Consider the following 57,368-nt stretch of genomic DNA (forward strand, 5'->3'; position numbering starts at 1 on the left):
CGGCATAGCCGAGGTCGGCCGCGATGAGGGCGATCTCGGCCCGCGGGTCGTCGCGCATCCGCTGTGCGGCCTCCTGCAGCCGGCGTCGGCGGATCATCGCCGCCGGCGGCAGCCCGACATGCCGGTGCGCGAGACGTTGCAGTGTGCGCAGCGAGAGATGCAGACGCGCCGCGGCATCCTCGGCCCGCAGGATCGAGGCATCCGTCATCAGGAGATCCGACAGCGCGTTCGCCTGCTGCGCCGCCGGTGAGACGTCTCCGACCCGTGCGACGAGCCAGCGCGCGAATACGGACACGGCGTCCGAACGACGATCGTCGCCGGCTCCCGTCATGGCTGCGGTGACGTCGGCGAGAAGCTCCGGGGCATCGAACGGCATCGCCGCGTCGAGGAGGGCGGCCGGGTCTTCGACGAGGGCGGCGACCGATGCCGGGCGAAGGAGCGCGCCCACTGCCCAGCCGCGGCCCCGGAGATCGCGGAAGGATGCCGCTGTCGTCGCCCCGACGAGCTGCACCTCGGCCGGTTCGCCCTCGTGCTGCTCGACCACGAGGTTCAGCGCCGGGTAGGCCACGACATCCTGGCGGGAGGAGCGACCCGGTTCGATGCGCCACTGCGGGATCCAGAACCACACGGCGAGGTCCGCGGCCTCGGGAGGCGCCGGCAGCCGATGGAACTCCGGCATCCGGGCCGGGTACAGCACTCCTCGGCGCGCGTCGATCACGCTCCCGACGATAGCCGCCGCATCCGACATCGTGTCGCGAATCTTCAAGCGCAGCGCACCTGCTGCTTCCTAGCGTGGAGGCATGAACACATCAGCTGCCGGCCTCACCGGCGTCCACACCACCAACGGCCGTCCGAACAACGCAACATCGCTCACCCCGTTCCTCGCCATCCCCGGCGCCGCCGACGCCGTCGCGTTCTACCGCGACGTGTTCGGAGCCAGGGTCATCGACGTCACCGAGATGGGCGGCGTCGTGGTTCACGCCGACCTCGACTTCGGTCTCGGACTCCTGCAGATCGGCGAACCGACTCCGGAGTACCACCTCATCGCCCCTCCTGGGGGCGAGGACGACTGCTACTCGCTCGGGGTGTTCGTCCCGGACACCGACGCCGTCGTGGAGAAGGCGGTGGCTGCCGGAGCCGTCGTGCGCGAGCCCGCGTCGACCTTCGTCTCCGGAGACCGCTTCGCCAGCATCCGCGACCCGTTCGGCGTGCGATGGTCGATCATGAGCCGCGTTGAGGATCTCTCCGAAGAGGAGAGCACGCGGCGCGTGCAGGAATGGGCCGCCTCGTTCAGCTCCGAGAGCGCGTAGCCGCAGCCACCGCCGGCAGCAGCGCCTCGGCGGTTCGGCGGTAGCCGAGGGCACTCGGGTGGAACCGGTCCAGGCTGAACATGCCGTCCGGATCGTCGAGGAACATCGGGCCGACGGCGCGTCGCAGATCGACGCTGGCCGCGCCCGCACGTTCGGCGGCCGCGGCCTGCGCGATCGCGAGTTGCCGGGAGACGCGGCCGCCGAGCGTCCGCAGAGGCTGCGGCACGGCCCGCAGCGCGCCGAGATCCGGGCATGTGCCGACCACGACCGCCGCGCCGCGCCGACGCAGATCGGCGATGGCGGACTCGAGGTGGGCGACGGATTCCGCGACCGGCACCCGATGCGTGACGTCGTTGCCGCCGACCACGATCACGGCGACGTCCGGTCGATAGGCGTCCGGAATGGCCTCGAGCTGACCGGCGAGGGCCGACGACTCGGACCCGACGATCGCCGCCGTGTGCAGGCGCACGGGCCGATGAAGCTGCCTGGCCAGCCCCTTGGCGAGCCGTCCGCCCAGGGTGTCCTTGCGGCGCTCGGCCCCGAGGCCTGCGGCGAGCGAGTCTCCCAGCAGGAGCAGCTCGACGGGAGGGCCGGCGAGCGCCGAACGCCAGACGCGATCGGCGTCGAGCGATTCCTCACCCAGCGGCTTCCCGATCCGGCGGCGGGCGATCGCCGCCTGCCTCGTCAACAGTGCCCGCCCGCCCCAGACCAGCGCCGACACGGAGGCGAGGGCAAGACCTCCCCCCAGCACGATGCGAGAACGCGACATGCACCGATTGGACCGTGCGGGCGTGAACGCCGCGTGAACGGCATCCGTCCCGTACGACCTGCAGGACCGGATCACGGATGCATGACGAGACGCCGTGGAGTGGCCCGAGATCCGTGCCTCGGCCCTGCAGGTGGACCCGGAACGGGTCAGGAGAGCGGCTTGAGCTCCAGGGCCCCCGGCTGCGCGCCTGCCGAGACGGTCGCGAACGACATGTACCCGTCGGCTGCCGAGCGCTCCAGCAGCGCCTTGAGGTTCTTGGTCCGGCGTTCCAGGCGAACCCGCGCTCCGGTTCCGATCAGCGCCGACTTGTGCGCGGTGAGCTCGGCGATCGGGACATCCGCATCGTGGATCAGCACGATCGACGTCGCCGTCGCACCCGTTTCCACGGTGACGAGATCGACGAGGCGCTCGAAGCCGAGCGAGAAGCCGACCGCCGGCACCTGCTGACCGAGGAAGCGGCCGATCATGCCGTCGTAGCGCCCGCCACCACCAAGCGAGTAGTCGACCGACGGGTGTGCGAGCTCGAAGATGGTGCCCGTGTAGTACCCCATGCCGCGCACCAGGAACGGATCGAAGACGAGCGGGATGTCGCTCTGCCCTGTTCCCGCCGCCACCGCATCGCCGATGCCGACCAGGTGCGCGACGATCTCGTCGGGCGCGTTCTCCGGCAGCGCCTTGCGGATCTGCCGCTCCCCGAACGGGTTGTACTCCATGGTCTGCGGACGATTCAGGAACGTCTCGAACGCGTCGACGGCGGATGCCTCAGCCCCGCGCTCCCGCAGCTCGGCCGCGACGCCGCCGGGACCGATCTTGTCGAGCTTGTCGATCGTGATCAGCACGCCGGGGCGCTCTCCCTCCGGGAATCCGAAGGAGTCCAGCATCCAGTCCAGCACCCGGCGGTCGTTGATGCGCACGCTCGCGCCCTCGAGCCCGAGCGCGTCCACCGCGTCGAGCGAGGCGACCATGAGCTCGGCTTCGGCACGCGCCGAGTCGTCGCCGATGACATCGATGTCGCACTGCACGAACTGCCGGTAGCGGCCCTTCTGCGGTCGCTCGGCACGCCAGACGGAGCCGATCTGGATCGAGCGGAACACGCCGGGCAACTGCGCGCGGTTGCTCGCGTAGAAGCGGGCGAGCGGCACGGTGAGGTCGTAGCGCAGCCCCAGGTCCGACAACGCGGCCGGGTCATCAGCGGCATCCCGGATCGCATCGGCGTCGAGGCCGCGCCGCAGCACGTTGTAGGCGAGCTTCTCGTTGTCGCCGCCGATGCCCGCGTGCAGCCGCGAGTACTCCTCCACCACCGGGGTCTCGATCTCGTCGAAGCCGTGCGCGCGATAGCGGTCACGGATGACGGAGAGCACGCCCTCACGGCGGGCCTTGTCTGCGGGGAGGATGTCGCGCATTCCGCGCGGCGGGTTCACGGTAGCCACGCGTCCATCCTTCCAGGTCCGCCGGGCATCCCCTCGCCCAATGCGACGGGGCGGAACCGCCCGTGCGTCGGAGAGTCGCACGTTCGGCGGACGAATTCGCAGGAATCATCCGCAGAAGCCGCGATTCTCCGAAGAACTGCGGAGCGGAAACGCTCCGTGCGCGGTCAGCCTTCGACGCCGCGCACTTCGTCCTCCAGCATCCGGAGCCGTTCGCGGAGCGCCCGCTCGGCGTCCCAGCCATTGGCACGCGCAGTCGCGACGAGTGACAGCAGCGCATCGCCGAGCTCGGCTTCGGATGCCGGCGTGTCGGCGAGCTCGGGAATCGCCACGCCGACGCCGACGGCGCGGCCGGCGAGCTTCTGCGCGAGCGCGAGCGCCGGCATCCCGCGCGGCACGCCGTCGAGCACGCTGGTCCGCGCACGCTTCTCCGCAGCCTTCGCGGCATTCCAGTGCACGAGCACCTCCTCGGGGGTGCGTGCGATCTCACCGGCGAAGACATGCGGGTGCCGTCGCACCATCTTCGCGGTCAAGGTGCGCGCGACATCGTCGATGTCGAAGGGATCCTCCGGATCCTGTGCCGCGATCGCGGCATGGAACAGCACCTGCCACAGCAGGTCGCCGAGCTCCTCGCGGAGGTCGGCACGCGTGCCGCTCTCGACCGCCTCGATCACCTCATGCGACTCCTCGATGAGGTACGGGACCAGGTCTCGATGGGTGATGCGCTCCGACCACACGCACTTCTCGCGCACCTCGCGCATCGTCTCGGCGGCGACCCGCAGCGGGTCAGCTCCCGGTATGCCGTCACGGCGGTCGGAGTGCGGAGACACGGTTCTCCCTTCGGCCGGGGCAGTCGCCCCGGGTTTCACGATGTCGCCGCGGCGACCTGTCGATACCACCTGGCTCGCAGCGACACGATCACGCCGGAGAGCGCGAGCGCGGCGAACGATCCCACGATCACACCGAGGATGGCCTGGTCACGGACGAGGGCATCATCGGCGAATGCGAGGTTGGCGAGCAGCAGCGACACCGTGAAGCCGATGCCGCCGAGTGCGCCGGCGGCGAGGATGTCGGCGAACGGAAGAGCGGGGGCTGTGCCCTTCGGGCGGATGCGCATGGCCGCCCAGCCGAACAGGCTGATCCCGATGATCTTGCCGATCGGCAGTGCGACGGCGATGCCCCAGAACGCCGGAGAGAGCTCGCTCGGTGAGAGCGCCGGGATGACCACGAACGCGGCCGCGAAGGCGAACAGCGGCAGGATGACGCCGTTCACGGCGGGTTCGAGCGCATGTCGCACCCGTTCGGCCGGCACCGGCGACATCACGAGCCCGAGCAGCACGCCCGCGATCGTCGCGTGGATCCCGGATGCCGCGACGAGCCCCCAGGTCACGACGCCCAGCACGCCCATCGCCACGGCAACGCCGGTATGACCCGTCTTGTGGAGCAGGCGGCTCAGCAGCGCGAACGCGACGACCGAAACCAGAGCGAGTCCGAGCAGGACCCACTGCACGTCACGGGCGAACAGCACGGCGATGAAGATGATGCCGATGATGTCGTCGAGGATCGCGAGAGCGAGCAGGAACACCCGCACACCGGCGGGCAGGCCCTTGCCGAACATCGCCAGCACCCCGAGCGCGAACGCGATGTCGGTCGCCGTCGGGATCGGCCATCCCGACGCCGTGTCGCCGCCTCCCGCGAACAGCAGGTAGACCGCGATGGGGACGAGCACGCCACCGGCTGCGGCGATCGCCGGCTGCATCGCCTTGTGCAGGGAGTCGAGCTCACCGTGCGTGAGCTCGTGCCGCAGTTCGACCGCCACCACGAGGAAGAAGACCGCGAGCAGTCCGTCGGAGATCCAATGCGCGATCGAGAGATCGAGGCCGGTGCCGGGCACCGCGATGTGGAAGTCGAGCACGGCCGCGAGAGCGTCATGCGTGGGGAGGTTGGCCAGCAGAAGACCGAGTCCCGCCGCCAGGAGCAGGAGAACGGCCGGGAACTGCTGTCCGCGGAGGGGATTCGCCGAGATACGCATTCCGTCCATCGTAGAGCGCGGGGTTCGCCGCGTATGTTACGCCCCCGCAACACGTGTGGTCACGTGTGTGCGCGAGAGGCGGATACGCTCGAAAAGTGACCCCCGAACACACTTTCTCCGAACCCACGAACACCGAGGCCATCCGCGTCATCGGACGCTTCGAAGCGGGCCGTGGCATTCCGGACCAGATGCGCTCCGACGTCCGGATGCTCGGCGGCCTGCTCGGCCAGGTCCTGCGCGAATCCGGCGGGGATGGCCTCTTCGAGGACGTCGAGCGGCTGCGACTCGCCACCATCCAGGCCTACGACCAGGAGACGCCCGCCGCCTTCGAGCGCGCCGCCGCGATCGCGGAGTCGTTCTCGGTCGCTCGCGCCGATGAGGTCGCCCGCGCCTTCACCTGCTACTTCCACCTGGTGAACCTCGCGGAGGAGCACCAGCGGGTGAGGGTGCTGCGCGAACGCGCGGGACAGCCGGGGCGGGAGGACGCCGCCGACACCGTCGCCACCGCATACGCGCGGCTCAAGTCCGAGGTCGGCGATGACGAGGCTCGCCGCCGGCTGGAGGAACTGCGCTTCCACCCCGTGTTCACGGCGCACCCCACCGAGGCCCGACGGCGCGCGGTGTCCTCGAGCATCCGGCGCCTCTCCGAACTGCTCACCCAGCACGATGCGGCGAGCGTCGACGGCGCCGAGGAACAGCGCGCCGAGCGACGGATGCTGGAGGAGATCGACACGCTCTGGCGCACCGCTCCCCTGCGTGCACAGAAACCGTCGCCCACCGACGAGGTGCGCACCGTGATGGGTGTGTTCGACGAGACGCTCTTCACCACCGTTCCGCATGTGTACCGGCGGATCGACGACGCACTGCGTGGCGCCGACTCCGGAGCGAGCGCACCTGTCGTGCCCGCCTTCGTGCGCGTCGGCTCCTGGGTCGGCGGTGACCGCGACGGCAACCCGTTCGTGACGGCATCCGTCACCAGGGAAGCCGCGCAGATCGCCTCCGACCATGTGCTCCGCGGGCTCGAGCGGGCGCTCGAGCGCATCGGCCGCACCCTCACCCTCGATGCGGAGGGCACGCCGCCCAGCGCCGCCGTCGTCGCGTTGTGGGATGCGTTCGCGGCCGCGGAGCCGTCGGTCGCCGCCGATCTCGCCAAGCGCTCCCCCGGTGAGCCGCACCGGCGAGTGCTCCTCGCCCTCGGCCGGCGCGTCGCAGCGACGCGGGACCGTACCGAGGCCCTGCGCTACCGCGTCCCCGAGGAGCTGCTCGAGGACCTGCGCGTCATCCAGGCCTCACTGGCCGATGCCGGAGCGAAGCGCCACGCCTTCGGCGGCATCCAGCATCTGATCTGGCAGGTCGAGACCTACGGCTTCCATCTCACCGAGCTGGAGGTCCGCCAGCACTCCCAGGTGCACGCGAAGGCTCTCGCCGAACTCGACGGCGGCGGCGCTGTCAGCGACCAGACCGAAGAGGTGCTCGAGGTCTTCCGCGCGATCGCCGACATCCAGCGCGAATACGGCCTGCGCGCCGCCGGGCGCTACGTCGTGTCGTTCACGCAGTCGGCGTCCGATCTCGCCGCCGTGCACCGTCTCGCCCACCACGCACTCGGCGACGACGCGCCCGTGCTCGATGTGGTGCCCCTGTTCGAGACCTTCGCCGATCTGCAGGCCGCACCCGACATCCTCGCCGAGGTCGTCACCTTCCCCGAGTTCCGGGCGCGGATGGCCGCGACCGGCAACCGCCTGGAGGTCATGCTCGGCTACTCGGACTCGTCGAAGGACGTCGGCCCGGTCGCCGCCAACCTCGCGCTGTACGAGGCACAGGAGAAGATCGCCCTGTGGGCGCAGGAATCGGGCATCACGCTCACCCTGTTCCACGGTCGCGGCGGGGCGCTCGGGCGCGGCGGCGGGCCGGCGAACTCCGCGATCCTCGCGCAGCCGCCGCACTCCGTGGACGGCCGCTTCAAGCTCACAGAGCAGGGCGAGGTCATCTTCGCGCGCTACGGCGAGCCGGCCATCGCGATGCGTCACATCGACCAGGTCGCCGCGGCGACCCTGCTCGCGTCGTCGCCCACCGTGGAGGCGCGCACCAGCAGCGCGGCGACCCGCTATGCCGGCATCGCCTCGGTCATGGATGTCGCCTCGCGGGAGCGCTTCTTCTCGCTGGTCAAGGCCGAGGGCTTCGCGCCCTGGTTCGCGACGGTGACCCCGATGGAGGAGATCGGCCTGCTCGCCCTCGGCTCGCGCCCCGCGCGCCGCGGCCTCTCGGTCGAGTCCCTCGAAGATCTCCGCGCCATCCCGTGGGTGTTCGCCTGGACGCAGGCCCGCATCAACCTCGCCGGCTGGTTCGGCCTGGGCACCGCACTCGAGGCCGTCGGCGACGAGGCGCTGCTCGTCGAGGCGTACCGGGAGTGGCCGCTGCTGCGCACGATGGTCGACAACGTCGCGATGAGCCTGGCAAAGACAGACGAGCGCATCGCGCGTCAGTACCTCGCCCTCGGCGACCGGGACGACCTCGCCGCCCTCGTGCTGGATGAGCTCGCCCTCACCCGCGAATGGGTCATCCGGCTCACCGGCGGGGACCGTCTGCTCGAGAACAAGCCCATCCTGCAGCGCGCCGTGCAGTTGCGCAGCCCGTACGTCGATGCGCTGTCGCTGCTGCAGCTGCGTGCGCTGCGCGCGCTGCGCTCCTCGGCGGCCTCGTCCCCGGAAGGTTCAGGGGCGGACGCCGAGCAGCAACGGCTCCTTCTGCTGTCCGTCAGCGGCGTCGCGGCCGGCCTGCAGAACACGGGCTGACCGGCATCCGGCCGTAGGCGCCGAAGGATCTGGCGCCGCACGGTCGCGCGATAGGGTGAGAATTCGTGCCTGATCCGGCGATGCATCATGCGACACGATCGCTCGCACCCATCCCCCATTTCAGAATGGCTTCCCCGCGTGACCGCCACCACCTCCTCTGTTCTCCACCCGCTCGCAGCATCCGTCCAGCCCGTCTTCGACACGGTCCTCTCGCGCAGCCCGCACGAGCCCGAGTTCCATCAGGCCGTGCACGAGGTGCTGAACTCCATCGCGCCGGTTCTCGAACAGCATCCGGAATACATCGACGGCGGCATCCTCGACCGCCTGGTCGAGCCGGAGCGCCAGATCATGTTCCGGGTGCCGTGGGTCGACGATGCCGGGCGTCTGCACGTGAACCGCGGATACCGCATCCAGTTCTCCTCGGTGCTCGGCCCGTACAAGGGCGGGCTGCGTTTCCATCCGTCGGTGAACCTGTCGATCATCAAGTTCCTCGGCTTCGAGCAGATCTTCAAGAACGCCCTCACCGGCCAGGGCATCGGCGGCGGCAAGGGCGGCTCCGACTTCGATCCGCACGGCCGGTCGGACGCAGAGGTGATGCGGTTCTGCCAGTCGTTCATGAACGAGCTGTACCGCCACCTCGGAGAGCACACCGATGTGCCCGCCGGCGACATCGGCGTCGGAGGCCGCGAGATCGGATACCTGTTCGGTCAGTACCGCAAGGTCACCAACCGCCACGAGTCGGGGATGTTCACCGGCAAGGGCAAGGGCTGGGGCGGCGCGGAGGTCCGCACCGAGGCGACCGGCTACGGCGCCGCGTTCTTCGCGCAGGAGATGCTCGCGGTGCACAACGAGTCCTTCGAGGGGAAGCGCGTCGGCATCTCCGGTTCCGGCAACGTCGCGATCTACGCGATCGAGAAGGCCACCCAGCTTGGCGCCACCGCCGTCACCGCATCCGACTCCTCCGGCTACGTCGTCGACGACGCCGGAATCGACCTGGCACTGCTGCGTCAGCTCAAGGAGGTCGAGCGCGCCCGGATCGTCGAATACGCGAACCGCCGCCCGAGCGCCCGTTTCGTCGAAGGCGGCAGCGTCTGGGAAGTGCCCGTCGACATCGCCATCCCCTCCGCCACGCAGAACGAGGTGAGCGCGGCGGATGCCGAGGCGCTGATCGCGAACGGCGTCCGCGCCGTCTCCGAGGGCGCGAACATGCCGTGCGTGCCCGATGCGGTCGATGCCTTCCAGAGGGCAGGAGTGCTGTTCGCACCGGGCAAGGCCGCGAACGCCGGCGGCGTCGCCACCTCGGCGCTGGAGATGAGCCAGAACGCGTCCCGCCAGCGTTGGAGCTTCGCCGACAGCGAGAACCGGCTGCGCGAGATCATGGGCGACATCCACGGTGCCGCCTTCGAAGCGGCGGAGAGCTACGGCAGGCCCGGCGACTACGTCGCGGGCGCGAACATCGCCGGCTTCGAGCGGGTCGCGAACGCGATGCTCGCTCAGGGCGTCATCTGAGGCCGGTCGGCGCCTGAGGGCTCTCGGCCTCTCGGCACGAGGCACCGTTTCCCGCACGACACATCACGTTCCGCACGAGACATCACGCGTAGCGTGTCGCTTCGTTCGGGATGCGGTGTTTCGGAGCGGCGGAATGCTGCTAATCGGAGATCTCCCGATCATCGGCATGCCGCGCGAGCGATCGCCCGTACCGCTCGGTGAGCTGCACCATCACGTCCGGCGTGTCGCGGTCGACGCCGAACACGTAGCCGGGGAAGTCGAGCTCGCGCTGCGCCGCCGCGATCTCCTCGTGCCGGTCCGGCGAGAGCACCTGCACCGGGTCGCCGACCGCCACCCAGCCGATCGGCACGACGGCGTCCTCGGGCAGCACCGTCCGCAGGTGCACGACCGCGTTGATCCGCACCTCCGCGCGATCCCCGATATGCGCCCCGTTGAACACCCGCGTTCCGGTGGCGAGGAACACCTCGTCGCCGATGACCGCCCCGGAGACCGATGCCCCCGGGCCGATGAGCACGTGGTCGCCGATGTGCACGGGATTCGCCGAACTCGCGCGCACGATCGCGTTCTCCATCACGATGACGTTGTCGCCGAGCGTGATCGGCCCGCCCTCCGCGGTGATCACGGCGCCGTGCAGCACCTGGCAGTCGGCGCCCATCCGCACGTCGCCGGAGACCACGGCGGTGGGAGCGATGACGGCGGTGGCATGGATCCGGGGCCGAGCCCCGAGATGCTCGTACAACATGACGTCAGACTAGCCGCCCGGATGCGGGCGCGCGCAGCATCCGGTTCGCTGACGTCGGCATTTCCGGATGCCGCGACGATCCCCGAGCTACTCGGCCTTGACCGGTTCGGGGAAGATCGCCGTGAACAGCTGGCCGACCCAGGTCAGCAGCTCCGCATCGGCGAGGGGCTCGACACCGACCCCGATCGGCGAGGCGATCGTGGGCATCGGCACGACCAGGGCCTCTCCCCCGGCGACCAGCTTCGCCTTCGGGTAGAGGCGTTGCAGCCGCACCTTCATCGAGTCCTCGAGGTGAGCGGGGGCGATGCGCAGGTTCGAGCCCATCACCACGACGTCGGTCAGCCCCACTCGAGCCGCGCGGCGTCGCAGGCGCGCGACGGCGAGCAGGCCCTCGACCTCGGCCGGCGGTGCGCCGTAGCGGTCGGTGAGTTCTTCGACGACCAGGTCGATCGCGTCGTCCTTCGCGGTCGCCGTGGATGCGGCGGAGAGCTTCTGGTAGGCCTCCAACCGCAGGCGCTCGCTGTCGATGTAGTCCTCAGGGATGCGAGCGTCCAGCGGCAGCTCGAGACGCAGCTCGGCTCCCGTCTCGACCTCGTCGCCGCGGAAGGTCGCCACCGCCTCGCCGATCATCCGCAGATACAGGTCGAAGCCGACGCCGGCGATGTGTCCGGCCTGCTGCGCACCGAGGAGGTTGCCCGCGCCGCGGAGCTCGAGGTCCTTCAGGGCCACCTGCATGCCGGAGCCGAGGTCGTTGTTCACCGCGATCGTCTGCAGCCGGTCGGCGGCTGTCTCGGAGAGGGGCTTCATCTCGTCGTAGAGGAAGTAGGCGTAGGCCCGCTCGCGTCCTCTGCCGACGCGACCGCGCAGCTGATGCAGCTGCGACAGTCCGTACTTGTCGGCCCTGTCGATGATGATCGTGTTCGCGTTCGAGATGTCGAGGCCGGTCTCGATGATCGTCGTGCAGACGAGCACGTCGAACTTCCGCTCCCAGAAGTCGTCGACGACCTGCTCCAGCTGGTGCTCGCCCAGCTGCCCGTGGGCGACGGCGATCCGTGCTTCCGGTACCAGCTCGGCAAGCTGTGCGGCGACCCGCTGGATCGACTGCACGCGGTTGTGCACGAAGAAGATCTGGCCCTCGCGGAGGATCTCGCGGCGGATGGCCGCCGTGATCTGCTTGTCGCTGCGCGGCCCGACGAACGAGAGGATCGGATGCCGGTCTTCCGGCGGCGTCTGCAGGGTCGACATCTCGCGGATGCCGGTGACCGCCATCTCGAGCGTCCTGGGGATCGGCGTGGCGCTCATCGCGAGGATGTCGACGTTGGTCTTCATCTTCTTCAGCGCGTCCTTGTGCTCGACGCCGAACCGCTGCTCCTCATCGATGATCATCAGCCCCAGATCCTTGAAGATGATCTGGTCCGTGAGGATGCGGTGCGTGCCGATGACCATGTCGATCGAACCGTCGAGCAGACCCTGGAGGGTGAGCCTCGCCTCCTTGTCGGACTGGAACCGGGACAGCGGGCGCACCTTCACCGGGAATCCGGCGAAGCGCTCGGTGAACGTCTCCAGGTGCTGCTTGACCAGCAGGGTCGTCGGCACGAGCATCGCGACCTGCTTGCCGTCCTGTATCGCCTTGAAGGCGGCACGAACCGCGACCTCGGTCTTGCCGAAGCCGACATCGCCCGAGAGCAGCCGGTCCATCGGGATCGGCCGCTCCATGTCGGCCTTGATCTCGTCGATGGTCTGCAGCTGATCGGGCGTCTCTGCGAACGGGAACGCCTCCTCCAGTTCGCGCTGCCAGGGGGTGTCCGGTCCGAACGCATAGCCCTTCGCGCTCATCCGCGCCGAGTACAGCTTCACCAGCTCGACGGCGATGTCGCGGACCGCCTTGCGCGCCTTGCCCTTCGCCTGAGCCCAGTCGCTGCCGCCCATCTTCGACAGAGTCGGCGCTTCGCCGCCGACGTACTTCGACAGCAGATCGAGCTGGTCTGTCGGGACGAACAGCTTGTCGCCCGGGTACCCGCGACGGGACGGCGCGTACTCCAGCACGAGGTAGTCGCGGACCGACTTGGTCGCGTTGCGCCCGCCGGTGGACACCTCGCGTTTGGTCATCTCCACGAAGCGTCCGATGCCGTGGGTGGCATGCACGACGTGATCGCCGTTCTTCAGCTGCAGCGGGTCGACGACGTTCTTGCGGCGGGAAGCGAGCTTCTTGACGACACGCTGGTCGCCGCCGATCGTGCGCCCGTAGAACTCGTTGTCGGTGAGGACGGCGAGCTTCGCCTGCGGAATCTGGAAGCCGGCCTCGACCGATCCGGTGACGAGGGACGCGATCCCGGCATCCGGAATCGAGCTCAGATCTTCCACCACTCGGGCGGCGATCCCCCGATCGGCGAGCACGTCGCGGGCGCGGTCCACGAGGCCGTGACCTGCGGCGATGACGACCACGCGCCAGCCGTCGCCCACCAGCGTCTGCACGAAGTCGATCGCGCCGTCGACGTTGCCGTGGAAGGAGGGGATGACGGCTGCGGCGAGATTCGCCGCATCGTCGTCGCCCTCGCCCAGGCCGACGCCGAACGGGCTGAGCCGCCACCAGACGCCGCCGCGATCTCGGACGACCTCGCGCAGCTGCGCGACGGTGAGGAAGTCACCGGCACCCAGGTCGATCGGGGCGGATGCTCCGGAGGTCGCCGCGCTCCAGGCGGCGTCGAGGAACTCGCGGTTGGTGTCGCCCAGGATGATCGCTCGTGCGGTCGAGCGTTCCGGGTCGACGATCGCCGTGGCGCTTCCCGCGGGAAGGTACTCGGCGAGCGACTTCAGCGGTCCCGAGACGGCGGGCAGGAGCGACTCCATGCCCTCGACCGGGATGCCCTCAGCCATCTTCTCCAGCATCCCGGCGATGGCGGGGAAACCGCCGATGAGGGCGCGCGCTCGGTCGCGGACGTCGGCGGTGAGCAGCAGCTCGCGGCTGGGCGGCAGATCGACCCCGTCGACATCACCGGGCAGGGAGCGCTGGTCGGCGACGGAGAAGGCGCGGATCTGGTCGATCTCGTCGCCGAAGAACTCGACACGGAACGGATGCTCCGACGTCGGAGGGAACACATCGAGGATGCCGCCGCGCACCGCGAACTCGCCGCGCCGGGAGACCATGTCGACACGGGAGTAGGCGCGCTCGACGAGTTGTTCGGCGACGACGTCGAGGTCGTTGCCGCGCGAGCTCGTGCGGAGTTCGAGCGGGGCGATCTCGCCGAGGTTCCCGGCGATCGGCTGCAGGGCCGCCCGTACCGAGGCGACGACGATGAGGGGATGCTCCCCGGACCAGTCCGCGATGCGGCGGAGGGTCTGCAGACGCTGGCCGACCGTGTCGGGGCTCGGACTCAGGCGCTCGTGGGGCAGGGTCTCCCATGCCGGGAACGTGAGCACATCGGCATCCGGCATGTAGGCGCCGAGCGCCAGGGCGAGCGTCTCCGCACGCCGGCCGGTCGGGGCGACGGCGAGCAGTGCCGCCGGGTGACCCGCATCGCGTCGCCGCTGCAGGAGCCCGGCGAGCGCCGGCGCGTCCAATCCGTCGACGAGACCGAGGTCTGCATCGGTCTGCGCCCAGGTGAGGGCGTCACGATAAAGGGTCGCCTCTTCCAAGGCGCGCAGAATCCCCGAAACAGTCACCGCACAAGCCTAGGCGGTCCCTCCGACACTGCGCGGCGGACCATAGGATGCCGGAATGGAACCGGTCATCCTCACCACTGAACGTCTCGTGCTGCGCGCGCCCGGCGAGGCGGACGTCGACGCGATCGTGCAGGCATGCCAGGATCCGGAGATCCCGCGGTACACACCGGTGCCGAGTCCCTATCGACGCGAAGACGGCGAAGGCTATGTGAAGCTCATCGGCGAATGGTGGGCCGAGGGCAGCCAGACGATCTGGTGCGCGTACCGAGACGGTGAGCTGGTGGCGTCGATCGGCCTGCACCGCATCGTCGAGCACGTGACGGGCGGCCACGCCGAGCTCGGGTACTGGGTGGCAGCGCCCGCTCGGGGCAACGGCTATCTCGTCGAGGCGGCGCGCGCGGTCATCGACTGGGGCTTCGCCGAACTCGGACTCGCGCGCATCCGCTGGCAGGCGGTCGTCGGCAACGTGCCCTCGGCCCGCGCCGCCCGCACCCTCGGGTTCCGCTACGAAGGGCTGCAGCGCCAGGCCCTCACGAGTCCGCGCGGACGCGACGACGGCTGGATGGCCGGGCTGCTCGCGACGGACGACCGGACGCCGGTGGAGTGGCCCATCCTCTGAGGCGGCGATCCCGGGGTGACAGCGTCGGACGCCGGTGACAGGATGATTCCATGCCGGAGATGCCGGAGGTCCAAGGGCTCGTCGCCTTCCTCGGCGAGCGCGCCGTCGGCCGGACGATCACCCGCGCGACTGTGTCCGCGATCTCCGCTCTGAAGACCTACGATCCGCCGATCACGGCGCTGCAGGAAGCCGCGATCACCGCATCAGCTCGCCGGGGCAAGTTCATCGTGCTCTCCTGCGGCGATGAATTGCACCTCGCCTTCCACCTGGCCAAGGCCGGCTGGCTGCGCTGGTACGACGCCCTACCGGCCACACTGATCAGACCGGGGAAGTCGCCCATCGCTTTGCGTGTCGCCCTTGACGACGGCAGCGGCTTCGACCTCACCGAGGCGGGCACGAAGAAGTCGCTCGCCGTCTACGTGGTGCGCGATCCGCAAGATGTACCGGGGATCGCCCGGCTGGGGCCGGACCCGCTGGACCCGCACTTCACCCGCGACGTCTTCGCAGGACTCCTCGAGGGGCGGCGGATGCAGATCAAGGGATTGCTGCGCGACCAGGCGGTGATCGCCGGCATCGGCAACGCCTACTCCGACGAGATCCTGCACGCCGCCCGCATGTCTCCGTATGCCGCCTCCGGAAAACTCGGCGCCGAAGAGATCGACCGGCTCTTCGAGGCGATGCAGTCGACGCTGCGCGACGCCGTGGCAGAAGCATCCGGAAAGCCGCCGGCAGATCTGAAGGATGCCAAACGCCGAGGCATGCAGGTGCACGCCCGCCGAGGCGAGGCCTGTCCCGTCTGCGGAGACACCGTGCGCAGCGTGTTCTTCGCCGATCGCTCGCTCGAGTACTGCCCCACCTGCCAGACCGGCGGCAAGCCGCTGGCCGACCGGCGGCTGTCGCGTCTGCTGAAATGACCACGACACCGGGAATGAAATCCATTCAGACGCGTTGACTACACTCAGAGCAACAACGTGCTCCGGGGTCGGTGAGAATCCGAACCGGCGGTGACAGTCCGCGAGCGCCCAGGGAAACCGAGGCGTTGACCCGGTGAAATTCCGGGACCGACGGTGATGCGAGGGAAACCCTCGCTAGTCCGGATGGGAGGCAGCACGAGGCGCAAGCGCGTCTTCTGCCACCCCCGGAGCCTCAGAGAAGGACAACGGATGGCAGTGAACGAGGCGGAGCGCAGCGCGATGCGTCGTGCGCTCGAACTCGCATCCCTCGGCCCCCGCGGCGTGAACCCGCAGGTCGGCGCCGTCATCCTCTCCCCCACCGGCGAGGTCCTCGCCGAGGGGTGGCATCACGGTGCCGGCACGCCGCACGCCGAGGTGGATGCCCTCTCCCAGCTGGCCCCCGGTGCCGCGCGAGGCGCGACCGCCGTCGTCACACTCGAGCCGTGCAATCACACGGGACGCACCGGCCCGTGCGCCGTCGCTCTCATCGAGGCCGGTGTCTCCCGTGTCGTCTTCGCGCTCGACGATCCCGGAGCCGTCTCCGGCGGAGGCGCCGAGCGGCTCCGCGATGCGGGAGTCGGCGTCGAAGCCGGTGAACAGGCGGATGCCGCGCGCGCACTCATCGGCGGATGGCTGGCCGCTCTGCGCCTCGGCCGCCCGCACATCACCGTGAAATGGGCGCAGAGCCTCGACGGGCGCGCCGCAGCCGCGGACGGTTCGAGCCAGTGGATCACGGGGCACCCCGCCCGCGCAGACGTCCATCGCCGGCGCGCGCAGGCCGATGCGATCGCCGTCGGCACCGGCACCGTCCTCTCCGACGACCCCGCACTCACCGCTCGCGACGGCGATGAACTGCACCCGCGCCAGCCGGTTCCGGTCGTCATCGGTGCTCGCGCCACACCATCCGACGCCGCCGTGCGCCGCCACCCGCGGGCGGCGCTCTTCTACGACACCAGGGATCTGCACGCCGTCGTCGCGGATCTGCACGCCCGCGGCATCCAGAGCGTGTTCGTCGAAGGCGGGCCCACGCTCGCCAGCGCGTTCATCGCGGCCGGCCTGGTCGATCGGGTGCTCGTGTACCTCGCACCGGTGCTGCTCGGCGGCGAGCGCCTCGCCCTCACCGACATCGCTGTACCGACGATCGCCGAGGCCCGACGCCTGACGATCGAGGAATGGGTGCCGCTGGGGGCCGACCTGCTCGCGGTCGGTCACCCTACCTCCGTAAACGAGAACGACGACGAGAACGAAGGAGCCGGCTGATGTTCACCGGAATCATCGAGGAGATCGGCGAGATCACCGCCATCGTGCCGGCCGGCGATGGCTGGCGATTGACCGTGCGCGCTCCGAAAGCGGCATCCGACGCGGTGCACGGCGAATCGATCGCCGTCTCGGGCGTGTGCCTGACCGTGGTCGGATCGACGGCAGACACCTTCGACACCGATGTGATGAAGCAGACTCTCGACGTCGCCGCGATCGGCGGTGCCACGGTCGGGACCCGCGTGAACATCGAGAAGGCGATGCCGGTCGGTGCACGCCTCGGCGGGCATATCGTTCAGGGCCACGTCGACGGCGTCGGCACGGTGCTGGAGGTACGGCCGGGTGCGCAGTGGAGCGTGCTGCGGATCAGCCTCCCCTCCGACCTCGCGCCCCTGGTCGTCGACAAGGGTTCCATCTCCGTGGACGGTACGTCCCTCACCGTGAGTGCGGTCAGCGCCCCTCGGGCGGCGGAGGCCTGGTTCGAGGTCTCCCTCATTCCCGAGACCCTCGCGGCGACCACGCTCGGCGCTCGCGTCGTCGGCGACCGCGTCAATCTCGAAACCGACATCCTCGCCCGGCACGTCGAGCGCCTGCTCGCCTTCCGGTCTGGACAGGAAGGGGGCTCGCGATGAGCCTTGCCACCATCCCCGAGGCGCTCGACGCCCTGCGCGCCGGACGCCCCGTCCTCGTCGCCGACGACGAGAACCGTGAGAACGAGGGCGACGTCATCCTCTCCGCCGAGCTCGCCACCCCGGAATGGGTGGCGTGGACGGTGCGCTGGTCGTCCGGCTTCATCTGCGCGCCGATGCCCGCCGACCTGGCCGACAGCCTGAACCTGCAGCCCATGGTGGAGTCCAATGAAGACGCCCGCTCCACCGCGTACACGGTGAGCGTGGATGCGGCGGAGGGCGTGACCACCGGCATCAGCGCCGCGGACCGCGCACACACACTGAACGTACTCGCGAATCCGGCGTCGACGCCGACCAGCATCATCCGCCCCGGTCATGTCCTGCCGCTGCGCGCCGTCGACGGCGGCGTGCGCGAACGCAGCGGTCACACCGAAGCAGCGGTCGAGCTCATGCGCCTGGCGGGCCTGCGCCCGGTCGGCGCCATCGCCGAGGTCGTCGCCGAAGACGGCAGCATGATGCGGATGCCGGGTCTGATCGAGCTCGGCGAGCGCGACGGCATCCCGGTGATCACCATCGAGCAGCTGATCGCGTACCTCAACGAGCACGACCCGCGCGATGAGCTGGCGAGCACCCACAGGAGCCGCCGCGTGAGCCTCCGCGCCGACGCCACGGTTCCGACGATGCACGGCACCTTCCGCTTCCTCGCCTACAAGGACCGCGTGACCGGCACCGACCACCTCGCGGTCGTCTCGGGCGAGCCGACGGAGACGGCGCTGGTGCGCGTGCACTCCGAATGCCTGACCGGCGAGGCCTTCGGTTCCCTCAAGTGCGAGTGCGGCCCGCAGCTCGAAGCGGCGCTCGACGAGATCGAAGAGCACGGCGGCGTCGTCATCTACATGCGCGGCCACGAAGGGCGCGGCATCGGCCTCATCAACAAACTGCGCGCGTACAGCCTGCAGGAGGAGGGGCTCGACACCGTCGATGCGAACCTGGCGCTCGGTCTGCCTGCGGACGCCCGCGAATACGCGGCCGCAGCCGGCATCCTCAGCGACCTCGGCATCTCGAAGGTGCGCCTGCTGACGAACAACACCGACAAGGTCATGCAGCTGCGCGAGCTCGGACTCGATGTCATCGAGCAGGTGCCGCTGATCGTCGGCGTCGGCCCGAACAACCACCAGTACCTCGAGACCAAGCGCGACCGCATGGGTCACATCATCGGCGAAGCGGAGCTGGCAGAGGCTCTCGCGAACGGAAAGGGCGAGTAATGAGCGGCGCAGGAGCACCGACCAGCGGAACCATCGACGGGCGCGGCCTGAACGTCGTCATCATCGCCGGCACCTGGCACGAGGTCATCAGCGACGGCCTCATCGCGGGAGCCGAGCGCGTGCTGGACGCCGCCCAGGCGGCTCACCGCCTGGTGCGGGTGCCGGGATCCTTCGAACTGGCCGTCGCCGCACAGGCCGCCTTCGCCGGCGGAGCCGACGCGGTCGTCGCGCTCGGCGTCATCATCCGCGGGGGCACACCGCACTTCGAGTACGTATCGGCGGCGACCACCGACGGGCTCACCCGGGTGTCACTGGACGCCGGCAAGCCCGTGGGCTTCGGTGTGCTGACCCTCGACGACGAGAAGCAGGGGCTCGACAGGGCCGGTCTCGAGGGCTCGAAAGAGGACAAAGGTGCCGAGGCTGCGGATGCGGCGCTGCGCACGGCCCTCGTCATCCGGGATCTGCGCGGCTGAATCTGAGGCTTGCCTATCTGGCGACCGGTGCGGCCGCTGCCGTACGGTGAGGGCATGGAGACCCTGCGCCTGATCGTCCTGCTCGTCCACCTCATCGGATTCGCCGTGCTCTTCGGCTCCTGGGCCGTGCAGGCCTTCGGAGGCCAGAGGCAGTTCGGCAAGATCATGGAGTACGGGCTCCTGATCGCCGGAGTGGCCGGGCTGGTGCTCGCAGCGCCGTGGGGTCTGCCGGAAGGCGCCGAGATGAACTACGTGAAGATCGGCACCAAGCTCGTCGTGCTGGTCGCCATCGGCGCCCTGGTCGGATCCGGGTTGGGGCGGCAGAAGCGCGGAGCATCCGTCCCGTCCGCGGTGTTCTGGCTCGTCGGCATCCTCACGGTGACGAACGCCGCCATCGCTCTGCTCTGGCGCTGACCCTCAGCGCGTCCGCGGCGGAGCCGTACTGCTGCGGATGATGAGTTCTGTGCCCACGAGCGGCGTCCGCAACCGGTCACCGCTGTCGAGTTCGCTCAGCAGTGCATCGACGGCCAGCGCGCCCACGCGCTCGGGGTGCTGCTGCACGGTCGTCAGCGGCGGCCAGAGCTGCGCGGCATCCGGCAGCCCGTCGAAACCGACGATGCTGACGTCGCCGGGCACTTCGAGCCCGGCCTCGCGGAAGGCCCGCAGCACGCCGATCGCCATCTGGTCGTTGGCGGCGAACACGGCCGTCACCGCGTCGATCTCGCACAGACGCACTCCGGCCTCGTAACCCGACGCCGCGCTCCAGTCGCCCGGTATCGGCTCCGGGACGACCCGGCCGCGGGACTCGAGAGTGGTGCGCCAGGCGTCTCGCCGGCGCTCGGCGGAGTACGACTTCGCCGGCCCCGCGACGTGCCACACCGTGCTGTGCCCGAGGTCGAGCAGATGCTCGGTCGCGAGCGTGGCCCCCTGAGCCTGGTCGGTGTCGACGAACGGCAGCTCGGTGCCCCGGTTGGAGTCGACGAACACGACCGGCAGGGTGTCCGGGATCTCCACCTCCGCCTCGTCGAGCTGATGCGCCTCGATCACGATGATGACGCCGTCGACCGCGTGCTCCTCCAGGCGCCGGAACGCGCCGACGACGGTCTCGGTCGCACTCGACTCGACCGGGATGAGGGTGAGCGCGTACCCCATCTGGGAGGCGCGCACGGCGATCGCGTCGAGAGTGCGCTGATTCCCGTAGGAGCTGAACGAGAACATGACGACGCCGATGGTGCGGAATCGGCCGGAGCGCAGGGCCCTGGCCGCGCTGTTCGGGCGATAGCCCAGACTCTGCATCGCGGCCTCGACACGGACTCTGGTCGTCGCCCCGACGTAGCCCCGGGCGTTGACGACACGCGAGACGGTCTGCCCTGAGACGCCCGCCTCGCGGGCGACATCCTCCATCGAGGGCTCACGACGGCGGGGCGAAGGCTCTGACGGCTGCTCCAAGGTCACGATCGACCATCCATTCATGTGTTGACGTTGACACACTAGCAGCGCATCGCATATGTTGACGTTGACACACAGCACGCCCCCGTCCCGATCTGGAGAAGGTCTCGTCGATGACGACCGCTAGCAACGCCGCTCTCAGAGCACCCGGCACCCGACGCCACGACCGGCCCGACTGGAAGGGATGGGCCTTCGTCGGCCCGTTCATGGTCGTGTTCGCACTGGTGTTCCTCACCCCTCTCGCGTACGCGCTCTATCTGAGCTTCTTCCAGGAGAAGCTCATCGGCGGCACCGCTTTCGTCGGGCTCGACAACTACGTCCGCGCGCTCACCGATCCGCAGTTCTGGGAGGCCTTCGGCCGCGTCCTGCTGTTCCTGGTCGTGCAGGTCCCGATCATGCTCGCCCTCGCGCTCGGCGCAGCGCTCGCGCTCGACAGCGCGCGCCTGCGCGGCGCCTCGTTCTTCCGCATCCTGATCTTCCTGCCGTACGCGGTCCCGGCCGTCGTCGCCGTCCTCATGTGGGGCTACATCTACGGCGACCAGTTCGGGCTGACGAGCAACATCAACGACTTCCTCGGCTTCCAGGCGATCACCCCGTTCGCCAAGGAGTGGATGCTGCTCTCGATCGGCAACATCGTGACCTGGGAGTTCGTCGGCTACAACATGCTGATCTTCTACTCCTCGCTGAAGTCCATCCCCAACGACATGTACGAGGCGGCGTCCCTCGACGGCGCCGGCGCCTGGCGGACGATCTTCTCGATCAAGATCCCCTCGGTCCGCGGTGCGCTGGTGATCGCGACGATCTTCTCGATCATCGGCAGCTTCCAGCTCTTCAACGAGCCGAACATCCTGCGCCCGCTCGCCCCGAACGTGATCACGACGTTCTTCACCCCGAACATGTACGCATACAACCTCTCGTTCGCCGGACAGCAGTTCAACTACGCCGCGACGATCGCCATCATCATGGGCCTCATCACGGCCGTGATCGCCTATGTCGTGCAGCTGCGCGGCTCGAAGTCGGAGGTGCGCTGACATGGCGCTGCCCCTCGCCCGCTCCGCCCGGAAGCGCCACGACCCGCTCAACCCGCGCAAGTCGAAGACGCTCCTCATCGTCATGGTCGTCTACGCGCTGTACACGCTGGTGCCCCTCGTCTGGCTCCTGTTCAGCGCGACCAAGACCCAGTCGGGACTGTTCAGCTCCTTCGGACTGTGGTTCGCCGACGACTTCGCGTTCTTCGACAACCTGACGGCGACCTTCGCGTATCGCGACGGCATCTTCCTGCGCTGGCTCGGCAACACGCTGCTGTACGTGGTCGTCGGCGCCGGAGGCGCCACCCTGCTCGCGACGATGGCCGGCTACGGTCTCGCGAAGTTCCGCTTCCCCGGGCGCCGCGCCGTCTTCGCGGTCGTGCTCGGTGCCGTCGCCGTTCCCGGCACTGCCCTCGCTGTGCCGACGTTCCTGCTGTTCAGCGAACTGGGCCTCACCAACACTCCGTGGGCCGTGATCATCCCGTCCCTGATCAGCCCGTTCGGTCTCTACCTGATCTGGGTGTTCGCCACCGAGTCCATCCCGACCGAACTGCTCGAAGCCGCGCGCATCGACGGCGCCGGTGAGTTCCGCACCTTCTTCACGATCTCGATGCGGCTGCTGGCGCCCGGCATCGTGACCGTCGCGCTGTTCACCGTCGTGGCGACGTGGAACAACTACTTCCTGCCCCTGATCATGCTCTCCGACCCCGCCTGGTACCCGCTCACGGTGGGCCTGAACCAGTGGAGCGCTCAGGCGATCGGCGCTGGTTCCCAGCCGATCTACAACCTCGTGATCATGGGCTCGCTGCTCACGATCATCCCCATCGTCATCGCCTTCCTGCTTCTGCAGCGGTTCTGGCAGTCGGGGCTCACCGCGGGAAGCGTCAAGCAGTAACTCCTCGCACCACCTGCATCACAACGTCGGCTCGATGCTGGGCCGCACCCTCCCGAAAGGACACAGCAATGAAGCACCTTCCCTCCCCCGCCGGGCGGCGCGCCATCATGGCGCTCGCGGCAGGCACCGTGGCAGCCCTGGCCCTGGCCGGCTGCAGCACCGGCGATTCCGGCTCCGGCGGCGCCGGCAGCGGCGACGGTACCTTCGACTCGGTCGAGGCCGCACTCGAGAAGGGCGGCGAGATCACGTACTGGTCGTGGACGCCTTCCGCCGAGGCGCAGGTCGAGGCGTTCCAGAAGGAGTACCCGAACGTCAAGGTCAACCTGGTCAACGCCGGGACCAACAACGAGGAGTACACCAAGCTGCAGAACGCGATCAAGGCCGGCTCCGGCGCGCCCGACGTCGTGCAGGTGGAGTACTACGCCCTCCCGCAGTTCGCGCTGACCGACGCGTTCGTCGATCTGTCGCAGTACGGCTTCGCCGACTTCGAGGACGACTACACGGCATCCACCTGGAACTCCGTCACCGACGGCGACGCGATCTACGGCCTTCCGCAGGACTCAGGGCCCATGGCGCTGTTCTACAACAAGACCGTCTTCGACGCCGCCGGCGTGGCCGTGCCCGCGACGTGGGACGAGTACTACGAAGCGGCCAAGGCGATCCACGCCGCCAACCCGAACGCCTACATCACCAACGACACCGGCGACGCCGGGTTCGCGACGTCGATGATCTGGCAGGCCGGCGGCAAGCCGTTCAGCACCTCGGGAACCGACGTCACGATCGACCTGCAGGACGACGGCTCGAAGAAGTGGACCGAGAACTGGAACCGCCTCGTCGAGGAGGACCTGCTGGCTCCCTACTCCAGCTGGAGCGACGAGTGGTTCCGTGCCCTCGGCGACGGCAGCCTCGCGACCCTCGTGATCGGTGCGTGGATGCCCGGCAACCTGATCTCGGGCGCACCCGACGGCGCCGGTGACTGGCGCGTCGCCCCGATGCCGACCTACGACGGCTCCCCCGCCAGCGCCGAGAACGGCGGAGGCGGCCAGGCCGTGACGACGCAGAGCAAGAACCCCGCACTCGCGGCGGGCTTCCTGTGGTGGCTGAACAACTCCGAGGACAGCATCTCGATCTTCCTCGAGTCGGGCGGGTTCCCCTCCACCACGGCCCAGCTGTCCAGCGAGGAGTTCCTCGCGGACGCGCCGGAGTACTTCGGCGGTCAGAAGATCAACGAGGTGCTCGCCGCAGCGGCGGATGACGTCGTCGAGGGCTGGAGCTACCTGCCCTACCAGGTGTACGCGAACAGCATCTTCGGCGACACCGTCGGCCAGGCGTACCAGAACGGCACCGACCTGAACGAGGGACTCTCGGCCTGGCAGGACTCGCTCGTCGAGTACGGCAACGCGCAGGGCTTCGCCGTCAACAAGTAATGGCTGTCGAGCCGGGCGGGGTCAGACCCCGCCCGGCTCGCTTCACCGAAAGCAATTCGATCGTGACTTCCTTCTCCATCGGCCAGACCGACTTCCTCCGCGACGGCCGTCCGCACCGGGTGATCTCCGGCGCCATCCACTACTTCCGCGTGCACCCGGAGCAGTGGCAGGATCGCATCGACAAGGCCCGCATGATGGGCCTGAACACGATCGAGACGTATGTCGCCTGGAACGCGCACGAACCACGTCGCGGAGAGTGGGATGCCACGGGGTGGAACGACCTCGGGCGCTTCCTCGATCTGGTGGCGGATGCCGGCATGGATGCGATCGTGCGCCCCGGCCCCTACATCTGCGCGGAGTGGCACAACGGCGGCCTGCCCGTCTGGCTCACCGGCGATGACCGCGCACTGCGCTCGTCAGAGCCGTCGTTCCTCGCCGACGTCTCGGGCTACCTACGCCGGGTGTACGACATCGTCGCGCCGCGGCAGATCGACCGGGGCGGCCCCGTCGTGCTCGTGCAGATCGAGAACGAGTACGGTGCGTACGGTGCCGACAAGGCGTACCTCGAGGAACTGGTGCGGGTGACGCGGGATGCCGGGATCACCGTGCCGCTCACCACGGTCGATCAGCCGACCGATCAGATGCTCGCCGACGGCAGCCTGCCCACGCTGCACAAGACCGGGTCGTTCGGCTCCCGCAGTGCCGAACGGCTCGCCACCCTGCGCCGGCACCAGCCGACCGGGCCGCTGATGTGCTCGGAGTTCTGGGACGGCTGGTTCGACTGGTGGGGCGGCGTGCATCACACGACCGAGGTGGATGCCGCGGCATCCGACCTCGACGAGCTGCTGGCCGCCGGCGCATCCGTCAACATCTACATGTTCCACGGCGGCACGAACTTCGGCCTGACCAACGGCGCGAACGACAAGGGCCGGTACCTGCCCATCACCACCTCGTACGACTACGACGCCCCGCTGGACGAGGCCGGCAACCCCACGGCCAAGTTCTTCGCCTTCCGCGACGTCATCGCGAAGTACGCCCCTGTGCCCGAGGAACAGCCCGCGCTGCGCACCGAGGCGCCGAGCTTCGCGGCCCCGCTCTCACCGGCAGGGGCATGGGTGGATGCTGCGGCACCTGCATCCTCCTCCCCGCACCCGCTGACCTTCGACGACCTCGAGCACCGCAGCGCGCTGGTGCGCTACGACGTCGACCTCCCCGATGCCACCGGCGGCCTGCTCGTCATCGAGGAGGTGCGCGACCTCGCCTGGGTGAGCGTCGACGGGACCCCTGTCGGCACGCTCTCGCGCACCCGTCATGACCGCGTGATCGAGATCCCGGCCGGCCGCACGCTCAGCATCCTCGTGGAGGATCAGGGTCGCGTGAACTACGATCGTCGCCTCGGTGAGGAGAAGGGGCTGATCGGCGTGCCGACGCTCGACGGCGCGCCGCTGACCGGGTGGCGTTCGACTCCGCTCGACGTCGCGGCGATCGCCGCTTCAGTCGGCGAACGGATCGACGCGGCGGCGCCCGGGCCGTCGGCCTGGGTCGGCGCGTTCACGCTGGAGACGCCGCAGGACCTGTTCCTCGACACCGCCGACTGGAGCAAGGGCTACGCGTTCGTCAACGGCTTCTTCCTCGGCCGCTACTGGCGCAACGGACCGCAGCGCACGATGTACGTTCCCGCACCGGCCACGCATGCCGGCGAGAACCGGATCGTCGTGTTGGAGCTGGAGCGCCTCCTCGCGCCGATCGCTGCTTTCGTGGGCGGACCGTCGCTCGGCGACACGGCGGAATGACGCGCGACGATTCACACAGCGAACGTTCAGGAAGGCGTAAACTCCCACGTGCTCCGCTCGGAGCGATGATCGAAGGAGCACCTTGAGTACTGCAACAGCGCCCGCGAATCCGCGCTCGCGTGTCATCACCGCGAGCCTGGTCGGCACGACCATCGAGTTCTACGACTTCTACGCGTATGCGACCGCAGCCGTACTCGTGTTCCCGGTGCTGTTCTTCCCCACCGGGAACGACACCACGTCGCTGCTGTCGTCCTTCGCCGTCTTCGGCGCGGCCATGGTCGCCCGCCCCATCGGCGCCGTCGTGTTCGGGCACTTCGGTGACAAGTTCGGCCGGAAGGCGACGCTCGTCGCCTCGCTGCTGACGATGGGCATCGCGACCTTCATCATCGGACTGCTCCCGACGTTCCAGCAGATCGGCTGGTGGGCGGCGCTCCTGCTGCTGATCCTGCGCCTGGCGCAGGGCTTCGCCCTCGGCGGCGAGTGGTCGGGCGCCGCACTGGTCGCCACCGAGAACGCACCGAAGGGCAAGCGCGCCTGGTACGGCACGTTCCCGCAGCTCGGCGCTCCCCTCGGCTTCATCATCGCCAACTTCCTGTTCCTCGGGATCAACTGGCTTCTACCGCACTCCGAGAATCCCGCGCTGAAGTCCGAGGCGTTCCTCTCCTGGGGCTGGCGGATCCCGTTCCTGTTCTCCGCGGTCATGGTGATCATCGGTCTCTGGGTGCGCTTGAAGCTCGTCGAATCCGAGACCTTCACGAAGGCGTCGGAGAAGGGGACGTTGCGCAAGTTGCCGCTGGCGACCGTGTTCCGTCACCACTGGAAGCAGTTGATCCTCGGCACGTTCATCATGCTCGCGACCTACGTACTGTTCTACCTGATGACGAACTTCACCCTCGCGTACGGCACCAAGGCGGCCTCGCTGGAGACGGCATCCGCCGCCGCGCAGGCCGCGGCCGAGGCGACCGGCAAGGACTTCGATGCCGCAGCGTTCGCCGCGCAGTTCTATCCGGGCCTCGGCTTCGGCTACACCGACTTCGTGCTGATGCAGATCATCGGCGTGGTGTTCTTCGGCATCTTCACGCTGCTCTCCGGTCCGATCGCGGATGCGATCGGACGGCGCAAGCTGCTGATGTGGGTCACCGGGCTGATCATCGTCTTCGGGCTGTCTTTCAACGCCTTCCTGCTTCCCGCCGTCGATCCCCAGTTCACCGGGGCGCTCGTGCAGGCGTTCCTCGTGTTCGGCTTCATGCTGATGGGCGCGACGTTCGGGCCGATGGGCGCGTTGCTGCCCGAGCTCTTCCCGACGAACGTCCGCTACTCGGGCTCGGCGATCTCATACAACGTGTCGTCGATCCTCGGCGCGGCGGTCGCTCCGCTCATCGCGCTCACGCTGTGGGAGTGGATGGACGGCGAACCGTGGCTGGTCGGCGTCTACCTCTCTGCCATGGGCGTGCTGACCTTCATCGCCCTGATCTTCACGCCGGAGACGAAGGACAGCGACTACGAGGACGACCTCGGCCTCGCCGCGGCGGTGGAGCTGTAGGCCCCGCCTCCTTCGTTCACAGAGCGCAAACGGCTGCATTCGGCGACGAAATGCAGCCGTTTGCTCTCTCCGAAGCACGTCGGGGTGCGGCCGGCGTCAATGGTTGTTGACAAACCGGACTTTGTCAACAAGTATTGACGCAAGGAGGTGCGCCATGACCATACAGACCGCGATCGCACAGGAAGACGGGGGCGAGCCCCTGGCCGAGCTGCATCGGCTCGCCGACGTCCGGAAGGAGGTCGCACGCAGCGAGGAGGCGCAGGTGCGTCGGGCGCGCAACGCCGGATACTCGTGGCAGGCGATCGCCAGCGCTCTCGGCGTGACCAAGCAGGCCGCACACCGCAAGTACGGCCGCAGCTGACCATACAGCCGACCCACAGAATCGGTTTTCACACGAAGTACGGTCGAAGTACCCCTTCCAGAACGAGGTCCCGCATGTCCCGCACGGCGACGCCACGCCGACGCGGACGAGGCGCGCAGCAGGATGGTCCGCGCGCCACGTTCCGCCAGCTCCTCCCCTTCCTCTTCGAGCACAAGCGCACGCTCATCGTCGTCGCCGTCCTCAGCGTCATCGGTGCTGCGACCTCGCTCGTGCAACCGCTCCTCGTCGGACAGATGATCGAAGCGGTGCAGTCCGAAAGCGGACTGGGGATCCTCGTCTGGCTGCTCGTCGGCTTCGTCGTCGTGTCGTCGGTCATCTCCGGTTATCAGCACTATCTGTTGCAGCGCACCGGCACCGCGGTGGTCCTGTCGAGTCGCCGCAAGCTCATCGCCCGCATCCTGCATCTGCCGATCAGTGAGTTCGATGCGCGTCGCACCGGAGACCTCGTCTCGCGCGTCGGCACGGATACGACGCTTCTCTACGCCGTGCTCACCCAGGGACTCGCGGATGCCGTCGGCAGCGCGATCCTGTTCCTCGGCGCCCTCATCGCGATGCTGGTCATCGACCCGATCCTGCTGCTGCTGATCGTCGTGGTCATCGGCACCTCGGTGGTCGGCGTCACCGTGCTCAGCGGACGGATCCGCACCGCATCCACCGCCCAGCAGGAGAAGGTGGGCGAGCTCGCCTCCGGCGTGGAACGCGCCGTCGGGTCGATCCGCACGATCCGCGCGTCCGGGGCCACAGAGCGCGAGACCCACGCCGTGTCGCAGCTCGCGACGGACGCGTACGGGCTCGGCGTGAAGATCGCGAAGATCTCGTCGATGGTCGTCCCTGTCGCGGGCATCGCGCTGCAGCTCTCGCTGCTCGTCGTGCTCGGCGTCGGGGGCTTCCGGGTCGCCGCGGGCACGATCTCCATCGCCTCGCTCATCACGTTCATCATGTTCCTGTTCATGCTGGTGATGCCCCTGGCCTCCACCTTCGGCGCGATCACCTCGGTGAATCAGGCGCTCGGCGCCCTCGGCCGCATCCAGGAGGTCCTGGACCTGCCGGTCGAGGATCAGGACGATGCGGCGGCCGCCGCTTCCGTTCGCCGCTCCGAGAGCGTGGAAGACGCTCCCGCCGTGGAGTTCCGCGACGTGCGCTTCCAGTATCCGGAGAACGTCGTCGCGGCGCGCCGGGCCGCTGCCGAGGCTGCGCACTCGCTTCTCGCCGATGCGCACCTCGAACGCGCCGATGAGCCGAGAACATCGGCGCCTGCTCGGGAGGTCCTCCGCGGCGTCTCCTTCGCGGTGCCACGCGGTGCCCGCGTCGCCCTGGTCGGCCCCAGCGGTGCCGGCAAGAGCACGATCCTCTCCCTCCTCGAGCGGTTCTACGATCCGACCGGTGGCTCGATCCGCCTGCACGGGCACGACGCGCGCACATATCCGCGCGACGAACTGCGCGCTCAGTTCGGCTACGTGGAGCAGGATGCCCCGACGCTCGCCGGCACCCTCGCCGACAATCTGCGGCTCGCCGCACCGGAGGCATCCGACGCCGAGTGCGAGCGCGTGCTGCGGGCGGTCAACCTCGGGGACGTCCTCGAGCGGAACCCTCTCGGCCTCGAGGCGCCCGTCGGCGAGGACGGGGTCATGCTCTCGGGCGGCGAGCGTCAGCGCCTGGCCATCGCACGAGCACTGCTCACCGAAGCGCCGATCCTGCTGCTCGATGAATCGACCTCGTCATTGGACGGCGTGAACGAACAGCGGATGCGCGAGGCCATCGACGCCGTCTCGTCCGACCGGACCCTCATCGTGATCGCCCACCGACTGTCCACCGTCGTCGACAGCGACCTCATCGTCGTGCTGCAGGACGGCACGGTGGTCGGCCAGGGGACGCACGCGGAACTCGTGGAGTCGACCCCGCTGTACCGCGACCTCGCCCGGCATCAGCTGCTCGCCTGACGCACTCCCGCTCCCTTCGATCGACGAAGAGGCACCGGGACATGAGCGAAGGCGGAATGCCGCAGGCCACTCAGCCATGGGTCGCCTGCGACATTCCGCCCTCGCGGTTCGGCACCCGCGAGGGTGCCTGGGGTGCCGGATCCCCCGAACCGGCACCCGGTCGTGACTACGCCTTCGCCAGGCGGTAGCGCAGCGATGCGAGCTCGGCGCGCAGCGCGGCCGGCAGCTTGTCGCCGAAGGTGTCGAAGAACTCCTCGGTCAGGTCCGCCTCGGCGAGCCAGGCGGCGGAGTCGATCGAGAACAGCTCCTCGAGGTCTGCGTCGGCAACCTCGAGACCGTCGAGGTTGAGGTCTTCGATGCGCGGCAGGCGGCCGATGGGGCTGTCCACGGCGGGCACTTCACCGGCGACGCGACGGATGATCCAGTCTATGACGCGCGAGTTGTCGCCGAATCCGGGCCACAGGAACCGGCCGTCGGAGCCGCGGCGGAACCAGTTCACCTGGAAGATCCGCGGAGCCCGATCGAAGCGCAGGCTGCGACCGACCTTGAGCCAGTGCGCGAAGTAATCGCCCATGTTGTAGCCACAGAACGGCAGCATGGCGAAGGGATCGCGGCGCAGTTCGCCGAGCGTGCCCTCGGCCGCTGCCGTGCGCTCGGACGAGATGGTGGATCCGAGGAAGACGCCATGCGTCCAGTCGGTCGCCTCGACCACCAGCGGGACGTTGGTCGCGCGACGACCGCCGAAGAGGATCACGTCGAGCGGCACCGCCTCTTCCCAGTCCTCGGCGATCTGCGGGCACTGGGCGGCCGAGACCGTGAAGCGCGAGTTGGGGTGCGCCGCCGGACGACCGGAATCGGGCGTCCACGGGTTGCCCTCCCAGTCGATGAGCTCGGACGGCGCCTCGTCGGTCAGGCCCTCCCACCAGACGTCGCCGTCGGGGCGGAGTGCGACGTTCGTGAAGAGGGTGTTCCCCCACAGCGTCTCGACGGCCGTGACGTTGGTGGACTCTCCGGTGCCCGGTGCGACGCCGAAGAAGCCGGCCTCCGGGTTGATCGCCCACATCCGTCCGTCCTCACCGGGGCGGATCCAGGCGATGTCGTCGCCGAGCGTCTCCACCCGCCAGCCGGGGATCGTCGGACGCAGCATCGCGAGGTTCGTCTTGCCGCAGGCGGAGGGGAACGCCGCGGCGACGTGGTACGCCTTGCCCTGGGGGTCGATCACGCGGATGAGCAGCATGTGCTCGGCCAGCCAGCCCTCGTCACGCGCGATCACCGAGGCGATACGCAGGGCGAAGCACTTCTTCGCGAGGATCGCGTTGCCGCCGTATCCGGAGCCGAACGAGTAGACCTCGAGGGTGTCCGGGAAGTGCACGATGTACTTCTCGTCGTTGCACGGCCACTCGGCGTCCGGTTCGCCTGCGGCGAGCGGCGCACCGACCGTGTGCACCGTCTTCACCCACGGCGCGCCTTCGGCGATCCGGCGCGTGACGGCATCGCCGACCCGGGTCATGATGCCGATGGATGCCACGGCGTAGGCGCTGTCGGTGATCTGGACGCCGATGTGCGAAAGCGGACCGCCGACGGGGCCCATCGAGAACGGGACGACGTACATCGTGCGACCGCGCATGGATCCTTCGAAGAGCCCGGTCATCTTCTGGCGCATCTCGGCGGGATCCGCCCAGTTGTTCGTGGGGCCGGCGTCCTCTTCGCGGTCGGAGGCGATGAAGGTGCGCCCCTCGGTGCGAGCGACGTCGCTGGGGTGCGACCGGGCGAGGTAGGAGCCGGGGCGCCACTCGGGGTTGAGCTTGATCAGCTTGCCCTCGTCGACGAGTCCGCGCAGCAGCCAGTCGTTCTCGGCGCGCGAGCCGTCGACCCAGTGCACGTTCGCGGGCTGAGTGAGCGTGCGGATCTCCTCGACCCAGGCGGCCAGCTCGGCCATCGCGGGGGTGTCATAGCGCGGAGCCGTGCCGAATGTGCGTACCGGGGCGACGGCGGAGGTTCGAGGGGTGAAGGTCTCGGCGATGGCCATGACTGCTGCTCCTTTGAAGTGTAGGGCGTTACATCCATCTTCTTCCGGGATAGGCCACACTTTCGTTCGAGTCGACCATTAAGAACCGCGTTTCTTTCGCTACACTCAAGGAATGGCGACCTCCGGCATCCACCTCACCACCCTCGGCCACCGTATCCGGCACCACCGGCTCGAGAACGGGTTCACGCTCGACGAGCTGGGCGCTCTCGTCGGCGTCGCGGGCTCGCAACTCAGCCTCATCGAGAACGGCAAGCGCGAACCCAAGCTGTCCCTTCTGCAGGCCATCGCCCACGCCACCGGAACCGAGGTCACCGACCTCATCTCCGGTGAGCCGCCGAACCGTCGCGCAGCACTGGAGATCGAGCTCGAGCGCGCACAGGAGAGCCCGGTGTTCCGTCAGCTCGGCATCGCTCCCGTGCGTGTGAGCAAGGGGATGAGCGACGAGACCATCGAGTCGCTGCTGGGGCTGCACCGAGAACTGCAGCGCCGTGAGCGCGAGGCGATCGCGACGCCGGAGGAGGCCCGCCGGGCGAACACCGAACTGCGCCTGCGGATGCGCGAGCAGAACAACTACCTCGCCGATATCGAGAAGCTCGCCGAGAAGCATCTGCGGGCGGCCGGGCACGTGCAGGGCGCCCTCACGCACCGCACGGTGAGCATCATGGCGGAGAAGCTCGGCTTCGAGCTGATCTACGTGAACGACCTGCCGCACTCGACGCGCTCGGTCACCGACCTCGAGAACGGCCGGATCTACCTGCCGCCCGCGTCGATCCCCGGCGGGCACGGGCTTCGCTCGATGGCCCTGCAGGCCATGGCGCACCGCCTGTTGGGGCACACCCCGCCGACCGACTACGCCGACTTCCTGCAGCAGCGGCTCGAGATCAACTACTTCGCCGCCTGCTGCCTGATGCCGGAGACGGCGTCCGTCGCCTTCCTGCAGCAGGCGAAGAAGGACCGCAATCTCGCCGTGGAGGACTTCCGTGACGCCTTCGGCGTCACCCACGAGGGTGCCGCCATGCGCATGACGAATCTGCTCACTCAGCACCTCGGCATGCGCCTGCACTTCCTGCGCGCCGACGCCGACGGGGCCATCACGCGGGTCTACGAGAATGACGGCCTGCCACTGCCGATGGATGTCACCGGCGCTGTGGAGGGCCAGCGCGTCTGCCGCAAATTCCAGGCGCGGGCGGCGTTCACTCAGCAGAACCGCACGACCGAGCACCACCAGTACACCGACACCCCGTCCGGGACGTTCTGGTGCTCGACGCAGACGGGCTCATCGAGCGAGGGGGAGTTCTCCGTCACGGTCGGCGTGCCCTTCGACGACGCACGCTGGTGGCGAGGACGCGAGACCACGGATCGGGCCGTCTCGACCTGTCCTGACGAAGCGTGCTGCCGTCGCCCTCCTGCGGACCTCGCCGATCGCTGGAGCGGCAAGGCGTGGCCGAGCGCCCGCGTGCACACGCACATGTTCTCGCCGCTCCCCCGCGGTGCGTTCCCCGGCGTCGACGACAACGAGGTATACACGTTCCTCGCCCGGCACGCCGACGAGTGATCGTCTGGCCTCAGCCGCTCACGAAGTCGCTGTAGCGCTGCAGCGCGACGGCGACCGCATCCGAATCCAGCTCGGTGTCGAAGAGTTCGGCGACCGGCGCATCGCGGTGGCGGCCGACCGCGGCGGAGTGCGTCCACGCTCCGGCGATGCGACCTTCTGACAGAAGACTCGCCCGAACCATGCCGTTCTTCCCCGGTCCGATGCGAACCATCGCGTCGGCGTCGGCGACGGCACCGCGATCGGCGTACGAGATGTAGTACTCGTCGAACATCGGCAGAGCGCGCACCGCGGCGTCATCGGCTCCGCGCGCGCGGCGCGGCCGCTCGGCGGAGACGAAGAGCCCGTCGTCGACCTCCGTGACGCGATGCCGACCGCGCTCGACGGCCTCGCGCGCGACGCCGAGCGTGAGGCCGGACCACCATGCGAAGTCCGCCGCGCTCGCCGGCCCGTGCCCGTCGACGTAGCGTACGAAGAACTCCGCGAGGGGATCGTCGGGAGTCGACCGCGCGCGAATGTGCTCGTCGGCCAGGACGAAGAGCTGCTCTCGTCCGACAGCGCCGTCGCGCGCGACCACCGGTCCCTGCACGAGCACCGCGTCGACGCAGAGGGCACCGATGATGTGCACGCCGCGCTGCCCGGCGGGGTCGATGCCCAGGGCGGAGATGTCATCGAGCAGTTGGGCTCTGGTGCGGCCGCCGTCGGTCAGCCGCTCGCGAAACGCCGTGCCGACGCGACCGAGAAGTTCTGCGTCGATGCCGAGTTCGCGATGCCGAGCCGCCACCTGCTTGCGCTGTCGTTCGCCGGTCACCGACAGCACCCAGTGCAGATCCCTGGCCGGCATGATGTGCAGCGTGCCGCGCATCGGCCACGAGCGCACGAGCTCGCCGCGCGCGAACGCCCTGTCGACGGTCGCCAGCGTGGGAGACCCTGTGGTGCGGATGCCGAGCGCCCATCGACCGGCCAGGAACTCCTGACTCTGCACGGCGAGCATGTGCGCTGCGGCATCCGTCACCGTCCGCGCCGGGGCGGTGAGCCGATGGGACCGAAGCCGTTCGGACAGAAGGGCGCTGGGCGTCATGCACCCATATTGCCCTGGGCGCCCGACATCAGGCCCGATCAGCCAGCGAGTGTCACCTCGCGCCGCGCCGGGAGCACCACGGGATGAGAGCCCGCCATCACCTCGAGCACGCGGATGACCTGGCAGGAGTACCCGAACTCGTTGTCGTACCAGACGTAGAGGATGAGCGTGTCCTCGTCGGCGATCGTCGCGAGCCCGTCCACGATGCCGGCGCGGTGCGATCCGACGAAATCGGTCGAGACGACCTCCGGCGATTCGACGTAGTCGATCTGCTGGCGCAGCTTCGAGTGCAGCGAGACCCGACGCAGGTAGTCGTTGACCTGCTCCTTGGTCGCGGGGCGTTCGATCGTGAGGTGGAGCACGGCGAGCGAGACATCGGGGGTGGGGACCCGGATCGAGCTGCCGGTCAGCCTGCCCTCGAGCTGCGGGAGCGCCTTGGCGACCGCCTGGGCGGCACCGGTCTCGGTGATGACCATGTTCAGCACCGCGGAACGCCCGCGCCGGTCGCCCTTGTGGAAGTTGTCGATGAGGTTCTGATCGTTCGTGAACGAGTGCACGGTCTCGACGTGACCCTTCACGACGCCGTACGCCTCGTCGATCGCGGCGAGCACCGGGGTGATCGCATTGGTCGTGCAGGAGGCGGCCGAGAGGATGCGATCACCCGCATCGATCGAGTCGTCATTGATGCCGTGCACGATGTTCTTCAGCGGGCTCTTGCCCGGTGCGGTCAGCAGCACCCGGGCCACACCGGGCGACTGCAGGTGCTGCGAGAGCCCGGCTTCATCGCGCCAGCGGCCGGTGTTGTCGACGACGATCGCATCGCGGATGCCGTAGACGGTGTAGTCGATGGCGGCCGGGTCGTCGGAGTAGATCACCTGGATCCGGGTGCCGTTGGCGATGATCTGCTCGGCATCCTCATCGACGGTCACGGAACCGGCGAACTTGCCGTGCACGGAGTCGCGCTGCAGCAGCGATGCGCGCTTGACCAGGTCGTTCTCGGCGCCGCGGCGCACGACGATGGCGCGCAGGCGCAGGCCGCTGCCGCCGCCGGTGTGCGCGATGAGGATGCGGGCGAGGAGGCGCCCGATCCGGCCGAATCCGTAGAGCACCACGTCGGTGGGCGCCGCGGCCGTCGCACCGATCGCCGGCGCGAGCGCCTCACGCAGGTACTCGGCCAGCGGGCGCTCGTCGGCGGCGTGCTCCTCGACCAGGCGAGCGACGTCGAGCGACGATGCACCGGGCGCGAGTTCGCGGAGCGCCTCGAGCACGGCGAGGCTGTCTTCCAGGGCGAGCTGCTCATGCCCCAGCTGGGCGACGCGCTCGTGCACCTCGACGAGCCCTGTGGCCGAAAGGCCGAGCAGGCGATGTCCGTGCAGAGACGTCACCACGTCGTGTCCCGCTTGAGGGCTCCGATGAGCGGGATCATCCGCTCCGCCAGCTCTTCTCGCGCCGTCCAGTCGTCGCGGTGTGCCGCGAAATCGTTCATCTGCATCCTTGCATGGGTGATCGGCGCGCCGATGGTCTCCAGCGCGCGGGTGCCGGGTGAGTTTCGGGGGATGCGTACCAGGGTACGCGGCACGGGCACGGACCCGGGAATCGGATGCTCTCGGCCGCAAGGACCACTTCTCAGCGATGATGGCCATCGGCGTCGCGCTCATCGCCGCCAGCGTCGCGCTCATCGAGTTCGGCGGTGCGCACTGACCGGTACGGCGAGCCTCAGAACTGCGCGGAGAACGCCCCGTCGGTCTTGATCAGCTGGCCGGAGATCCAGCGACCCTCGTCGGACACCAGGAATTCCACGGTCGCCGCGACGTCGGCAGGACGCCCGAGCCGGCCCAGCGGCGTCATCCCGGTGAGCGCGTCCCGCGTCTCGTCGTCCATCCAGCCTGTGTCGATCGGTCCCGGGTTCAGCACGTTCGCCGAGATGCCCCGCGGTCCGAGTTCGCGTGCCGCCGAGATGACCAGGCGGTCGAGAGCGCCCTTCGACGCACCATAGGGCAGGTTGCCGGTGACGTGGTCGCTGGTGAGCGCCACGATCGACCCGCCGTCCTCCCCCGCCTGCCGCGCGAACGCCGCGATGAGCAGCAGGCTCGCCCTGGCGTTGACGGCGACGTGCCGGTCGAAGCTCTCGGCCGTGGTGTCGAGGATGCCGGACTCGACGTCATGCGCGTGACTGAGGATCAGCGCGGAGATCGTGCCGTGCGCGCGATTCACCTCGGCGATGAGCGCCTCGGGGCCCTCGTGCGTGGACAGGTCGGCGGGGTGGTCGGCATCGCTGAGGTCGCTGGTGACGACGGTCCATCCGGCGGCTCGGAGGCGGGGAGCGATGCCGGCCGCGATGCTGTTCGCGCGCGCGGCGCCGGTGATCAGAGCAAGAGGCATGCGGCCACGGTACCGGAGACGCGCAGTCCGGGACCGGGCCGGACCTCAGTGCAACGACCACATGATGAGGACGCCGGCGGTCATGACCCATTCCTCGGCGAGCATCCGCCTCCGGGCGCGGGCGGGGGCATGTCGGCGAATCCCGTTGACGATCGTCCAGACGATGAGGGCGCATATTCCGATCGCGCCCAGCGCGGCTACCGCATCCGCTCCGAGGTGGCTGCCGTGCCCTGTCGGATCCGAGATCTCCGAGCCGGCCAGTCCGGCGAACGCGCACACCGCCATCACCAAGCAGCCGAGGGCGCGATGGCAGCACGAGGGCGCACCGGCCGCGCCACGGACGCCCACGGTGCCGACCATCGCCGAGGCGAGCAGAAGCGCTCCGACGAGGAGCGACACCCGTGGATCCCTCCCGGCCAGCCCCATCGCGACCATCGCCGCTGCCATCACGATCACCGCCTGTCGCCCCTGCCAGGGAACTCCTCGCCCGGACGCCAGACACAGAACGACGCCGATGAGCGCCGGCGCGATCATCAGCCACGCCATCGCCGCGCTGTCCACATCCGGATTATATTGATCAATCGCTCAAAATAGCTAGACCCGTGCCCGATGCGCCAAGATGGGCAGGTGCCCCGTGTCGTCGATCATGATGAGCGCCGCCGGCAGATCGCCGAGGCGCTGCTCGTCGTCGCGGCCCGCGACGGGCATGAGAGCGTCACCTCCCGTGCCGTCGCGAAGGAGCTCGGAGTCGCGACCGGCGCCCTCTGGCACTACTTCGACGGCTTCGACGACGTGATCCGGGCCGCGGCCGCCGAAGTCACCCGTCGCACCGATGAGCGGATCACCGCGGCGACACAGGGGCTGCACGGATTGGCCCGGCTCGAGGCGATGATGCGCGAGGTCCTCCCCATCGACGAGCGCACCCGCACCGAGGCACGGGTCGTCGTCGGATTCTGGGGACGACTCGCGACGCTCGCGCCGATCCCGGATGCCGCGTCCCCCACCCTCGCGACCTGGCAGGAGAGCATCCGCGACACCCTCGACCAGGCGGTCGCCGGCGGCGAGCTCCGTCCGGAGACGCCCACGGATGCCGTGATGACTCTTCTCCGCTCGATCACCTACGGCCAGCAGGTCGTGGAGGTCACGGAGCCGCAGGATGCCGCAGCCCACCTGTCGGCGCTCGACGCCATCCTCTCCCCCTGGCGGACCTGACCTCCTGATCCACACCACACGCGCCGAGGCCCGACCGTCCGGCGCATGCGGGCTCTTCCCCCATTGCCCTTGTGCGCGCGCACCGCACCGTCGTACCATCGTCCCAATCCGTTTATTGAGCGTTTGCTCGAAAAAGTGAGGAACGACGATGTCCCACCCCCAGCCCGTCTCCATCGGCCGGACCTCCGTTCCGCATCCGCTCGATCCGCTCACCGCCGTCGAGATCGCCTCCGCCCGCGCCGTGCTCGCGTCCGCGGGGCTCCTCGGTGACACCGTCCGCGTTCCGATGCTCCTCCCCGACGAGCCCACCAAGGACGAGCTTGCGGCCTGGAAGCCAGGCGCGCCCATCGACCGCCGCGTCGACGTCACCCTGCTCGACACGGCCACCGGTGTCGCGACCGAGGTCATCGTCTCGATCACGCGCGGCGAAGTCCTCCGTACCGAGCGGGTGCCGAACGACGCCCCGCCGTACGGGCAGCCCCAGTACCTGTTCGAGGAGTACGAGCGCGCGGAGGCGATCGCGAAGGCCTCGCCGGAATGGCGGGCCGCGATGAAGCGGCGCGGACTCGAGGAGCACATCGATCTCGCGTTCTGCGGGCCGCTCGCACCGGGCTACACCGGACGCGCCGACGAGGTCGGGCGCCGCGTCATCCGCTCGCTCACCTTCCTCAAGTACGACGAGGACGACTCTCCCTGGGCGCACCCGGTCGAGGGCCTCATCGTGCACATCGACCTGACCGCGAACAGCGTGATCCGGGTCGAAGACATCGGCGATGTGCCCGTACCCGCCGGACACGGCAACTACCGGCCCGAGGTGCAGGGCGAGGCGCGCACGACGCTCAAGCCGATCGAGATCACGCAGCCGCAGGGCCCGAGCTTCAGCGCGACCGGCTCTCTCGTCGAGTGGGAGAACTGGTCGATGCGCGTCGACTTCAACGCACGCGAGGGCCTGGTGCTGCACGATGTGACCTTCGACGGCCGTTCCGTGCTGAGCCGCGCGAGCGTGCCGGAGATGGTGGTCCCCTACGGTGACACCGCGCCCGGCCGGTTCTGGATCAGCTACTTCGACGCGGGCGAGTACCTCCTCGGCAAGAACGCCAATCACCTCGAACTCGGGTGCGACTGCCTGGGCGTCATCCGGTACCTCGACGGCTACGTCGCCGACGACCACGGCAACCCCGTGCGCATCCCGAACGTGATCTGCATGCACGAGGAGGACTACGGCATCCTCTGGAAGCACACCGAGCTCTCCGGCCGCTCCGATGTGCGCCGCTCCCGCCGCTTCGTGGTCTCGTACTTCTCGACGATCGGCAACTACGACTACGGCTTCTACTGGCACTTCTATCTCGACGGCTCTATCGAGGTCACCGCCAAGGCCACCGGCATCGTGTTCGCCGCCGCGGGCGAGCCCGGCGTGCCGCAGAAGCACGCCACCGAACTCGCACCTGGGGTCTTCGCCCCCGTGCATCAGCACCTCTTCTGCGCCCGGCTCGACGTCGCGGTCGACGGCGAGGACAACCGACTCGTCGAGGTCGACGCGCAGCGCATCCCGATGGGCCCGGACAATCCCTTCGGCAACGCGTTCACGTGGTCCGAGACGACACTGGCGACCGAATCCGCGGCGCAGCGTGATGCAGACACCTCGGTCGCCCGCACCTGGGCGGTGCAGAGCGCGTCGCGCACCAACCGCGTGGGCCGTCCGACCGCATACCACCTCGTCCCCGAGCCGACCGCGCTGCTGATGGCGGATCCGGCGTCCTCCGTGGCGGCGCGCGCGACCTTCGCCACGAAGCACCTCTGGGCGACGCGGCACGAAGCCGGGCAGATCTGGCCGGCCGGGCGGTACCCGAACGCGCACCAGGGCGGCGCCGGACTCCCCGCATATTCGGCCGGCGACCGCTCCCTCGACGGCGAGGACATCGTGCTCTGGCACACCTTCGGGCTGACGCATTTCCCGCGCCCGGAGGACTGGCCGATCATGCCCGTCGACCACGCGGGATTCTGGTTCAAGCCGTACGGCTTCCTCGACCAGAATCCTGCGATGGACGTCCCCGAGTCGTCGCAGGCGCACGGAACGCGGGATGCCGCTGGCGGCGGATGCGGTGCCGCATGCACGTGCGGCCACTGAGCACGGCTCAGGCCACCGGCTTCAACGGAGCGCGGCGATCGCCTCGCGCAGGATGCCGCCGGCACTCTCGAGCGCTGATGCCCCCGCCGCCGCCGATGACCCGGTGGCGAGCATCAGCAGGGCGAGCTTGACCGATCCGCCTGCTTCCTGAAGAGCCGAGGCCGCCTCCGCAGTGCCGACGCCGGCAAGGGTCGACACCGTGCGGATGGAACGCGCACGCAGCTTCTCGTTCGTGGCGAGCAGATCGACCATCATCCCGCGGTAGGTCTTGCCGAGCTTGATCATCGACAGGGTGGTGATCATGTTCACCACGAGCTTCTGCGCGGTGCCGGATTTCAGCCGCGTGGATCCCGAGATGAACTCGGGACCGGTGACGACCTCGATGGCGATGTCGGCCGCCGCTCCGATCGCCGAGCCGCGGTTCGAGGCGATGGCCACGGTGAGCGCTCCGCGTTCCCTGGCGAAACGCAGCCCGCTGATGACGTACGGCGTGCGCCCCGATGCCGAGATCCCCACGACCGTGTCGAGCTCGCCGACCTCGATGTCGCGCAGCGCATCGGTCGCCGCGTGCTCGTCGTCTTCGGCGTTCTCCACGGCGGAACGGATCGCGGCCTCCCCTCCCGCGATGAGTCCGACCACCATCGACGGGTCGGTGCCGAAGGTGGGCGGGCACTCGCTCGCATCGAGGACGCCCATGCGGCCGGCCGTGCCGGCGCCCATATAGATGAGACGTCCACCGCGCCGGAAGCGGTCGGTGACCCCGTCGACGGCCCGTCCGATCTCGACGGACTGCTCGGCCACCGCGGGCGGCACACGCTGATCCTCGGCATTCATGCGTCGTACGAGCTCTGCGGTGCCGAGCAGGTCGAGATCTCCCCGGTCGGCGTCCTGCGCCTCGGTGCCGAGTTGCGAGAGCTCGTCGAGGAGCTCGGTCAGACGGCTGTCATCCTGCACGGTGCACGAACCTTTCATGGGGAAGATCGGAGCGACGGGTGAGCAGCAGCGCCCCGTCGAATGCATCGCCGGCTGCCGGCACCACCCGACGCCCGGCCGAGCGAAGCGCGGCCTCCAGTGTCGCGCGGAACCAGCCGTGCTCCGTGAGCCCGCCGTGCACGACGACGTCGAGGGGCCCTCCGGCGGATGCGGCGACGGCGGATGCGGTGAGCAGTCGCGCGGCCTCCGCGGCGATGGCCGCTGCCACCGGATCCGCGGCGGCAGCGGCATCCAGCACCAGCGGAGCGAGCGTAGCCAGCCGCCGGGCGACCGGTCCGTCCTCGGCGAGCCATGCCGGGATTTCGGATACGGCCCCGATGCGGTCGCCGACAACGGCGACGAGCGTCGTGTCCTCACCGAGTCCCGAGTCGGCGCGCAGCACGGCGCGAAGCGCCTCACGCCCGAGCCAGGAGCCGCTGCCGAAGTCGCCGAGGTCGGGACCCCATCCGTCGACCAGTCGCACATCGTCGTCGACCCCGAGTGCGACAGCGCCGGTGCCGGCGATGAGCAGCACCCCGGCCTCCCCCTGGAAGGCCCCGACGTGGGCGGTGACGACGTCTGAGGTCACCGCTGTGCGGGCACCGGTACGAGCGGCGAGGCGTGCAGCGAGGCCAGCGGCGGCATCCGGAGCAGCCCAGGCGCCTGCTGCACCCACGCCGAGTACGTCGATCGACGCTGCAGGCTGCAGGAGAGGAAGGATCGCGGCGAACGCCGCCGCGGCGCCATCACGACCGGCGAGCCCCGGCGCGCCGACACCTGTGCGGGTGATGCGGTCAGGGCCGGCACCCGACGCCACTCTGCATCGCGACTTGCCGAGATCGACGGCGACGGCCTCGAACGGATCAGGCATGCGGTCAGTCTACGTATCCGACCGGCGACGCCACCGCTCCCGAGGTCCCGGCCGGGTCGGGCACCGACTTCACCGGCGCGTCGATGGACCCCGCCGTACGTAGGAAGACGATGATCCAGCTGAAGATGAGGATCGCGGCGATGAGCTCGACCGCCGTGAGGTTGTAATACCCGGTCGCGAAGAACACAGCGAGCAGCACGATGACCAGCACGTATGCCCAGCCGAACATCACGAACACCCGTGGAATGACGCGCAGGAACCACGGCAGTCCGATCACGATGACGGCGAAGGCCACGCACATCCCGGTCGCGACGGTGTTGTGCAGCGGCAGGAATTCGTCGACGGGGAACAGTCCGACGCAGGCGAGGAGTATCCCGAGCATGATCAGGCCCCCGCGCACGACGATTCTGCCGCGGCGGTCTGCAGGGTCCTCGGCGGGGAGACCGGCGGTGGCGTACCGAGCGATCGTCGTGACCATGACACCGGCGATGATCAGCGTGAGGTTGAACGCCTGCGAGGCGCTGTTGCTGCTCATGCCGAGGGCGGAGAGGTTCTGGCGCCACCAATGCACGTCGCTGGAGGCCAGCATGCTGGCGAACGCGCCGACCACGAGGAACACGGTGAGCACCAGCGAGAGCGTCATCGGCGTCAGACCCGCCGCACTGAGGAAGCACACGTATCCGGTGAGCGCGACGGCGACGGCGACCAGGACCGCGCCGGGGAAGCCGTAGACCGGCGCATCGGTGAACGCACGCTCCAGCAGTTCGGCGACGCCGATCCAGCCGAGGTAGGCGATCGCGGCGTGCGCGAATGCGATCGCAGCGAGGTCGTACCAGCGCAGTCGATCGCCGGGCACAGGGAACCCGTCGCGTGCGACATCCGCCGGCCGATCGGCCGGACGCACCGCGAGCCGTCCGAGAACGAAGGCGATGATCGCAGCCAGGGCGCCGCCGAAGGCCGCGAACGCGCCGATCGACGCGGCGCCACTGATTGCCATCTCCCGCCCCCAGAACACCAGGAGGCCGATCGGGAACCCCACGACCATGAAGCTCGCGCCCACGATGAGGGCAGCGCCCTCGAGAACGGCGGCGGAGGCGTCCGGCCCCCGTGCGGCCCGCACGAACTGCAGGAGTCGCTCACCCCGGGTGCTCATCATGCGTTCTCCTCCACCGTCTTCCCGGTCGTCATCCTAGGGCGGTGTGGATCGCCCTCTATCGCGACGCCCGGCGGTGGTAATATCATCTACGGATCGTATACAACGTCGTCTTTCCACCAGCCCGAGGTGTGCAGTCATGATCGGTGTACCCGCTTCTCCCGCCGAATCGGTGTCGACACTGGTCGCGCGCAACATCAGCGAGTTCCGCGCTGCCGTCTCCGAGTCCTTCGTGCCTCTGCAGGTGTCGAGCGTCGGAGCGGACCGGCTCCGCGGCGTCATCCGGGGTGCGTCGGTCGACGAGGTGCACGTGAACGATGTGCGCGCCACCTCCCACGTCGTCGAGCGCACGCCCGAGCTCATCGCGCGGGGCGATCGCTCCTACTTCAAGGTCAGCCTCATGCTGGCCGGCACCGGACTGCTCATCCAGGACGACCGCGAAGCCGTGCTGCGTACCGGCGACCTCGCCGTCTACGACACCGATCGCCCGTACTCGCTCGTCTTCGACGACGACTTCCGGACCATGGTCGTGATGTTCCCGAAGCACCTCATCAGCCTGCCGCCCGACATGATCGGCCAGCTCACCGCGGTGCGCATCTCCGGCCAGGAGGGCCTGGGAAGCCTGGTGGTTCCGTATCTGACTCAACTCGCCGGCAACCTCGACCAGCTCGCCGGCACGACTGGAGCGCGCCTGGCGCACAGCGCGCTCGATCTGGTCACCACCGTGTTCACCCGCGAACTCGGGCTCGACGAATCCTCTGCTGATCCGCACAGGGTCCTGGTGCAGCGCATCCGTGCCCACATCGATCGCAACCTCGCCTCGACCGACCTCGGCCCCGCGTCGATCGCCGCCGCTCACTTCATCTCCACCCGGCACCTGCACGGGCTCTTCCAGGAGCAGGGGATGACCGTGTCGACCTGGATCCGCACCCGTCGGCTCGAGCAGTGCCGACGCGACCTGCTCGACCCGATGCTCGCGGATCGGCCCGTGGCCGCGATCGCGGCGCGCTGGGGCTTCGTGGATGCTGCGCATTTCAGCCGCGCCTTCAAGGCGGCCTTCTCGGTCTCGCCGAGCGAGTACCGCTCCGCGCACTGACGACGGCCGGCTGCCTGACGAGAACACCTGCGGCGTCTCATCACGACGATGCCGACGGTAGCCTGAAAGAGTGACCGAGACCATCCGCGCCCGCGCCGTCCTGCTCGACATGGACGGCACCCTCGTCGATTCGACCGCGGTCGTGGAGCGCCTCTGGTTCGCGTGGGCAGAGCCACACGGCATCGATCGCGAGACCGTGCTCAGCGTCGTGCACGGCAGGCAGGGGCATCAGAGCATGGCGATCATGCTCCCCGAGCGGGATCACGAGATCAACCTCCGCGAGAACCAGGAGATGCTGGCGACGGAGACGGATGACGTCGACGGGGTCGTCGCGATCGCCGGCGCTGCGGCGCTGCTGAAGTCGGTCGAGGCGCTCCCCCACTCGATCGTCACGTCCGCCGACGTCGCGCTCATGAACGCGCGGATGGCCGCGGCCGGCCTCACCGTCCCACAGTTCGCCGTCACTGCGGAGAACGTGTCGGCCTCCAAGCCCCACCCCGAGGGTTTCCTCCGCGGTGCGGAGCTTCTCGGCGTCGACCCCGCAGACTGCGTGGTCTTCGAGGACTCCGGCGCCGGCATCCAGGCCGGACTCGCCGCGGGGATGCGCGTGATCGGCGTCGGGAAGCACGCGGCCGAGCATCACCCCACCTACCTCGTCGACGACCTCACGCAGGTCGCGGTCATCCCGACGGGTGACGGGTTCGAGCTCAGGATCGGCTGAGACGACCCTCGCGGCGGTGTTCCTCCGGTCTTCCGACGCGGCGTTCACTCCTACCGGATTCGCACGCAGCTCCGCGCCGCCACGATCGCCATCCCGCACCATGGCGTTCACCCGTTTGAGGCGCTTGAGAGCGCCGCGGTCCAGCTATACGTGGGTGAGGGTGCTGAGGGTGGGTCGTGGGGTGCGCCATTGCTGTGCGGGGTCCCACCAGCCGGGTCCGCGGATCTGGGGGATGCCGTTCACCGTGCGGATCTCCCATCCGGAGGTGTCGAGGGTGCGGTGGTGGTGCCAGCACAGCGGGACCCCGTTGTCGGTGTGGGTGGGTCCGCCGCGGGCGTGTTCGATGACGTGGTGGATCTCGCACCAGGAGGCGGGGACGTGGCAGCCGGGGATGAGGCATTCCTTGTCGCGGAGCACGATCGCCCGTCTTTGGTGGACGGTGAAGACGCGGTCGGTGACGCTGATCCCGATGATGCGGCCCTCATCGAACAGGACCCGCTGGACTGTTCCGGTGCAGGCGGTGTGGGAGGCGACGGTGGCGGAGACGGGGGTGTCGATGCCGGGGATCGTCGCCCAACGGTCATCTTCGGCGAAGTCTTTCGCGTCGACGTGCACGACCAGGGTCGGCGCCGCACCGCCCAGCGACGGCATGTCCTCGTGGCGGGCGGCGATGCCCAATGCGCTGGCGAGGGCGTCGTGCTGCTTCTGCGGGCGGGTGCGCGGATCGATCACGTTCCGCGGATCCGAGTTGAACGGATCCTCCACGCCGCCGCTGCCGCCGTCGCCCGCCCCGTCGATCTCGTCGGAGGGCCGGAACTGCACACCCATATCTGTCGGGCCAGCAGTCTTCGGGTTCAGCTGGGCGTCGAAGAGCAACTGCAACTGGGCGTACACCTCGGGCAGCAGGTTTCCTCGGACCGGGTAGGTGCCGTTGCGGAGCCGCCCGACGGTGAAGGAACGCACCTGGGAGGCCTCCGCCGCGGACGGGGCGGACCCGTCCGGATCCAGATACATCGCGACCAGCTGCGCGAACTGCTTCAAGTCTTCCGGCGTCGCCGGTGGGGCGACGTAGTCAGACACCGTCGTTTCCGCGGGGTCGGACCCTTCGACAGGCTCAGCGACCCAAGCATCAGCATCAACGTCAACGTCGGCATCTACGCCGGCGAGGGCGAGGGCGTACCCGCGGGCCTGGTGCGCGAGTTCCGCATCCGCCCGCAACCGATCGGCCAGCCCGATCCGAACCCCGGCACGGTCGATCGGCCCGGTCGCCGCGAGCAGCCCGGCGATTCCGATCGTCCCGTCCCGCATCGCCTCCCGCAATGCCGGCCACCGCGCCGGCAACGGCGCCCCCGAAGTGAGCTCCACGTCTCGGTGCACCAGATCCGCGGCCTTCACCACCCGTGCCGCCCCCGGCGCATCCACGCGCAGCACACGTTGCAGGAGTTCATTCATGTTCCGGCATCCGCACTGGTCAGAGAATCCCGACTCGGCCGAGGCAGTCGTCTCCACGATGACGGCCTCGATGCGGCGGAACGCGTCCCCCGCGACTCGGAGTACGTCCATCCGATCGGCATCCGACAGTGTTCCGAACCCGTCCGCACTCAGCACCCGGTCGAGGTCGGAGACGACCTGGTCCAGGAGAGACAGCGGGTTCTTCATGCCTCCATTCAACAGGGGGCCACCGACATTCTGACCCTGAAAACCAGCAGATCAGAGAAACATTTTGACCAGTTTTCTCGCGCCGCCGTTATCGGCATCCGTCCCGTCGACGGACCCTGGATGAAGCACACTTGTCGACCCGCTCCGCTCGCTCGACGACCGGAGAACGAGAGGCGCCCTTACTCACGGAGAGCAGCGACCGCCAGCGAATCGAGCGTCGCCCGACGACTGGGAGCGTGACATCGCCCCAACGGACTCCCGCACCGATTCGGGATGTGCCGCGTCTCACCTCACGGAGCCGGATCGCACGCTCTGAAGGAGATCACACGCTGCGAAGGAGCCACAACAACATCTTGCCTCCGGAACGTGAGATCTCCTTCGGAACGCGAGCTGCTGGAGCGCGAGCGGTCGGATCGTGCCAGCTACATCCCGGCGTGATCGAACGCGATGGTCGGAAGGTCGACGACATGCGAGCCGCCGTCGGCGACGATCACGGCCCCGGTGATGTACGAGGACTCCCCCGACCCGAGGAAGCGCACGACCGAGGCGATCTCACTCGGATGCGCCGGGCGACGCAGCGGCACGTCGGCCGTCACCGTCGCGTAGGCCTCCTCGCGTGAGTCCAGGCCTGCGTGCGAGGCGAACTCATCCATCTCGTCGTCGGCCATCGGCGTCTGCACCCACCCCGGGCAGATCGCGTTCACCCGCACGCCGTGCCGACCGTAGTCGCGCGCGAGAGACCGGGTCAGTCCGATCAGCGCGTGCTTGCCGACGGTGTAGCCCGCGACCGAGGGACCGGCGAAGAGACCGGCGAGCGAAGACACGATCACGATCTGCCCCTTGGCCTCGATCAGGGCGGGCAGCGACTCACGCGCCATGGTGAAGGCGGTGGTCAGGTTCGCCCGAAGAGACGCCTCCCAGCCCGCGTCATCCGTGTCGCCCACGGACGAGAAGCCATGCCCGCCCGCGTTGGCAACGAGCACGTCGAGTCGTCCGTACTTCGACAGCACTTCGGCGACCGCGGCCCTCGCCGAGTCGGTGTCGGCTGCGTCGGCGACGACCGGATGCGCGCCGACCGTCCGCTCCACCTCCCGCAACGGCTCGACACGGCGCCCGACCACGACGACGTGCGCTCCCTCGGCCGCGTAGCGCTCCGCGATCGCCGCTCCGATGCCGGTGCCGCCGCCGGTGATGACGACGACGCGTCCCGCGACCGTCGATCCGATCGAACCTGTCATTCGCTTCTCCTGGCTTCTGTGTACGAGTTAGGCGGGGAATCCCGAGCGTGCGGTGTACCCGAAGTCGCTGACGATCGTGGTGCCGTTGATCGCCCGGCTGCGGGGCGAAACGAGGTAGGACACGTGCGCGGCGACCTCGTCGGCCGTCTGCACGGGAAAGATCGCGTCGCCGAAGCCGTCGCCGGCTCCCAGATCATCGCGGCTCATCGGGGTGTCCACGATCGAGGGCGCGACGGTGTTGACGCGGATGCCGTCCCCGGCGAGATCCACCGAGAGCGCCCTGGCGAACTGCACCAGCGCCGCCTTCGACGCGCAATACGGCACCATCCCCGGAGAGGCGACGAGTGCCGAGTCGCTGGAGAGGAGGACGACGGATGCCGCCACCGATGCGCGCAGCGCCGGCAACGCGTGCTTGAGCACGAGGAAGGGACCCGTGACGTTCACGGCGAAGACCGTCTCCCACTGGGCGAGGCTGGTCTGCTCGATGCCCGAGCCGACCGGCCCCGAGACACCGGCGCAGCACACCACGGCGTCGAGGCCGCCGAGCTCGACGACGGCTGTGGCGACGGCGTCGCGCACCTCGGCCTCGTCGGTGACATCAGCGGGAACGAGCACGGCGCCGGGGCATCCGTCAGCCGTCACCCTGACCCCCGGAGCATCGCGATCAAGCAGCGCGACCCGCACACCCTCCGCGGCGAGCGCCAGCGCCACCGCACGACCTATCCCGCTCGCCGCGCCCGTGACCAGCGCCGTCCTGCCGCTCAGCTGCAGATCCATCGCACCCTCCGTCCGCCTCAACGACCTCGAGGGGCACTGCCTGATGACGGCGGTGCCCTCACCGTCATCCTGCTCCTGCGTCGCCGCCTGGCGAACGTCGCCCCTCTGTCCGTGCGCGCTCACACCATCGTCTTTCACTCAGGAACAAGCGCTGAGGTCGGCTCGCGAGCAGACTCGCTCTAACGACAACCCCCGTCGTCCGCACTGTGCGAACACGGGGACACCCGACAAAGGAGCCGACGTGGCAGATACGACCGCAGTACCGCAGGAGCACACCGCCCTGCGCCCTGGCGCCCTCGGCGTCGCCGGGATCGTCTTCCTGGTCCTGGCGGCGGTCGCGCCGCTCACCGGCATCGTCGTCGTCGCCTCCATCGCGATCGCGCTCGGCAACGGCGGCGGCACCCCGATGTCGTTCTTCATCGTCGCGGCGATCCTGCTGCTGTTCGCCATCGGCTACGCGCAGATGTCCAAGCAGCTGGTCAACGCCGGCGGCTTCTACGCCTTCGTCGTCAAGGGCCTCGGTCGTACCGGCGGCCTCATCGCCGGCCTCATCGCAACCCTGGGCTACAACTTCTTCGTCGTCGGCACGATCGGAACCAGCGGCTTCTTCATGCAGGCGATCATCCGCGACCTGACCGGGTTCGACATGCACTGGATCGTCTGGGGCCTGCTCTCGATCGCGGTGTGCTTCGTGCTCGCCAGGATCGGCGTCGACTTCTCCTCGAAGATCCTCGGCGTGTGCCTCGTGCTCGAAGTGCTCATGCTCGTCGTGTTCGACATCTCCGTGCTCGTGCAGACCGGCTACGACGTGGCCGCGTTCAGCCCGGAAGCGGTGTTCTCCGGTTCGCTCCCGATCGGCCTGCTGCTCGCGGCGACCGGGTTCCTCGGCTTCGAGGCGACCGCGCTGTTCAGCGAAGAGGCGAAGCAGCCGCTGCGGACGATCCCGCGCGCGACGTACACCTCGATCATCGCGATCGGCGTGATCTTCGGCGTCACCACCTGGGCCGTCGTCAGCGCCACCGGCGTCGCACAGGCGCAGACCACCGCACTCGAGCACCTGCCCACCGGGGACCTCATCTTCTCGCTCTCGGCGCAGTACCTCGGCGGACCGCTCACGACGGTCATGATGGTGCTGCTGCTGGTGAGCCTGTTCGCGGCGATGCTCGCATTCCACAACTCCGCGACCCGCTATCTCTACTCGCTCGGCCGTGCCCGCATCCTGCCGCATGCGCTCGCCCGTACCCGCCGCAACGGAGCGCCGGCGCTCGCGGGCGTCGTGCAGGCCGGATTCGCAGCGATCGTCGCCGTGATCTTCGCGATCGCCGGCGCCGATCCGATCCTCATCCTCGTCCCGGCGATGCTCGGCTTCGGAACGCTCAGCGTACTGATCCTGCAGGGGCTGGCCGCGATCTCGATCGTGACGTACTTCCGCCGGCGCCAGGACCCCCGCTGGTGGAGCACCTTCATCGCCCCGGGCATCGGATTCCTCGGAATCGCCACCATCTCCATCCTCGCCGTGATCAACTTCGACATCGTCGCCGGATCCAGCGAGCCCGTGATCCGGATGATGCCGCTGCTGCTCGTGCTCGCCATCATCGGCGGCATCGCCTACGGCGCATACCTGAAGCGGGCGAAGCCCGTCATCTACGACGAACTCGCCACCGACCTCGAGAAGTTCAGCGATCGCTGAACTCCGAAGACCCCTCCCACCACGAAGGAAGCATGCATCATGACCGATGACGTCAACCTCTCCGACACGTCCACCTGGCTGCCGCTCGACGGCCTCGCTCCCGGCTTCGACGCCAGCAAGGCCGAGCTCAGCGACGATCTGGACGGCCGCACGTTCACGGTCGTCGACGACCGCGGAACCCGCATCAGGCATACATTCGGCCCCGGCACCGTCAGTTGGAGCTACGAGCCCGGCGAGGGCGATCCGACCGCCGCCGCATCCGACACCGATGACTGCGAAGTCATCGAGGTCGACCAGGACCTGTATTACGCGCAGTTCCACCACAGGTACCTGCCCAATGAGGCCGTCACACTGATCCTCGACCTCCGCAGCGGCCACGCGCTCTCCGTGATCTCGATCCTCGGCCAGGCATCGCTCGGCAAGACCGCCGTGCAGATGGCGTTCGCGCCCAGCCTCATCGAGGGCATCGAGACGAACGGCGAAGCGCCCGCTCCCACGACCGAGCTGATCGGCCGCCGCGTGCTCTGGGTGTACTCCAGCACCCACGCCTATGAGCACGTCTACCTCTCCCCGCACTGGTACACCTGGCAGTGCCTGGCAGGGCCGGAACAGGGACTCGCCGACACCGACGCGAATACGGTCTGGCGCATCCGCCCGGGCATCTACGTCTTCACCTGGCGCGAGAAGGTCATCCCGTGCGGCTCCGTCACGATCGCGGACCACCGCGATCAGAAGGCGATCCGCTCGCACGGCGTGCTCTTCGGCTGGGATGAGGCCGGCACGACACCGACGCACTTCACGTTCGGCGCTCACGGCCGTCTGATCTCGCACACCACGCATCCCGTCGAGTTCGACCCGGCCCGCCCGCTGGACCGCTGACCTGGTTGTTTACGGGACCCCTGGTTGTATACGGACCCCCGGTTGTTGACGGGACCCCCGGTTGTTGACGTGAATACCCGGGGGTCTCGTCGACAACTGGGGGTGCATGGCGCATAGGTCGATCTCGGTCGGGAAAGCCGCGGCGTCGGACCGCACTGGTCCTGCACATCTCCCGCATCCGCTCGAATTGTTCGCATGGACGGGATTCCCGTCCGAGACGATGGAGGCGGCGGTCGAAGATGAGCGGATGGCGACGCTCACGATCCCGCAAGCCAGGAAGCTCCTGCGCTCACGTCTGCAGCTTCTCGACGCAGGCGTCACCGATCGACAGATGCGGGCGTCCGTCGAATCGGGGGCTCTGAAGCGGGTGCGACGCGGCTGGTACGTGCGGACGAGCGACTGGAAGAAGCTCTGGAACGAGGGAAAGCACCTCGTGGAAGTGCTCGCCGCGCACCTCAATGCGACACCGCCGGGCCCGGTCTTCTGGGGTGTATCGGCGGCGGTTCTGCACGGGCTTCCGCTGTATCAGACGGTGCCGAACGAAGTCCATGCCGTCATCGACGGCTGCCGTCACAGTCGGCTTCGTGCAGGAATCCGCTGGCACGACGCCCACGTGCCGGAGCGGGACGTCACAATGATCGACGGTGTCCGCTGCACGAGCCGCGATCGCACCGTCCTCGACGTGACCGCAACCGTGAGCGCCGAGGCCGCGGTCGCAGTCGCGGATGCCGCACTCCGCGTCGTCGCCGTCTCCGACGGCCGGACGATGGATGCCGCGATCACGGCGGAATGGCGAGGTGAGCTGGCCGGGCGGACGAAGAGTGCGACGACCCGCGGTATCCGTCAGACCCGGTGGGTGATCGAGTTTGCGGACGGCCGCGCACAATTGCCCGGCGAGAGCGTCAGCCGCCTGCAACTGCGTCGCCTCGGCTTCATGGCGATCGAGCTGCAGACGAGGGTCGTGGGACCGGACTCCGAGGACTACTGGCTGGATTTCGCCTTTCCCGGGTCACTGAGCTTCGGCGAGTTCGACGGATTGGGGAAGTACACGGACCCCGAACTCATGGGAGGGCGCACCATCGAGGAGATCGTCCTCGCGGAGAAGCGTCGAGAGGATGCCGTCCGCGGCGTCACCGGCTGGCGACTCGGACGCTGGGAGTCAGCGCACATCGCGACACCGCAGCTCCTCGGCAGGAGACTGGGTGCCTTCGGCATCCGGCCGCCGTGACCCCGGCCCCTTCCGGGAGCCTCCCTGCCCGTCCCCCGCCTCCTCTGCTCCCCGCGCCGTGACAAATACCCCGTTTCTCGCCGAAACCCCTGGTTGTTGACGTCGGCAAGCGGGGGTGTCGTCAACAGAGGGGGGTGGCACCCGCGACATCTGGCGACGGCAGGGGCGATGGCGCGGGGCGGAGGATGCCGGTGCGTCACCCGTCCAGGCGTTGGGGGACGATCGATCCCGAGGTTCCTGCGCCGACGACGATCGCTGAGCGCATGAGCTCTCAGGCCTTCCGGCCCGGACCGCTCACGACCTGGGTGACGGCGACGGACTTCAGTCCCTCGACGCCGAACTCGAGGCCGTAGCCCGAGCTCTTCACACCGCCGAAGGGCACCATCGGATGCAGCCCGCCGTGCGAGTTGATCCAGACCGTGCCGGACTGCATCCGCGTCGCGGCCTCACGTGCGGCGTCCGGGTCGCTCGACCACACCGAGGCACCGAGGCCGACGTCGACTCCGTTGGCCCAGCCGAACGCCTCGTCGACGTCGGAGTAGCGGATGACCGGCAGCGCCGGCCCGAACTGCTCTTCCTGCACGAGCGCCGCGTCGTTGCCGATGTCGGCGACGATCGTCGGCCGGTAGAAGAGCTCTCCGAGCTCAGGCGCGGCCTCGCCGCCGGTGACGATCCGGCCGCCGCTCGCCTTCGCATCCTCCACGAGCCGGCTGACGATGTCGAACTGGGCCTTGTTCTGCAGCGGTCCGAGCACGTTGTCCTCATCGAGCCCGTTCCCGATCGGGACCGACGCTGCGATCTCCGCGAGTGCGTCCACGACATCGTCGTAGACCGAGTCGTGCACGTACAGGCGCTTCAGCGCCGCGCAGGTCTGCCCGGTGTTGATGAAGGCGCCCCAGAAGAGGTCCTGCGCGATCTCCTTCGCGTCGGTGCCGGGAAGGACGATGCCGGCGTCGTTGCCGCCGAGCTCCAGGGTGAGCCTGGCGAGGTTTCCGGCCGAGCTCTCGATGATCTTGCGCCCGGTGGCGGTGGAGCCGGTGAACATCACCTTCGCGATGTCGGGGTGGGAGGCGAGGCGAGCGCCGACCTCGCGGTCACCGGAGATGCCGATGAGCACATCGGGCGGGAGCACCTCGTTCATCACGGCGAGCAGGGCGAGCGCGCTCAGGGGCGTGTACTCGCTGGGCTTCGCCACCACCGTGTTGCCCATCCGCAGCGACGGACCGATCTGCCAGGTCGTGATCATCATGGGCCAGTTCCACGGGCCGATGGCGGCCACGACGCCGGCCGCCTTGTAGACGAGTTCCGCGTGCAGCGTCTCGTCGTCGACGATCACCTGCGGCTCGAGCACGGTGGCCGCATTCGTGCGCAGCCATGCGGAGCAGGCGCCGACCTCGAAACGGGCGTTCGGGCCGTTGAGGGGCTTCCCCTGCTCGCGCGACAACAGGTACGCGAGGCTCTCCGCGTTCGCGTCGATCGCGTCGGCGGCGGCGAGCAGCAGCTCGATGCGCTTCTCGTGTCCGAGCGCCTCCCAGGCAGGCTGTGCGGCTTTGGCACGGGCGACGGCGTCGTCGAGTTCGGCGACCGAATGCACCGGCGCCCGCCCGATCGTCTCTCGCGTCGCGGCATCCGGGATGTCGCGGCCGGAGCCCGCCGGTGCCTGGATGCGGTCGAGCAGCGCTGCGGCTGCGGATGCTGCGGAATCGGACATCGGTGACTCTCCTTCGAGCGAGACGAGCGCCGGCGGTGAGGACGCCGGCTCTGTCTCCATTGTCGATCCGCTCTTCGCCGCGCACTTGTCGCGGAGCGCTCCGGAGATGTCCGAGTGCGAAGGGATGTGCGGGCTCAGCGCGTGCGCAGTCCGTCCAGCGCGACGGTGAGGACATCGCGCGCGAGGGACTCCGCCCCCTCCGGCCCGGCCGGGCGATACCACTCGACGAGCGAGTTCACCATGCCGAAGAGCAGCCTCGTGGCCACGGCGGCATCGACGTCATCGCGAACCGCCCCCTCGGACTGCGCGGCCTGGACGATCGCGGCGACGTCCTGATCGAACGCACGCCGTCGGTCGAGGGCTCGGCGTTCGACCTCGCTGTTGCCTCGCACCCGAAGCAGAAGCGTGACCGCCGGGAGCTCGTCGATGAGAACCCGAACGGCGCCCTGCAGCACCTCGGCCAGACGGTCGCCTGCCGCCGGAGCCGCCGCATCGCGAAGCACGCCCTCGAGCCCGTCGAGCGCCTCTCCGAGCGCCGTCTCGAGGATCTCTTCCTTGGAGGCGAAGTGGTGGTAGAGCGCCGCCTTCGACAGTCCCAGCCGAGTGGCGAGCGCGGCGACCGAGGTCGCGTCGTAGCCGGACTCGTTTAACACCGTGACCGCGGCATCGAGCAGTCCCCGCCGGTCGTAACCGGGGCGGCCGCGCTTCACTGCATCCGTCACGTCGACCAGTGTCCCACGGCGGATGCCGGGGACCGACGATGCTCAGTTCCTCGAGAAGTCCTCGAAGATCAGCGTGGTCCGGGTGGAGCGGATGGAGGGGATCGCCTGGATGTCCTCCAGCACGATCCGGCGGAGGTCGCGCGCATCGCGCGCACGCACCAGCAGGATGACGTCGAAGTCGCCGCCGACGAGCGCCATGTGCTCCACCTCCGGGATCGCCTGCAGCCGATCCCGGACGTCCTGCCAGGTCGCCTGCTCGATCGCGAGGGTCACGTAGGCCGAAGCATGGTGCCCGAGCAGCACGGGGTCTGTGCGCACCGTGTACCCGGTGATGACCCCGGCGTCGGTGAGGCGCTTGATCCTCGCATGCGCACCGGCGCGCGAGACGTGCACGGCATCGGCGATGGCCGTCATCGACGCGCGCGCATCGCGCTGCAGCATCCGCAGGATGGCGTGGTCGGTGTCATCGAGTTCAGTCATGGCCGCCCTTCGAAACGCCATCGGATTCTGACAGTCTGCACCACAAGTAGCTCTAGATCGCACAATCGTCCACAACTACCGCCTCAAGGGTGGACGACTGCATTCCTCCGGCGCATGCTGGGCGTATCACGTTCGGCAAGGAAGGCGGACCGATGGACGACGACGCCCTGCTCCCCCGCGACACCCCGGTGCAGCTCATCGATTCCGATGGACGCCCGGTCGAAGACGCGCACTACGCCGCGCCGAGTGCCGATCTGCTGCTGCGCGCCTACCGCGGCCTCGTCGAGGGACGCCGCATCAACGACCAGTGCACGGCGCTGGTGCGCCAGGGCCGGCTCGCGGTCTACCCCTCGTCGCACGGACAGGAGGCGTGCCAGGTCGGCGCCGCTCTTCTCCTCCGCGAGCACGACTGGCTCTTCCCCACGTACCGTGACTCCGTCGCGATCATCGCCCGAGGAGTGGCTCCGGGGCAGGCGATGACGCTGCTCAAGGGCGACTGGCATTCCGGTTACGATCCCACCCGCCATCGCGTCGCGCCGCAGGCGACCCCGCTCGCCACGCAGCTCCTGCATGCCGTCGGGTTCGCGCATGCCGCCAAGATGCGCGGCGAGGACACCGTCGTCATGGCGCTCTGCGGCGACGGCGCCACGAGCGAGGGCGACTTCCACGAGGCGATGAACTTCGCGGCCGTCTTCCGCGTGCCGGTCGTGTTCTTCGTGCAGAACAACGAGTTCGCCATCTCGGTGCCGCTGTCGCGCCAGACGGCCGCTCCGTCACTCGCTCACAAGGCGATCGGCTACGGGATGCCGGGGCAGCGCGTCGACGGCAACGACACGGCCGCCGTGCTCTCGGTGCTCGACGAGGCCATCGGACGTGCGCGATCGGGTGGCGGCCCGTCGCTCGTCGAGGCGCACACCTATCGGATGCAGGCCCACACCAACGCCGACGACGACACCCGATACCGGGAACGCGAGGAGGTGCAGGCATGGGTCGCCCGCGACCCGTTGCTGCGGCTGGGCTCGTACCTGCGCGGCCTGGGGGTGCTCGACGATGCCGCCGAAGACGCGCTCACCGCAGGTGCCGAAGAGGTCGCCGCCGAGCTGCGCCGGGTCATGAACGCCGATGCCGACCTCGACCCCGAAGACCTCTTCCGCTTCGTGCGGGCGGAACGCTCTCAGCAGCTCGACGAGCAGTGGGAGCTGCTCCGAAGCGAGATCGCCCGCGACCAGCTGACCACCGGAGGTGCACGATGACGCTCACCCATGACGATGTGCGGGTGGAGGATGCCGTGACGACCGCACAGACCATGACGATGGCCGCAGCTCTCAACAGGGCGCTGGCCGATGCGCTGGCGGAGGACCCCTCCGTCGTCGTGTTCGGCGAAGACGTGGGCGCCCTCGGCGGCGTCTTCCGGGTCACCGACGGACTCACCGCTCGATTCGGCGAAGATCGCTGCTTCGACACCCCGCTGGCCGAGGCCGGCATCGTCGGCACCGCGGTCGGAATGGCGATGAACGGGATGCGACCGGTCGTCGAGATGCAGTTCGACGCCTTCGCCTACCCCGCCTTCGAGCAGATCGTCAGTCACGTCGCGAAGTTCGGCAACCGCACCAGAGGCGCGATCCGGATGCCGATGGTCATCCGCATCCCCTTCGGCGGCGGCATCGGCGGCGTCGAGCACCACTGCGACTCGTCCGAGGCGTACTACGCGCACACGCCGGGCCTCACCGTCGTCGCCCCGTCCACCCCTCAGGACGCATACTCGCTGCTGCGCGCCGCGATCGCCTCGACCGACCCGGTGGTGTTCCTCGAGCCGAAGAAGCTGTACTGGGCGAAGGGCGAGGTGGACACCGGCCTCCGCACGTCGCTCGACACGGCGCAGGTCGTGCG

General features: G+C 69.0%; 49 protein-coding genes, 1 pseudogene and 1 riboswitch (2 of these 51 only partly in view). Of the genes and pseudogenes, 28 read left to right on the forward strand and 22 right to left on the reverse strand.

Translation table 11 applies throughout. The annotated features are described in order from the left end of the window. On the reverse strand, nt 1-766 hold the 5' portion of the coding sequence (locus CUR96_RS06205; RefSeq protein WP_348639566.1) for an AraC family transcriptional regulator. 80 nt of this gene lie to the left of the window's left edge; only the first 766 of its 846 coding nucleotides appear in the window; the start codon lies at nt 764-766; its stop codon lies beyond the left edge, outside the window. Between the two features lie 34 nt (nt 767-800). Here CUR96_RS06205 and CUR96_RS06210 point away from each other — a divergent pair, with 34 nt between their 5' ends. Then, complete coding sequence (locus CUR96_RS06210; RefSeq protein ID WP_102192419.1) at nt 801-1,310, forward strand: VOC family protein; 510 nt, start codon at nt 801-803, stop codon at nt 1,308-1,310. Here CUR96_RS06210 and CUR96_RS06215 read toward each other — a convergent pair. From CUR96_RS06215 to nhaA, 4 genes are all read right to left on the reverse strand, one after another. After that, a complete protein-coding gene (locus CUR96_RS06215) occupies nt 1,291-2,079 on the reverse strand; it encodes an SGNH/GDSL hydrolase family protein (protein ID WP_102192420.1) in 789 nt (262 codons plus the stop codon). The two genes, CUR96_RS06210 and CUR96_RS06215, sit on opposite strands and share 20 nt — an antisense overlap. Before the next feature lie 146 nt (nt 2,080-2,225). Further along, nucleotides 2,226-3,482, reverse strand: coding sequence for a histidine--tRNA ligase (locus CUR96_RS06220; protein WP_219721966.1), 1,257 nt, complete (start codon nt 3,480-3,482; stop codon nt 2,226-2,228). 191 nt (nt 3,483-3,673) lie between these two features. After that, a complete protein-coding gene (locus CUR96_RS06225; protein ID WP_102192557.1) occupies nt 3,674-4,267 on the reverse strand; it encodes a MazG family protein in 594 nt (197 codons plus the stop codon). A gap of 104 nt (nt 4,268-4,371) precedes the next feature. Then, nucleotides 4,372-5,538 carry a Na+/H+ antiporter NhaA gene (gene nhaA / locus CUR96_RS06230; RefSeq protein WP_102192421.1) on the reverse strand — a complete coding sequence of 389 codons (1,167 nt, stop codon included), beginning with the start codon at nt 5,536-5,538 and terminating at the stop codon, nt 4,372-4,374. Between the two features lie 95 nt (nt 5,539-5,633). Here nhaA and CUR96_RS06235 point away from each other — a divergent pair, with 95 nt between their 5' ends. Both CUR96_RS06235 and gdhA read left to right on the forward strand, forming a co-directional pair. Continuing rightward, nucleotides 5,634-8,330 carry a phosphoenolpyruvate carboxylase gene (locus CUR96_RS06235; RefSeq protein ID WP_102192422.1) on the forward strand — a complete coding sequence of 899 codons (2,697 nt, stop codon included), beginning with the start codon at nt 5,634-5,636 and terminating at the stop codon, nt 8,328-8,330. Between the two features lie 138 nt (nt 8,331-8,468). Then, nucleotides 8,469-9,839, forward strand: coding sequence for an NADP-specific glutamate dehydrogenase (gene gdhA, locus CUR96_RS06240; protein ID WP_102192423.1), 1,371 nt, complete (start codon nt 8,469-8,471; stop codon nt 9,837-9,839). A 139-nt stretch (nt 9,840-9,978) separates the two neighbouring features. Here gdhA and CUR96_RS06245 read toward each other — a convergent pair whose 3' ends face one another. After that, nucleotides 9,979-10,581, reverse strand: coding sequence for a gamma carbonic anhydrase family protein (locus CUR96_RS06245; protein WP_102192424.1), 603 nt, complete (start codon nt 10,579-10,581; stop codon nt 9,979-9,981). Nucleotides 10,582-10,668: 87 nt separating this feature from the next. Beyond that, nucleotides 10,669-14,244 carry a transcription-repair coupling factor gene (gene mfd / locus CUR96_RS06250; RefSeq protein ID WP_180968960.1) on the reverse strand — a complete coding sequence of 1,192 codons (3,576 nt, stop codon included), beginning with the start codon at nt 14,242-14,244 and terminating at the stop codon, nt 10,669-10,671. Between the two features lie 55 nt (nt 14,245-14,299). Here mfd and CUR96_RS06255 point away from each other — a divergent pair, with 55 nt between their 5' ends. The 7 genes from CUR96_RS06255 to CUR96_RS06285 all read left to right on the forward strand — a co-directional run bounded on the left by CUR96_RS06255 (nt 14,300) and on the right by CUR96_RS06285 (nt 19,854). Next, nucleotides 14,300-14,863 (forward strand): GNAT family N-acetyltransferase, encoded by a 564-nt coding sequence (locus tag CUR96_RS06255; protein ID WP_102192425.1) that lies wholly within the window; start codon nt 14,300-14,302, stop codon nt 14,861-14,863. 50 nt (nt 14,864-14,913) lie between these two features. Next, nucleotides 14,914-15,777 carry an Fpg/Nei family DNA glycosylase gene (locus tag CUR96_RS06260; protein WP_102192426.1) on the forward strand — a complete coding sequence of 288 codons (864 nt, stop codon included), beginning with the start codon at nt 14,914-14,916 and terminating at the stop codon, nt 15,775-15,777. A gap of 54 nt (nt 15,778-15,831) precedes the next feature. Further along, nucleotides 15,832-15,977: riboswitch (FMN riboswitch) on the forward strand. 49 nt (nt 15,978-16,026) lie between these two features. Next, complete coding sequence (ribD, locus tag CUR96_RS06265; protein ID WP_102192427.1) at nt 16,027-17,076, forward strand: bifunctional diaminohydroxyphosphoribosylaminopyrimidine deaminase/5-amino-6-(5-phosphoribosylamino)uracil reductase RibD; 1,050 nt, start codon at nt 16,027-16,029, stop codon at nt 17,074-17,076. After that, nucleotides 17,076-17,705 (forward strand): riboflavin synthase, encoded by a 630-nt coding sequence (locus CUR96_RS06270; RefSeq protein WP_102192428.1) that lies wholly within the window; start codon nt 17,076-17,078, stop codon nt 17,703-17,705. Before ribD ends, CUR96_RS06270 begins: the two co-directional genes overlap by 1 nt. Then, the gene (gene ribA / locus CUR96_RS06275; RefSeq protein ID WP_102192429.1) at nt 17,702-18,967 is read left to right on the forward strand and encodes a GTP cyclohydrolase II; all 1,266 of its coding nucleotides are present in this window, start codon (nt 17,702-17,704) and stop codon (nt 18,965-18,967) included. Before CUR96_RS06270 ends, ribA begins: the two co-directional genes overlap by 4 nt. Continuing rightward, complete coding sequence (gene ribH / locus CUR96_RS06280; RefSeq protein ID WP_102192430.1) at nt 18,967-19,440, forward strand: 6,7-dimethyl-8-ribityllumazine synthase; 474 nt, start codon at nt 18,967-18,969, stop codon at nt 19,438-19,440. Before ribA ends, ribH begins: the two co-directional genes overlap by 1 nt. A 54-nt stretch (nt 19,441-19,494) precedes the next feature. Further along, a complete protein-coding gene (locus tag CUR96_RS06285; RefSeq protein WP_102192559.1) occupies nt 19,495-19,854 on the forward strand; it encodes a Fe-S protein in 360 nt (119 codons plus the stop codon). Nucleotides 19,855-19,857: 3 nt separating this feature from the next. Here CUR96_RS06285 and CUR96_RS06290 read toward each other — a convergent pair whose 3' ends face one another. After that, nucleotides 19,858-20,844, reverse strand: a complete 987-nt coding sequence (locus CUR96_RS06290; RefSeq protein WP_102192431.1) for a LacI family DNA-binding transcriptional regulator — start codon at nt 20,842-20,844, stop codon at nt 19,858-19,860. A 158-nt stretch (nt 20,845-21,002) separates the two neighbouring features. Between CUR96_RS06290 and CUR96_RS06295 the strand changes: the two genes are divergently transcribed. The 7 genes from CUR96_RS06295 (at nt 21,003) to CUR96_RS06325 (ending at nt 29,897) form a co-directional block, all read left to right on the forward strand. After that, nucleotides 21,003-21,920, forward strand: a complete 918-nt coding sequence (locus CUR96_RS06295) for a carbohydrate ABC transporter permease (protein WP_102192432.1) — start codon at nt 21,003-21,005, stop codon at nt 21,918-21,920. Between the two features lies 1 nt (nt 21,921). After that, nucleotides 21,922-22,812, forward strand: coding sequence for a carbohydrate ABC transporter permease (locus tag CUR96_RS06300; protein WP_102192433.1), 891 nt, complete (start codon nt 21,922-21,924; stop codon nt 22,810-22,812). Nucleotides 22,813-22,880: 68 nt separating this feature from the next. Further along, on the forward strand, nt 22,881-24,239 hold the full coding sequence (locus CUR96_RS06305) for an ABC transporter substrate-binding protein (protein ID WP_102192434.1): 1,359 nt from the start codon (nt 22,881-22,883) through the stop codon (nt 24,237-24,239). Between the two features lie 62 nt (nt 24,240-24,301). After that, nucleotides 24,302-26,032: a glycoside hydrolase family 35 protein gene (locus CUR96_RS06310; RefSeq protein WP_102192560.1), complete on the forward strand. Its 1,731-nt coding sequence runs from the start codon at nt 24,302-24,304 to the stop codon at nt 26,030-26,032. An 82-nt stretch (nt 26,033-26,114) separates the two neighbouring features. Further along, complete coding sequence (locus tag CUR96_RS06315) at nt 26,115-27,575, forward strand: MFS transporter (RefSeq protein WP_102192435.1); 1,461 nt, start codon at nt 26,115-26,117, stop codon at nt 27,573-27,575. Between the two features lie 154 nt (nt 27,576-27,729). Continuing rightward, nucleotides 27,730-27,936, forward strand: a complete 207-nt coding sequence (locus tag CUR96_RS06320; protein ID WP_102192436.1) for a transcriptional regulator — start codon at nt 27,730-27,732, stop codon at nt 27,934-27,936. A gap of 74 nt (nt 27,937-28,010) precedes the next feature. Further along, on the forward strand, nt 28,011-29,897 hold the full coding sequence (locus CUR96_RS06325; protein WP_102192437.1) for an ABC transporter ATP-binding protein: 1,887 nt from the start codon (nt 28,011-28,013) through the stop codon (nt 29,895-29,897). Nucleotides 29,898-30,063: 166 nt separating this feature from the next. On the opposite strand, the gene CUR96_RS06330 is transcribed toward CUR96_RS06325, so the two are convergent. Then, nucleotides 30,064-31,926, reverse strand: a complete 1,863-nt coding sequence (locus CUR96_RS06330; RefSeq protein ID WP_180968961.1) for a phosphoenolpyruvate carboxykinase (GTP) — start codon at nt 31,924-31,926, stop codon at nt 30,064-30,066. 112 nt (nt 31,927-32,038) lie between these two features. Between CUR96_RS06330 and CUR96_RS06335 the strand changes: the two genes are divergently transcribed. Continuing rightward, nucleotides 32,039-33,481 carry an XRE family transcriptional regulator gene (locus CUR96_RS06335; protein ID WP_102192438.1) on the forward strand — a complete coding sequence of 481 codons (1,443 nt, stop codon included), beginning with the start codon at nt 32,039-32,041 and terminating at the stop codon, nt 33,479-33,481. A 10-nt stretch (nt 33,482-33,491) separates the two neighbouring features. Here CUR96_RS06335 and CUR96_RS06340 read toward each other — a convergent pair whose 3' ends face one another. Together CUR96_RS06340 and CUR96_RS06345 are read right to left on the reverse strand one after the other, a co-directional pair. Further along, nucleotides 33,492-34,559: a winged helix DNA-binding domain-containing protein gene (locus CUR96_RS06340; RefSeq protein ID WP_102192439.1), complete on the reverse strand. Its 1,068-nt coding sequence runs from the start codon at nt 34,557-34,559 to the stop codon at nt 33,492-33,494. A gap of 38 nt (nt 34,560-34,597) precedes the next feature. After that, nucleotides 34,598-36,045: pseudogene (locus CUR96_RS06345) on the reverse strand (glyceraldehyde-3-phosphate dehydrogenase). Between the two features lie 56 nt (nt 36,046-36,101). On the opposite strand from CUR96_RS06345, the gene CUR96_RS18760 reads away from it, so the two are divergent. Then, nucleotides 36,102-36,260 (forward strand): hypothetical protein, encoded by a 159-nt coding sequence (locus tag CUR96_RS18760; RefSeq protein WP_245861098.1) that lies wholly within the window; start codon nt 36,102-36,104, stop codon nt 36,258-36,260. 15 nt (nt 36,261-36,275) lie between these two features. Here the strand turns inward: CUR96_RS18760 and CUR96_RS06355 are convergent, their stop codons facing one another. Continuing rightward, nucleotides 36,276-36,941, reverse strand: coding sequence for an SDR family oxidoreductase (locus CUR96_RS06355; protein ID WP_102192440.1), 666 nt, complete (start codon nt 36,939-36,941; stop codon nt 36,276-36,278). A 45-nt stretch (nt 36,942-36,986) separates the two neighbouring features. Beyond that, nucleotides 36,987-37,502, reverse strand: a complete 516-nt coding sequence (locus CUR96_RS06360) for a hypothetical protein (RefSeq protein WP_146008130.1) — start codon at nt 37,500-37,502, stop codon at nt 36,987-36,989. Nucleotides 37,503-37,568: 66 nt separating this feature from the next. On the opposite strand from CUR96_RS06360, the gene CUR96_RS06365 reads away from it, so the two are divergent. Both CUR96_RS06365 and CUR96_RS06370 read left to right on the forward strand, forming a co-directional pair. Next, nucleotides 37,569-38,153, forward strand: coding sequence for a TetR/AcrR family transcriptional regulator (locus tag CUR96_RS06365; RefSeq protein ID WP_102192442.1), 585 nt, complete (start codon nt 37,569-37,571; stop codon nt 38,151-38,153). Between the two features lie 148 nt (nt 38,154-38,301). Continuing rightward, nucleotides 38,302-40,281 (forward strand): primary-amine oxidase, encoded by a 1,980-nt coding sequence (locus CUR96_RS06370; protein ID WP_102192443.1) that lies wholly within the window; start codon nt 38,302-38,304, stop codon nt 40,279-40,281. A 21-nt stretch (nt 40,282-40,302) separates the two neighbouring features. Here the strand turns inward: CUR96_RS06370 and murQ are convergent, their stop codons facing one another. From murQ to CUR96_RS06385, 3 genes are read right to left on the reverse strand one after another with little or no spacing between them, the layout of a single operon-like run. Then, nucleotides 40,303-41,235 carry an N-acetylmuramic acid 6-phosphate etherase gene (gene murQ / locus CUR96_RS06375; protein ID WP_245861099.1) on the reverse strand — a complete coding sequence of 311 codons (933 nt, stop codon included), beginning with the start codon at nt 41,233-41,235 and terminating at the stop codon, nt 40,303-40,305. Then, a complete protein-coding gene (locus CUR96_RS06380) occupies nt 41,225-42,124 on the reverse strand; it encodes a BadF/BadG/BcrA/BcrD ATPase family protein (protein WP_102192445.1) in 900 nt (299 codons plus the stop codon). The genes murQ and CUR96_RS06380 overlap by 11 nt, the downstream gene beginning before the upstream one ends. A 4-nt stretch (nt 42,125-42,128) precedes the next feature. Continuing rightward, nucleotides 42,129-43,280 (reverse strand): DUF998 domain-containing protein, encoded by a 1,152-nt coding sequence (locus CUR96_RS06385; protein WP_245861100.1) that lies wholly within the window; start codon nt 43,278-43,280, stop codon nt 42,129-42,131. A gap of 136 nt (nt 43,281-43,416) precedes the next feature. On the opposite strand from CUR96_RS06385, the gene CUR96_RS06390 reads away from it, so the two are divergent. Then, nucleotides 43,417-44,373 (forward strand): helix-turn-helix domain-containing protein, encoded by a 957-nt coding sequence (locus CUR96_RS06390; protein WP_102192446.1) that lies wholly within the window; start codon nt 43,417-43,419, stop codon nt 44,371-44,373. 70 nt (nt 44,374-44,443) lie between these two features. Further along, the gene (locus CUR96_RS06395) at nt 44,444-45,094 is read left to right on the forward strand and encodes an HAD-IA family hydrolase (RefSeq protein ID WP_102192447.1); all 651 of its coding nucleotides are present in this window, start codon (nt 44,444-44,446) and stop codon (nt 45,092-45,094) included. 144 nt (nt 45,095-45,238) lie between these two features. Here CUR96_RS06395 and CUR96_RS06400 read toward each other — a convergent pair whose 3' ends face one another. The 3 genes from CUR96_RS06400 to CUR96_RS06410 all read right to left on the reverse strand — a co-directional run bounded on the left by CUR96_RS06400 (nt 45,239) and on the right by CUR96_RS06410 (nt 48,768). Continuing rightward, complete coding sequence (locus CUR96_RS06400; RefSeq protein ID WP_102192448.1) at nt 45,239-46,753, reverse strand: HNH endonuclease signature motif containing protein; 1,515 nt, start codon at nt 46,751-46,753, stop codon at nt 45,239-45,241. Between the two features lie 422 nt (nt 46,754-47,175). Next, entirely contained in the window at nt 47,176-47,991 is an 816-nt protein-coding gene (locus CUR96_RS06405) for an SDR family NAD(P)-dependent oxidoreductase (RefSeq protein WP_102192449.1), read from the reverse strand. 27 nt (nt 47,992-48,018) lie between these two features. Beyond that, complete coding sequence (locus CUR96_RS06410; protein WP_102192450.1) at nt 48,019-48,768, reverse strand: SDR family NAD(P)-dependent oxidoreductase; 750 nt, start codon at nt 48,766-48,768, stop codon at nt 48,019-48,021. A gap of 241 nt (nt 48,769-49,009) precedes the next feature. Here CUR96_RS06410 and CUR96_RS06415 point away from each other — a divergent pair, with 241 nt between their 5' ends. The 3 genes from CUR96_RS06415 (at nt 49,010) to CUR96_RS06425 (ending at nt 52,565) form a co-directional block, all read left to right on the forward strand. Beyond that, on the forward strand, nt 49,010-50,458 hold the full coding sequence (locus CUR96_RS06415) for an APC family permease (protein WP_102192451.1): 1,449 nt from the start codon (nt 49,010-49,012) through the stop codon (nt 50,456-50,458). 39 nt (nt 50,459-50,497) lie between these two features. Next, nucleotides 50,498-51,337 carry a molybdenum cofactor biosynthesis F family protein gene (locus tag CUR96_RS06420; protein WP_102192452.1) on the forward strand — a complete coding sequence of 280 codons (840 nt, stop codon included), beginning with the start codon at nt 50,498-50,500 and terminating at the stop codon, nt 51,335-51,337. 187 nt (nt 51,338-51,524) lie between these two features. After that, nucleotides 51,525-52,565, forward strand: a complete 1,041-nt coding sequence (locus tag CUR96_RS06425; protein ID WP_146008131.1) for a hypothetical protein — start codon at nt 51,525-51,527, stop codon at nt 52,563-52,565. 271 nt (nt 52,566-52,836) lie between these two features. Here the strand turns inward: CUR96_RS06425 and CUR96_RS06430 are convergent, their stop codons facing one another. The 3 genes from CUR96_RS06430 to CUR96_RS06440 all read right to left on the reverse strand — a co-directional run bounded on the left by CUR96_RS06430 (nt 52,837) and on the right by CUR96_RS06440 (nt 55,478). Beyond that, on the reverse strand, nt 52,837-54,276 hold the full coding sequence (locus CUR96_RS06430) for an aldehyde dehydrogenase family protein (protein ID WP_102192563.1): 1,440 nt from the start codon (nt 54,274-54,276) through the stop codon (nt 52,837-52,839). Between the two features lie 134 nt (nt 54,277-54,410). After that, nucleotides 54,411-54,998 carry a TetR/AcrR family transcriptional regulator gene (locus CUR96_RS06435; protein ID WP_245861101.1) on the reverse strand — a complete coding sequence of 196 codons (588 nt, stop codon included), beginning with the start codon at nt 54,996-54,998 and terminating at the stop codon, nt 54,411-54,413. Between the two features lie 42 nt (nt 54,999-55,040). Continuing rightward, nucleotides 55,041-55,478 (reverse strand): Lrp/AsnC family transcriptional regulator, encoded by a 438-nt coding sequence (locus tag CUR96_RS06440; protein ID WP_102192455.1) that lies wholly within the window; start codon nt 55,476-55,478, stop codon nt 55,041-55,043. Nucleotides 55,479-55,630: 152 nt separating this feature from the next. Between CUR96_RS06440 and pdhA the strand changes: the two genes are divergently transcribed. Further along, nucleotides 55,631-56,731 carry a pyruvate dehydrogenase (acetyl-transferring) E1 component subunit alpha gene (gene pdhA / locus CUR96_RS06445; protein ID WP_102192456.1) on the forward strand — a complete coding sequence of 367 codons (1,101 nt, stop codon included), beginning with the start codon at nt 55,631-55,633 and terminating at the stop codon, nt 56,729-56,731. Further along, a protein-coding gene (locus CUR96_RS06450; RefSeq protein WP_180968963.1) for an alpha-ketoacid dehydrogenase subunit beta crosses the window boundary here: on the forward strand, nt 56,728-57,368 show its 5' portion. It continues 388 nt past the right edge of the window; only the first 641 of its 1,029 coding nucleotides appear in the window; the start codon lies at nt 56,728-56,730; the stop codon falls past the right edge of the window. Before pdhA ends, CUR96_RS06450 begins: the two co-directional genes overlap by 4 nt.

Source organism: Microbacterium aurantiacum, from assembly GCF_002872075.1.
Classification (GTDB): domain Bacteria; phylum Actinomycetota; class Actinomycetes; order Actinomycetales; family Microbacteriaceae; genus Microbacterium; species Microbacterium aurantiacum_A.

What these genes read in the sequence shown, in the direction of transcription:
- CUR96_RS06210 (WP_102192419.1), top strand. Translation starts at nt 801, where the DNA reads ATGAACACATCAGCTGCCGGCCTCACCGGCGTCCACACCACCAACGGC.
- CUR96_RS06215 (WP_102192420.1), bottom strand. Translation starts at nt 2,079, where the DNA reads ATGTCGCGTTCTCGCATCGTGCTGGGGGGAGGTCTTGCCCTCGCCTCC.
- CUR96_RS06220 (WP_219721966.1), bottom strand. Translation starts at nt 3,482, where the DNA reads ATGCGCGACATCCTCCCCGCAGACAAGGCCCGCCGTGAGGGCGTGCTC.
- CUR96_RS06225 (WP_102192557.1), bottom strand. Translation starts at nt 4,267, where the DNA reads ATGCGCGAGGTGCGCGAGAAGTGCGTGTGGTCGGAGCGCATCACCCAT.
- nhaA (WP_102192421.1), bottom strand. Translation starts at nt 5,538, where the DNA reads ATGCGTATCTCGGCGAATCCCCTCCGCGGACAGCAGTTCCCGGCCGTT.
- CUR96_RS06245 (WP_102192424.1), bottom strand. Translation starts at nt 10,581, where the DNA reads ATGTTGTACGAGCATCTCGGGGCTCGGCCCCGGATCCATGCCACCGCC.
- CUR96_RS06255 (WP_102192425.1), top strand. Translation starts at nt 14,300, where the DNA reads ATGGAACCGGTCATCCTCACCACTGAACGTCTCGTGCTGCGCGCGCCC.
- CUR96_RS06260 (WP_102192426.1), top strand. Translation starts at nt 14,914, where the DNA reads ATGCCGGAGATGCCGGAGGTCCAAGGGCTCGTCGCCTTCCTCGGCGAG.
- ribD (WP_102192427.1), top strand. Translation starts at nt 16,027, where the DNA reads ATGGCAGTGAACGAGGCGGAGCGCAGCGCGATGCGTCGTGCGCTCGAA.
- CUR96_RS06270 (WP_102192428.1), top strand. Translation starts at nt 17,076, where the DNA reads ATGTTCACCGGAATCATCGAGGAGATCGGCGAGATCACCGCCATCGTG.
- ribA (WP_102192429.1), top strand. Translation starts at nt 17,702, where the DNA reads ATGAGCCTTGCCACCATCCCCGAGGCGCTCGACGCCCTGCGCGCCGGA.
- ribH (WP_102192430.1), top strand. Translation starts at nt 18,967, where the DNA reads ATGAGCGGCGCAGGAGCACCGACCAGCGGAACCATCGACGGGCGCGGC.
- CUR96_RS06285 (WP_102192559.1), top strand. Translation starts at nt 19,495, where the DNA reads ATGGAGACCCTGCGCCTGATCGTCCTGCTCGTCCACCTCATCGGATTC.
- CUR96_RS06290 (WP_102192431.1), bottom strand. Translation starts at nt 20,844, where the DNA reads ATGGAGGATGTCGCCCGCGAGGCGGGCGTCTCAGGGCAGACCGTCTCG.
- CUR96_RS06295 (WP_102192432.1), top strand. Translation starts at nt 21,003, where the DNA reads ATGACGACCGCTAGCAACGCCGCTCTCAGAGCACCCGGCACCCGACGC.
- CUR96_RS06300 (WP_102192433.1), top strand. Translation starts at nt 21,922, where the DNA reads ATGGCGCTGCCCCTCGCCCGCTCCGCCCGGAAGCGCCACGACCCGCTC.
- CUR96_RS06305 (WP_102192434.1), top strand. Translation starts at nt 22,881, where the DNA reads ATGAAGCACCTTCCCTCCCCCGCCGGGCGGCGCGCCATCATGGCGCTC.
- CUR96_RS06320 (WP_102192436.1), top strand. Translation starts at nt 27,730, where the DNA reads ATGACCATACAGACCGCGATCGCACAGGAAGACGGGGGCGAGCCCCTG.
- CUR96_RS06325 (WP_102192437.1), top strand. Translation starts at nt 28,011, where the DNA reads ATGTCCCGCACGGCGACGCCACGCCGACGCGGACGAGGCGCGCAGCAG.
- CUR96_RS06330 (WP_180968961.1), bottom strand. Translation starts at nt 31,926, where the DNA reads ATGGCCATCGCCGAGACCTTCACCCCTCGAACCTCCGCCGTCGCCCCG.
- CUR96_RS06335 (WP_102192438.1), top strand. Translation starts at nt 32,039, where the DNA reads ATGGCGACCTCCGGCATCCACCTCACCACCCTCGGCCACCGTATCCGG.
- CUR96_RS06340 (WP_102192439.1), bottom strand. Translation starts at nt 34,559, where the DNA reads ATGACGCCCAGCGCCCTTCTGTCCGAACGGCTTCGGTCCCATCGGCTC.
- CUR96_RS06355 (WP_102192440.1), bottom strand. Translation starts at nt 36,941, where the DNA reads ATGCCTCTTGCTCTGATCACCGGCGCCGCGCGCGCGAACAGCATCGCG.
- CUR96_RS06370 (WP_102192443.1), top strand. Translation starts at nt 38,302, where the DNA reads ATGTCCCACCCCCAGCCCGTCTCCATCGGCCGGACCTCCGTTCCGCAT.
- CUR96_RS06380 (WP_102192445.1), bottom strand. Translation starts at nt 42,124, where the DNA reads ATGCCTGATCCGTTCGAGGCCGTCGCCGTCGATCTCGGCAAGTCGCGA.
- CUR96_RS06385 (WP_245861100.1), bottom strand. Translation starts at nt 43,280, where the DNA reads ATGATGAGCACCCGGGGTGAGCGACTCCTGCAGTTCGTGCGGGCCGCA.
- CUR96_RS06390 (WP_102192446.1), top strand. Translation starts at nt 43,417, where the DNA reads ATGATCGGTGTACCCGCTTCTCCCGCCGAATCGGTGTCGACACTGGTC.
- CUR96_RS06400 (WP_102192448.1), bottom strand. Translation starts at nt 46,753, where the DNA reads ATGAAGAACCCGCTGTCTCTCCTGGACCAGGTCGTCTCCGACCTCGAC.
- CUR96_RS06405 (WP_102192449.1), bottom strand. Translation starts at nt 47,991, where the DNA reads ATGACAGGTTCGATCGGATCGACGGTCGCGGGACGCGTCGTCGTCATC.
- CUR96_RS06410 (WP_102192450.1), bottom strand. Translation starts at nt 48,768, where the DNA reads ATGGATCTGCAGCTGAGCGGCAGGACGGCGCTGGTCACGGGCGCGGCG.
- CUR96_RS06420 (WP_102192452.1), top strand. Translation starts at nt 50,498, where the DNA reads ATGACCGATGACGTCAACCTCTCCGACACGTCCACCTGGCTGCCGCTC.
- CUR96_RS06430 (WP_102192563.1), bottom strand. Translation starts at nt 54,276, where the DNA reads ATGTCCGATTCCGCAGCATCCGCAGCCGCAGCGCTGCTCGACCGCATC.
- CUR96_RS06440 (WP_102192455.1), bottom strand. Translation starts at nt 55,478, where the DNA reads ATGACTGAACTCGATGACACCGACCACGCCATCCTGCGGATGCTGCAG.
- pdhA (WP_102192456.1), top strand. Translation starts at nt 55,631, where the DNA reads ATGGACGACGACGCCCTGCTCCCCCGCGACACCCCGGTGCAGCTCATC.